At 37.5% G+C, this 57,671-nt stretch carries 47 protein-coding genes and 8 pseudogenes (2 of these 55 only partly in view); 30 read left to right on the top strand and 25 right to left on the bottom strand.

Features of this window, described 5'->3' with window-relative positions; all coding sequences use genetic code 11:
- A protein-coding gene (locus tag P4S71_RS06295; protein WP_337150314.1) for a TniQ family protein crosses the window boundary here: on the top strand, window positions 1–231 show its final stretch. The gene continues 765 nt to the left of window position 1, outside the view; only the last 231 of its 996 coding nucleotides appear in the window; the start codon falls outside the window, past its left edge; its stop codon occupies window positions 229–231.
- A 191-nt stretch (window positions 232–422) separates the two neighbouring features.
- The gene (locus tag P4S71_RS06290; protein WP_337150313.1) at window positions 423–785 is read left to right on the top strand and encodes a hypothetical protein; all 363 of its coding nucleotides are present in this window, start codon (window positions 423–425) and stop codon (window positions 783–785) included.
- A 93-nt stretch (window positions 786–878) separates the two neighbouring features.
- Here the strand turns inward: P4S71_RS06290 and P4S71_RS06285 are convergent, their stop codons facing one another.
- Window positions 879–1,115, bottom strand: coding sequence for a hypothetical protein (locus tag P4S71_RS06285; RefSeq protein ID WP_337150312.1), 237 nt, complete (start codon window positions 1,113–1,115; stop codon window positions 879–881).
- A gap of 62 nt (window positions 1,116–1,177) precedes the next feature.
- Here P4S71_RS06285 and P4S71_RS06280 point away from each other — a divergent pair, with 62 nt between their 5' ends.
- The 14 genes and pseudogenes from P4S71_RS06280 to tnpC all read left to right on the top strand — a co-directional run bounded on the left by P4S71_RS06280 (window position 1,178) and on the right by tnpC (window position 15,183).
- Window positions 1,178–2,281, top strand: coding sequence for an ISAs1 family transposase (locus P4S71_RS06280; RefSeq protein WP_096793603.1), 1,104 nt, complete (start codon window positions 1,178–1,180; stop codon window positions 2,279–2,281).
- 162 nt (window positions 2,282–2,443) lie between these two features.
- Window positions 2,444–2,614 (top strand): darobactin family peptide antibiotic, encoded by a 171-nt coding sequence (darA, locus tag P4S71_RS06275; RefSeq protein ID WP_337150311.1) that lies wholly within the window; start codon window positions 2,444–2,446, stop codon window positions 2,612–2,614.
- Between the two features lie 62 nt (window positions 2,615–2,676).
- A complete protein-coding gene (locus P4S71_RS06270) occupies window positions 2,677–3,018 on the top strand; it encodes a hypothetical protein (protein WP_337150310.1) in 342 nt (113 codons plus the stop codon).
- A 110-nt stretch (window positions 3,019–3,128) separates the two neighbouring features.
- A complete protein-coding gene (locus tag P4S71_RS06265) occupies window positions 3,129–3,746 on the top strand; it encodes a hypothetical protein (protein ID WP_337150309.1) in 618 nt (205 codons plus the stop codon).
- A gap of 140 nt (window positions 3,747–3,886) precedes the next feature.
- Window positions 3,887–6,058 (top strand): darobactin export ABC transporter permease subunit, encoded by a 2,172-nt coding sequence (gene darB, locus P4S71_RS06260; protein WP_337151600.1) that lies wholly within the window; start codon window positions 3,887–3,889, stop codon window positions 6,056–6,058.
- A 12-nt stretch (window positions 6,059–6,070) separates the two neighbouring features.
- Window positions 6,071–7,303: an HlyD family efflux transporter periplasmic adaptor subunit gene (locus tag P4S71_RS06255; protein ID WP_337150308.1), complete on the top strand. Its 1,233-nt coding sequence runs from the start codon at window positions 6,071–6,073 to the stop codon at window positions 7,301–7,303.
- 81 nt (window positions 7,304–7,384) lie between these two features.
- Window positions 7,385–7,978 carry an ABC transporter ATP-binding protein gene (locus P4S71_RS06250; protein ID WP_337150307.1) on the top strand — a complete coding sequence of 198 codons (594 nt, stop codon included), beginning with the start codon at window positions 7,385–7,387 and terminating at the stop codon, window positions 7,976–7,978.
- A gap of 3 nt (window positions 7,979–7,981) precedes the next feature.
- Complete coding sequence (gene darE / locus P4S71_RS06245) at window positions 7,982–9,268, top strand: darobactin maturation radical SAM/SPASM protein DarE (protein WP_337150306.1); 1,287 nt, start codon at window positions 7,982–7,984, stop codon at window positions 9,266–9,268.
- Window positions 9,269–9,273: 5 nt separating this feature from the next.
- Window positions 9,274–10,085 (top strand): annotated as a pseudogene (locus tag P4S71_RS06240) (ABC transporter transmembrane domain-containing protein); the annotation flags it as partial.
- A 3-nt stretch (window positions 10,086–10,088) separates the two neighbouring features.
- Window positions 10,089–11,021, top strand: coding sequence for an ATP-binding cassette domain-containing protein (locus P4S71_RS06235; protein ID WP_442961709.1), 933 nt, complete (start codon window positions 10,089–10,091; stop codon window positions 11,019–11,021).
- 58 nt (window positions 11,022–11,079) lie between these two features.
- Window positions 11,080–12,531, top strand: a pseudogene (locus P4S71_RS06230) (NAD(P)-binding domain-containing protein); the annotation flags it as partial.
- 396 nt (window positions 12,532–12,927) lie between these two features.
- Window positions 12,928–13,089, top strand: a complete 162-nt coding sequence (tnpA, locus tag P4S71_RS06225) for an IS66 family insertion sequence element accessory protein TnpA (protein ID WP_337150303.1) — start codon at window positions 12,928–12,930, stop codon at window positions 13,087–13,089.
- A 134-nt stretch (window positions 13,090–13,223) separates the two neighbouring features.
- The gene (gene tnpB / locus P4S71_RS06220) at window positions 13,224–13,571 is read left to right on the top strand and encodes an IS66 family insertion sequence element accessory protein TnpB (protein ID WP_337150302.1); all 348 of its coding nucleotides are present in this window, start codon (window positions 13,224–13,226) and stop codon (window positions 13,569–13,571) included.
- Window positions 13,572–13,665: 94 nt separating this feature from the next.
- A pseudogene (gene tnpC, locus P4S71_RS06215) lies at window positions 13,666–15,183 on the top strand (IS66 family transposase).
- A 56-nt stretch (window positions 15,184–15,239) separates the two neighbouring features.
- On the opposite strand, the pseudogene istB reads toward tnpC, so the two are convergent.
- From istB to P4S71_RS06185, 5 genes and pseudogenes are all read right to left on the bottom strand, one after another.
- A pseudogene (gene istB / locus P4S71_RS06210) lies at window positions 15,240–15,991 on the bottom strand (IS21-like element helper ATPase IstB).
- Complete coding sequence (locus tag P4S71_RS06205) at window positions 15,984–17,018, bottom strand: Mu transposase domain-containing protein (protein ID WP_337150301.1); 1,035 nt, start codon at window positions 17,016–17,018, stop codon at window positions 15,984–15,986. The pseudogene istB and the gene P4S71_RS06205 overlap by 8 nt, the downstream one beginning before the upstream one ends.
- Window positions 17,019–17,414: 396 nt before the next feature.
- On the bottom strand, window positions 17,415–17,594 hold the full coding sequence (locus P4S71_RS06195; protein WP_337150300.1) for a hypothetical protein: 180 nt from the start codon (window positions 17,592–17,594) through the stop codon (window positions 17,415–17,417).
- 207 nt (window positions 17,595–17,801) lie between these two features.
- Window positions 17,802–18,077: a hypothetical protein gene (locus P4S71_RS06190; protein ID WP_337150299.1), complete on the bottom strand. Its 276-nt coding sequence runs from the start codon at window positions 18,075–18,077 to the stop codon at window positions 17,802–17,804.
- A gap of 82 nt (window positions 18,078–18,159) precedes the next feature.
- Window positions 18,160–18,405 (bottom strand): annotated as a pseudogene (locus tag P4S71_RS06185) (integrase core domain-containing protein); the annotation flags it as partial.
- 268 nt (window positions 18,406–18,673) lie between these two features.
- Here P4S71_RS06185 and P4S71_RS06180 point away from each other — a divergent pair.
- Window positions 18,674–18,913 (top strand): hypothetical protein, encoded by a 240-nt coding sequence (locus P4S71_RS06180; protein ID WP_337150298.1) that lies wholly within the window; start codon window positions 18,674–18,676, stop codon window positions 18,911–18,913.
- Window positions 18,910–19,185, top strand: coding sequence for a transposase (locus tag P4S71_RS06175; protein WP_337150297.1), 276 nt, complete (start codon window positions 18,910–18,912; stop codon window positions 19,183–19,185). The genes P4S71_RS06180 and P4S71_RS06175 overlap by 4 nt, the downstream gene beginning before the upstream one ends.
- A 2-nt stretch (window positions 19,186–19,187) precedes the next feature.
- On the opposite strand, the gene P4S71_RS06170 is transcribed toward P4S71_RS06175, so the two are convergent.
- The 6 genes from P4S71_RS06170 to P4S71_RS06145 all read right to left on the bottom strand — a co-directional run bounded on the left by P4S71_RS06170 (window position 19,188) and on the right by P4S71_RS06145 (window position 28,333).
- Window positions 19,188–19,652 carry a transposase gene (locus P4S71_RS06170; RefSeq protein WP_337150296.1) on the bottom strand — a complete coding sequence of 155 codons (465 nt, stop codon included), beginning with the start codon at window positions 19,650–19,652 and terminating at the stop codon, window positions 19,188–19,190.
- Between the two features lie 276 nt (window positions 19,653–19,928).
- On the bottom strand, window positions 19,929–23,732 hold the full coding sequence (locus P4S71_RS06165) for a type I restriction endonuclease subunit R, EcoR124 family (RefSeq protein ID WP_337150295.1): 3,804 nt from the start codon (window positions 23,730–23,732) through the stop codon (window positions 19,929–19,931).
- 18 nt (window positions 23,733–23,750) lie between these two features.
- Complete coding sequence (locus P4S71_RS06160; protein WP_337150294.1) at window positions 23,751–24,962, bottom strand: restriction endonuclease subunit S; 1,212 nt, start codon at window positions 24,960–24,962, stop codon at window positions 23,751–23,753.
- A gap of 1 nt (window position 24,963) precedes the next feature.
- Window positions 24,964–27,582 carry a type I restriction-modification system subunit M gene (locus P4S71_RS06155; protein WP_337150293.1) on the bottom strand — a complete coding sequence of 873 codons (2,619 nt, stop codon included), beginning with the start codon at window positions 27,580–27,582 and terminating at the stop codon, window positions 24,964–24,966.
- Window positions 27,583–27,789: 207 nt separating this feature from the next.
- Window positions 27,790–28,155, bottom strand: coding sequence for a restriction endonuclease (locus P4S71_RS06150; RefSeq protein WP_337150292.1), 366 nt, complete (start codon window positions 28,153–28,155; stop codon window positions 27,790–27,792).
- Complete coding sequence (locus tag P4S71_RS06145; protein ID WP_337150291.1) at window positions 28,121–28,333, bottom strand: helix-turn-helix domain-containing protein; 213 nt, start codon at window positions 28,331–28,333, stop codon at window positions 28,121–28,123. Before P4S71_RS06145 ends, P4S71_RS06150 begins: the two co-directional genes overlap by 35 nt.
- Window positions 28,334–28,540: 207 nt before the next feature.
- Between P4S71_RS06145 and P4S71_RS06140 the strand changes: the two are divergent.
- Window positions 28,541–28,972, top strand: a pseudogene (locus P4S71_RS06140) (MarR family transcriptional regulator); the annotation flags it as partial.
- A gap of 294 nt (window positions 28,973–29,266) precedes the next feature.
- Here P4S71_RS06140 and P4S71_RS06135 read toward each other — a convergent pair.
- Window positions 29,267–30,193, bottom strand: a complete 927-nt coding sequence (locus P4S71_RS06135; RefSeq protein WP_007376559.1) for a manganese-dependent inorganic pyrophosphatase — start codon at window positions 30,191–30,193, stop codon at window positions 29,267–29,269.
- A 119-nt stretch (window positions 30,194–30,312) separates the two neighbouring features.
- On the opposite strand from P4S71_RS06135, the gene P4S71_RS06130 reads away from it, so the two are divergent.
- Both P4S71_RS06130 and mutM read left to right on the top strand, forming a co-directional pair.
- Window positions 30,313–30,828: a hypothetical protein gene (locus P4S71_RS06130; RefSeq protein ID WP_007376558.1), complete on the top strand. Its 516-nt coding sequence runs from the start codon at window positions 30,313–30,315 to the stop codon at window positions 30,826–30,828.
- On the top strand, window positions 30,828–31,637 hold the full coding sequence (gene mutM / locus P4S71_RS06125; RefSeq protein WP_306724226.1) for a bifunctional DNA-formamidopyrimidine glycosylase/DNA-(apurinic or apyrimidinic site) lyase: 810 nt from the start codon (window positions 30,828–30,830) through the stop codon (window positions 31,635–31,637). Before P4S71_RS06130 ends, mutM begins: the two co-directional genes overlap by 1 nt.
- Before the next feature lie 310 nt (window positions 31,638–31,947).
- Here mutM and P4S71_RS06120 read toward each other — a convergent pair whose 3' ends face one another.
- The 7 genes and pseudogenes from P4S71_RS06120 to lptD all read right to left on the bottom strand — a co-directional run bounded on the left by P4S71_RS06120 (window position 31,948) and on the right by lptD (window position 40,689).
- Window positions 31,948–33,963, bottom strand: a complete 2,016-nt coding sequence (locus tag P4S71_RS06120) for a methyl-accepting chemotaxis protein (RefSeq protein ID WP_007376556.1) — start codon at window positions 33,961–33,963, stop codon at window positions 31,948–31,950.
- 137 nt (window positions 33,964–34,100) lie between these two features.
- Window positions 34,101–34,919 carry a symmetrical bis(5'-nucleosyl)-tetraphosphatase gene (locus P4S71_RS06115; RefSeq protein WP_337150290.1) on the bottom strand — a complete coding sequence of 273 codons (819 nt, stop codon included), beginning with the start codon at window positions 34,917–34,919 and terminating at the stop codon, window positions 34,101–34,103.
- A gap of 16 nt (window positions 34,920–34,935) precedes the next feature.
- Window positions 34,936–35,326, bottom strand: a pseudogene (gene apaG / locus P4S71_RS06110) (Co2+/Mg2+ efflux protein ApaG).
- A complete protein-coding gene (gene rsmA / locus P4S71_RS06105) occupies window positions 35,310–36,116 on the bottom strand; it encodes a 16S rRNA (adenine(1518)-N(6)/adenine(1519)-N(6))-dimethyltransferase RsmA (RefSeq protein ID WP_007376553.1) in 807 nt (268 codons plus the stop codon). The pseudogene apaG and the gene rsmA overlap by 17 nt, the downstream one beginning before the upstream one ends.
- A complete protein-coding gene (gene pdxA / locus P4S71_RS06100; protein WP_149614620.1) occupies window positions 36,113–37,105 on the bottom strand; it encodes a 4-hydroxythreonine-4-phosphate dehydrogenase PdxA in 993 nt (330 codons plus the stop codon). Before pdxA ends, rsmA begins: the two co-directional genes overlap by 4 nt.
- Window positions 37,106–37,107: 2 nt before the next feature.
- The gene (gene surA / locus P4S71_RS06095; protein ID WP_008136592.1) at window positions 37,108–38,403 is read right to left on the bottom strand and encodes a peptidylprolyl isomerase SurA; all 1,296 of its coding nucleotides are present in this window, start codon (window positions 38,401–38,403) and stop codon (window positions 37,108–37,110) included.
- A 39-nt stretch (window positions 38,404–38,442) separates the two neighbouring features.
- Window positions 38,443–40,689 carry an LPS assembly protein LptD gene (lptD, locus tag P4S71_RS06090; protein ID WP_337150289.1) on the bottom strand — a complete coding sequence of 749 codons (2,247 nt, stop codon included), beginning with the start codon at window positions 40,687–40,689 and terminating at the stop codon, window positions 38,443–38,445.
- Window positions 40,690–40,801: 112 nt separating this feature from the next.
- Between lptD and P4S71_RS06085 the strand changes: the two genes are divergently transcribed.
- The 3 genes from P4S71_RS06085 to djlA are packed head-to-tail and all read left to right on the top strand — an operon-like array spanning window position 40,802 to window position 43,355.
- The gene (locus P4S71_RS06085) at window positions 40,802–41,803 is read left to right on the top strand and encodes an aminoglycoside phosphotransferase family protein (protein WP_337150288.1); all 1,002 of its coding nucleotides are present in this window, start codon (window positions 40,802–40,804) and stop codon (window positions 41,801–41,803) included.
- Window positions 41,800–42,459: an N-acetylmuramate alpha-1-phosphate uridylyltransferase MurU gene (gene murU / locus P4S71_RS06080; protein ID WP_337150287.1), complete on the top strand. Its 660-nt coding sequence runs from the start codon at window positions 41,800–41,802 to the stop codon at window positions 42,457–42,459. The genes P4S71_RS06085 and murU overlap by 4 nt, the downstream gene beginning before the upstream one ends.
- Window positions 42,460–42,488: 29 nt before the next feature.
- Window positions 42,489–43,355 (top strand): co-chaperone DjlA, encoded by an 867-nt coding sequence (gene djlA / locus P4S71_RS06075; protein WP_033028344.1) that lies wholly within the window; start codon window positions 42,489–42,491, stop codon window positions 43,353–43,355.
- On the opposite strand, the gene P4S71_RS06070 is transcribed toward djlA, so the two are convergent.
- Together P4S71_RS06070 and rluA are read right to left on the bottom strand one after the other, a co-directional pair.
- Window positions 43,338–44,228 (bottom strand): DUF3530 family protein, encoded by an 891-nt coding sequence (locus tag P4S71_RS06070; protein WP_442960140.1) that lies wholly within the window; start codon window positions 44,226–44,228, stop codon window positions 43,338–43,340. The two genes, djlA and P4S71_RS06070, sit on opposite strands and share 18 nt — an antisense overlap.
- 133 nt (window positions 44,229–44,361) lie before the next feature.
- Complete coding sequence (gene rluA, locus P4S71_RS06065) at window positions 44,362–45,015, bottom strand: bifunctional tRNA pseudouridine(32) synthase/23S rRNA pseudouridine(746) synthase RluA (RefSeq protein WP_096793790.1); 654 nt, start codon at window positions 45,013–45,015, stop codon at window positions 44,362–44,364.
- Window positions 45,016–45,145: 130 nt separating this feature from the next.
- On the opposite strand from rluA, the gene P4S71_RS06060 reads away from it, so the two are divergent.
- From P4S71_RS06060 to P4S71_RS06050, 3 genes are read left to right on the top strand one after another with little or no spacing between them, the layout of a single operon-like run.
- Entirely contained in the window at window positions 45,146–45,373 is a 228-nt protein-coding gene (locus tag P4S71_RS06060; RefSeq protein ID WP_033038999.1) for a ribbon-helix-helix domain-containing protein, read from the top strand.
- On the top strand, window positions 45,373–45,660 hold the full coding sequence (locus tag P4S71_RS06055; RefSeq protein WP_008136603.1) for a type II toxin-antitoxin system RelE/ParE family toxin: 288 nt from the start codon (window positions 45,373–45,375) through the stop codon (window positions 45,658–45,660). The genes P4S71_RS06060 and P4S71_RS06055 overlap by 1 nt, the downstream gene beginning before the upstream one ends.
- A gap of 34 nt (window positions 45,661–45,694) precedes the next feature.
- Window positions 45,695–46,195 carry a hypothetical protein gene (locus P4S71_RS06050; protein ID WP_337150286.1) on the top strand — a complete coding sequence of 167 codons (501 nt, stop codon included), beginning with the start codon at window positions 45,695–45,697 and terminating at the stop codon, window positions 46,193–46,195.
- A gap of 476 nt (window positions 46,196–46,671) precedes the next feature.
- On the opposite strand, the gene rapA is transcribed toward P4S71_RS06050, so the two are convergent.
- A complete protein-coding gene (gene rapA / locus P4S71_RS06045; protein ID WP_337150285.1) occupies window positions 46,672–49,566 on the bottom strand; it encodes an RNA polymerase-associated protein RapA in 2,895 nt (964 codons plus the stop codon).
- Between the two features lie 305 nt (window positions 49,567–49,871).
- On the opposite strand from rapA, the gene P4S71_RS06040 reads away from it, so the two are divergent.
- The 3 genes and pseudogenes from P4S71_RS06040 (at window position 49,872) to P4S71_RS06030 (ending at window position 56,010) form a co-directional block, all read left to right on the top strand.
- Window positions 49,872–51,269 (top strand): PhoH family protein, encoded by a 1,398-nt coding sequence (locus P4S71_RS06040; protein WP_008136608.1) that lies wholly within the window; start codon window positions 49,872–49,874, stop codon window positions 51,267–51,269.
- A 66-nt stretch (window positions 51,270–51,335) separates the two neighbouring features.
- A pseudogene (locus tag P4S71_RS06035) lies at window positions 51,336–55,125 on the top strand (ATP-binding protein); the annotation flags it as partial.
- Complete coding sequence (locus P4S71_RS06030; protein ID WP_337120722.1) at window positions 55,108–56,010, top strand: diguanylate cyclase; 903 nt, start codon at window positions 55,108–55,110, stop codon at window positions 56,008–56,010. The pseudogene P4S71_RS06035 and the gene P4S71_RS06030, both read left to right, overlap by 18 nt.
- Before the next feature lie 362 nt (window positions 56,011–56,372).
- Here the strand turns inward: P4S71_RS06030 and P4S71_RS06025 are convergent, their stop codons facing one another.
- Window positions 56,373–56,723: a DUF3192 domain-containing protein gene (locus P4S71_RS06025; RefSeq protein WP_337151599.1), complete on the bottom strand. Its 351-nt coding sequence runs from the start codon at window positions 56,721–56,723 to the stop codon at window positions 56,373–56,375.
- A 216-nt stretch (window positions 56,724–56,939) separates the two neighbouring features.
- Window positions 56,940–57,671, bottom strand: the 3' portion of a protein-coding gene (locus P4S71_RS06020) for a D-2-hydroxyacid dehydrogenase (RefSeq protein ID WP_337150284.1). The gene runs 213 nt beyond the window's last position; 732 of the gene's 945 nt are visible here — the last part of the coding sequence; the start codon falls outside the window, past its right edge; its stop codon occupies window positions 56,940–56,942.

Below are 57,671 nucleotides of genomic sequence, written 5' to 3'. Positions count from 1 at the left end.
CTACTAAAAGAAATATCAGAAAATATAATTTATAAATTTGGTATAAATTATGAGAGGAGCTTGTCAACAAAATTAGTGAAAAGAAAAAGCTATAATTGTACAAAATGTTGGAAATGGGCTTTTATGGATTTATGCCCAACAAATCCTATTATTTATATTTCTAAACTGGACAGTCAATATAACAAATTTAATCCATATTTGAGTGTGAATGATAATTTAACTAGTTCTTGAACTAAGTAGACTTAAAGTTTTATTTGCTAATCAAGAGGTGCGACAATATGTAAAATTTTTTTGTGCTTAAATCTCTATATTTTACGATAGCGCTGTTGTTACATTTCAAGTAAATTTTAAGATGTGCGCTTTTAGATCTAGATTAAAAACGAGTCATACTTTATTGTGGTAAATTATGGATAGAGGGTATTATGATTAGTTTGAATTGTTATAAAAAAATAGAATGCATATTGTCAGACTGGAGATTGGATGCTCATCAAAAGTATTCGATTTTAGGTTGCAAGACAAAAAATCATAATGCCATTTTTAATTTACAAGAATTATTGACTGTCATTGATGAATGCACTGATATCCATTATAGGGTAGAACTAATCTTACATATAGCTTCTTCTTTAAAAATCACTTTTAATAATCCGAAAAACATAAATGGATTCATGAAAATGAAAAATGGAAATCAGCCATTTAATGGCACTTGCCCTATTGATTTAGCATGTGAAAGTTTAAGTGGCCTCGAAACTGTTGATTCAGCAATTACCCAGATTGTGAAAATTTAGATACTTCAATTTATATGCAAGTTAGTACTTATTAGATAGATAAATTTTAACTTTTTATCAAAAAAAGTACCATGTGTCTGAGTAGCAGGTCTTTTACTGAGTATTTTTATCATGCTTCGCTTCCAATTTTTCTCTTTGTTTTTCAATTAATTTAACTACTTGCTCAACTGCTAATATATAATTTTGAGCGGCATCTGGCGAAGGTGTCATATTCGCTAGGGCGACCCGATTCCTCATTTCAAAAACTTCAACAACAAGCTTCTTAGTTTTTGTGTCTAGTAGATCCGTTGCGATTATACCTTTGTTATTACACTTACAGGGCAAGATCATACTTAACTTGATTATTACTTCGAATCTGTGATCAAATCGCCTTTTTCTCAAAGGCGATTAACATGTCATTCATCAACCATTTCAACGACATTCAAGATACTCGTTCACACATCAACAAAAAACATGAATTGCTGGATGTTATATTCCTTACAGTCACTGCGATTATTTCAGGTGCTGAAGGGTGGAAGGATATTAAGCAATTCGGTGACAGTAAACTGACTTGGTTACGTAAGTTTCGTTCATTTGAAAATGGTATTCCTGTCGATGATACGATTGCTCGTATCATTAGCTCACTGGCCCCTGAAGCTTTATTAGCTTGTTTTGTTTCTTGGGTTAATGAGCTTAGAGATGCGAATAATCAAAGCGTCATTGCCTTTGACGGTAAAACACTTCGCCATTCTTATGATGGTGATAAAAAAACAGCTATTCACAGTGTTTCAGCTTATGCAGTTGAACAGGGCCTAGTACTAGCACAATGCAAATCAAAAAGTAAGAAGAATGAAGTATCAACAGTGATGGCACTTATTGAATTACTTGAGCTTAAAGGCAATATCATCACAGCAGACGCGATGCATTGTTTAAAGAAAGTGACGAAAGCCGTCAGCAAGAAAGACGGAGACTATTTGCTGCAAGTGAAGAATAACCAAGGAAAATTGAACAAAGAAATTCAAGCCTACTATCACAAAGTCAGACGAGAGCAGCCATCACTCATCCAGCAAAATAGCCATGAAACAGTAAATGATGGGCATGGTCGAATAGAGCAGCGCACGTACACTCAACTGTTGGTGACAGATTGGCTTGAGCAGCGCCACGGTTGGGTCAATTTCAACTCCATAGTCGAGGTAGTACGACAGCGTTATGTTGGCGATAGTCATACAATGGAAACGAGTTATTACATCAGCTCGCTAGGGATAAACCCAGAGCAAGTAGCCAAGTCTATTCGCCAGCATTGGGGAATAGAAAACTCAGCACACTGGGTATTAGATATGACATTTAAAGAAGACGATTCACGTATTCGTCGAGGTGATGCCCCCGAGAATATGGCGACCTTCAGACGATTTGCGATGAACTTAGCGAAATTAAGCGCGATAAAAGACAGTATGAAAGGTAAGTTGAAACAGGCTGCTTGGTCAGATGAGGTAAGAGAGCAGCTTATTTTAGGATAAATAACGCTCAAGTATGATTTTGCCCTGATTACACTTACTCAGGTGATTAAAAAATCATTGACATTACGTTGTAATAATTTCATTATGTTTACGGAAGTTAATTTTACTAATTACTAATTACTAATTAGTAATTAGTAATTAGTCAAATGAAAAGGAAATGTGATGATTATTGAAAAAGAAAGAGTGTCAATTTCAGAAAAGCTAAGTGCACTTAAGTCCAGTTTTTCTGAGCAAACTCTGAACATTAAAAGTGTAGATCAATCTCGTGTTGATAGTATTTCTCTAGCCCCACCGATCACAGCTTGGAACTGGTCAAAATCTTTTGAAAATTAGCCACGATATGGTGATGTGCTGCTAAATTATTCAGTATTAGCAGCTTTCTCAAGGATGGTGTAATGAATGTACTTACTGTTGAACTTGCAAATTTTTTAGAGCTAAAAACAACTAATTTTGCTCACTTATTTACTCAGCTTAAATTAAGATTGTTAATAGATATTATTCAAAAAGATATCTTACCTAACACCGAGTTATATGAACTGTTTGATAAAATACCTACTAATGAAGTTTATAAACTATTAATGCTTCCAAAGTTTTGGAAAGTTGTAGTTTCTTGCCGCAATTGTAATAACTACTTTCAAGATGTAAGGCAATTACTAGCGAACGAAGTATATTTTCTGAGTTTTAAACCTTATGAATACCAATTAAATAAAAGTGATTTAATAAATGAAAAAAATTAACTTGGAATTTACGTGGCGATTTAGCTTATAAATATAAACTAGGGTACATTTATAAGAATAATATTACTCATACTGATTCTGATATTCTCCTTGATTTTTATAGTGATTTGGTGAGGGGTAAGCAGAAAGATATTCCTTGGAATGATACGGGGCTAAAATCACATTACATCACAAGTTCTTCTTCCAAAATTATCGGTGCCTTAGACTATATTAAGGCTATTTCTGAATCATGCTACACAACACTAAAAGATAGTATTTTTACTATTGCTATCCGTTTTGATAATACAAAAGATAAGTTTAATTGTGCTTCTACAAATATTTGTAATGGGTTAATTATATTAATAAATCCCCACTTAGACAATGTTAGTATCGAAACAGTTGCTGATGCAATCGTCCATGAAATGATCCATAACTTATTCGATGTAGCTGAACTTTACGAGCCATGTCTACCAACAAAGTTTCATCCTCGAATTATAGAGTCCCCTTGGACGAAGAGAATGCTGGATCCAAATACTTATATTCAAGCTTGTTACACATGGTATGGGTTAAAATGTTTTTGGCAAAAAGCCCATGAATGTGAAAAATCTCAGAATGCTTATTACTACCTTCAACAATCTTCAAAGGGGTTTGCTTCGTCTGAATTTATTGACGTAGCGAAAAACTCAGAATTCGAGTTTGACCAGAAAATAATTTCCACACTTGAAAGATTCAAGATATCAGGATGTTAAAATGCTAAAAATTTTTACTCATGGAAAAACGCTGTCGTCCGTAACAGGTATATTATCTCTTTCACTAGGTACAATATTACTAGGAATAATGTTTGCTTTTTTTATTGCAGATAAATCAGTAAATACAATTATAAAAAAATATTTATAAAATTGAAACAACATTTAACTTACCTAATGGAGAAAAAGTAAAAAGCTCCCAAGCACCTGCACCTCTAATTCATGTATTAGAAAAAAATAAATTAATAAAGAATATAGGTAAAGCTAAAACTGAAAATTTAACAGCCTTTTATGACAAAAAAGAAATTAAGAGTACAGAAATTTTTGCCCTTGATAGTAACGCACAAAAAATACTTATGTTCAGCGATGATTTTTCTCCTGAATTAGGTGATAACAGTGTACTTATATCAAAAGAGTTTGCTGAAAAGCTAACATTTGAAACTAATTCATTGATAGGTGAGACTTTAAAATTAGGTAAACTCGGAGCTTTTAGAATAGAGCAAATAATCGAGCTCGATGATACTTTATCAATAAAGCCTGATGTAATAGTTAACTTTGACCCAATTTATACAGCAAATATCCAGAAAAATTACGGGAATTGGTACGATACTCATCTTCATTTGTTCGTCGAATTGGCTGAACAAACTCAAATAGATTTGAATCAGATAGTAATAGATAATGCTCCGCAAATACCTGGTGCTCCTTTTACTCCTGACTCTTTCATAAACTTATCCATGAGAAACATAACAAATCTTCACTACGATTTAAATTATCCAGATGCTCTTGGGTTTACGTTTTCTAAATCTAACCTTTATTTAATATATAGTGTATGTGCTTTTTCCTTTATCTTAGGGGGTATTGGCTTTGTAAGCTCAGTTATTTCAATACAAGTTTCTGAAATGGAGCGTACTAAAACTTTGCTTAGTATTGGAGGTAGCCCTGGGCAGATTATCATTAGCTGTTTAATGAATAATAAAGCCATTTTTATAGTATCATCCGCATTATCTTTATCGATTTTCTATTTCTTTCTTAAGTTCTTTTCAGATGAATTTAACCTTCTTAAAGTGATTGATATTTATGGTTTTTATGCTATGGCTGGAGCAATTATAATCATTCAATTGATAGTGTACGTTTTATCTACCATTCTTGTTTCTAGAAAAATCATCTCTTTAAAGAATAGCGAAAATATAACTAAATCCACCGGATTTCAAACGTTATGGTTAATACAGCTGATAGTATTCATACAAATGTTTATAACTGCTCTAGTAGTTTTTATTTCCGTTGCTGTTACCTATGAGTTGTTTTCTGCGAAGGGAGCTGATTATGGTTATAATCTTGACGAAATATATTACACGAAACTTGATGGCTTCAATGATAGAGATGTGAACAGCTTAAGAGATCGACTTAATGCAACTTATGGACGAGTAACTGAAGCTTCAAGTTGGTACCCTTTCGATAAATCGTCTAACTATATAACTGTCTCTACTGCACAGCAGAAGATAGAAGAGGAAGTAACACCGATAAATTATTTTTATGCTGGAGAGAAATTCGTTGATGTATTGGGATTGAAAGTAATTTCAGCCAGCGGGCAAGTTGATAGTACTATAAACGATGATTCGTCCAAAAAAATGAAAGTTATAGTCACCAAAGAATTTTCTAACTTATTTGATAATATTTCTTTAGAGAACATAATAAATCATACATTTTATGCTGACTTTGGAGATGGTTTAAAGGAAATTGAAGTGGTTAAAGTAGTAAGTGATTTCTTCTTAGGAAAAACTAAACCAAGTAATGATCCAATTATGATTATAATTGATGATTTAAAGGCAAATTATTTACTGTTCAGTGGTAGCTCAAATTTTGTCCATAAAATCAATTTAAATAATTCTTTGGATTTTCATTCGAGCTTAGATACCCTTGAAAGTGAGTATTCAGATCTTTCAAATGTTGTTTTTTATCTCCTATGTATTGTGATATTAAATATTATCCTTATTTCGTTAAATACAGTGGCAAATGGCCTTGTGGATGTTGAACGACATAGTTATTCCTTAAATATCATGAAACACCTTGGTGCCAATCTACAGTATATTTTTTTATTCGTTTTCAAAAAAAATATATTTATATATATCGCTTCTGCGACCATCGGAGTTTTTTTCGGATATATAGTTCTGTCTTTAGAATTTTTTGCATTGGATAATGTTACATTTAATATGGTGCATTACTCTCTTTCATTCCTAACGGTCAGTTTACTTTTAGTATTCATCATAGTACTAAGTTTCGTAGTGGTTAGTTATAAATATTTAGCAAAGTCATAAGGATTATTCATTATGGACTCTGTGATAGATAAACCAGAACGAGGGAAGCTTAAGTTATTTATGATTGTATCAATCATACTAATAATTTTGGTTTTGTATATTTATTACGTTAAACAGGAAATATCAATAGTATCTGTTAACGACATCGAAGTGATAACTATAAAGAGCTTATCACCTGAAATAAGAACTGTAGGTACTATAAAGCCAATTAAATCGATAAAACTCTCATCAGATATTGGTGGAAGAGTAAAGTATTATTTAAATAGAAAACAGTCTTTTGTTGAAGAAGGGGAAGTACTCTTAGAGCTTGAAAACTATGATTACATATTAAAGTTGACTGAAAAAATAGCTCAAATATCTGAACAAATCAGTAATTTAAAAAATACACGCTTAAATATACGGAGAGAGCTAACTTCATCTAAACTTCTATTAGCTGATGCTACCTATTATGCTGAATCTCTTCAAAGAGAGTTTAAACAAAAACATAAATTATTTGAAAAAAAATTAACCCAAGAAGCTGATTTAAAAGATGTTAAGGATAACCTTTTGCGTTGGAGAATAAAACAAGAAGAGCAGAAGAAATACACCCAATCTCAGAGTAATCAAATATCGGACCAACTAGAAGATTTGGATAAAACAGTTGAAATTCTAAATAGCTTACTTTTAAAATTACAAGAAAGTACGCAGCAACTTGTAATTAGGTCTCCAATTAGCGGCAACCTCGTTGGGTTTGATGTTGAATCGGGACAACAAATCAGTCCAAAGGAGGAGTTTGCTTCGATAGATGTTATAAATGATTATTTAATTGAAGTAGAGTTAAGTGAATATTATTTGGATAGGATAAACAATGATATGCATGCTGTTGCAAAATTGGAAAATAATAGAGTTAATTTAGACATAATAAAAATATTCCCATTTGTAAAGCATGGGAAATTCAAAATGCATTTTAAAACACCTAAAAATTCTGATTGGAGGACTAAGATAAAAGTTGGTCAATCTGTTGAGATTCAGTTAAAAGATGAACAGGAAAGTGCATTTTCCTCAGTACCTATCAGGGCCGTATTTTACGAAAACAATAAGGCTTATATATATATATATAACCAGTCTATAGCTGTAAAAACAATTATTACTGTTAAAGACAATTTAGGAGACAAACTTTTAGTTCAACATCCACAGTTATCAGGGAAAAATATAATCGTTTTGGATTGGAATAAAAAATATAAAGAGGAATTACGCATTGAGTAATATTATCAAGCTTGAATCAGTGTACAAACACTTTTACACAAAAAAATTAAAACCACGGCTCTAAACAATATATTTTTAGAGGTGAAAAAAGGAGATTTTCTTGCAATAACTGGAAAATCAGGTTCTGGTAAGTCAACTTTGTTAAATGCGATTGGTTTATTCTCCGATATCACCTCAGGAAATATAGAATTAAATGGTTTCAACGTATCAAATATATCCCAAAAACAAAAGTTGCAATTTAGACGTGAAAATTTAGGTTATGTTTTTCAATCTTTTAACTTAATCCCTGATCTTACGGTTCTTGAAAATGTCATGTTACCGCTTAAATTTAGAGGAGTTACATTAAAAAACAGATTAGAACAAGCAGAGCAAGAGCTTGAAAATATGGAGTTATCAGCTAGAAAAGAGCATTACCCTAGCCAATTATCAGGAGGCCAGCAACAACGAGTGGCAATAGCTAGAACTATGGCGTGTAGGCCAAATATAATTTTAGCTGATGAACCAACTGGAAACTTGGATGAAAAAACAGGTCAAAAAGTGCTGGATATTTTACTACGTGCGAATACTGAAAATAATGCAACTATCGTTATGGTAACACATAGTGATATAGCTGCAAGCATTGCCAGCAAGCAAGTTAATATGGTAGATGGTCACTTAATAAATCAAGGAAAGTAAGTTATGCTTGGAGATATTTCTATAAAAATGATAGATGGGGCCGATAATTCTTTAGAAGAAATAGATGCCACAGATTATCAGTACTCTCGCTTGGCTTCTCAATTGATAGGAGAGATTACAGATAGAGATATCTTAAGCGATGAAGAGTTAGGCATATTCAGAAAAGAAAAATCGGATGAATTCAATGCAAGGCCTTTGAAAGCGGCTAAGATTGTAGTTGTCCTCAAAGCAACTAGATTATGTAACTTGAGGTGTACCTATTGTCACTCATGGGCGGAAGGCCCAAACCAATCAATTAAATTCGAACATTTGGTTTCAATAATAAAAAAAATATTAGCAATCCCCAATGTGTCGAGAGTTGAATTTGTATGGCACGGTGGTGAAGTAACACTTTTAAGGCCATTATTTTTTAAAAAGCTCATTTGGCTACAAGAGCAATTTAAACGGTCTGATCACTTTATTACTAATACAATGCAAACTAATGCAGTCAACATTTCTGAAGAGTGGTTAACTTTTTTGAAAGGTATCGGTATGTCCGTTGGTATTAGCTTTGATGGTGTGCCTGAGATCAATGATACTCGTAGACTAGATGTTCGGGGGCGGCCTACAAGTTTGAAAGTGGCTGAAGGTATTAAACGTTTAAACAAATATGGAATACAACATGGTGCTTTAATCGTGGTAGATAGGGACGTTTATAATGTTTCTCCTGAGCGTATTTTAAGCTACCTATATTCAATTCAATTAAACGATATAGAGTTTTTAAACATTGTACCAGACAACCGCGCCAAGTCAGGTGACGATATTGGACAAGCTTATATAAGTTATAAAGAATATATTGAGTTTTTATGCCGTATTTATTCTGTTTGGCATGAAGGTTATCAAGATAAAGTCAGAATAAGAATGTTCGAAAATTTTATAGCTGTCTTATCAGATTCAACTAAGTCGCTATCTGCATGCTATTGGGCTGGAAATTGTTCTCAAGAGATAATCACTATTGAGCCAAATGGTGATGTATCACCTTGTGACAAATATGTAGGCGATTCAGGTAGTATTTACGGATCATTATTAAAGTCTGATTTAGCCTCTTTGCTCGAAAACTCCTTACATAATCAGACATCTGTAGAGGAAGAAGTTGAAGCTAATGTTCGAATGAATCAATGTAAATGGTTTTCAATTTGTAACGGAGGTTGTCCTCACGACAGAGTTATAAACTCGCGACATGTTGATGATTATAATAATAGCTGTTGTGGTACTGGCAAGTTATTGCAAGTTATTGAAGAGTCAATATAATTAATATGAAGATAATCAGGGAAGGTATTGTTTATTCAAAATTAAAATCATTATGTAAACAGCAGCGGTGGATTTTATTTTCTCTTGTTGCTTTAAATATACTGGTGATTAGCAGTTCATTTGGTATCGCCTATACTGTAGAGTTACTATTTAAGGAGCAAGTAACTATAAAAAGATTAAACTATTTTGTAGTAATTATTTGGTCACTTTTACTTACATTCGTTTTATCAAATGCTATAAAACAGAAACTTGTATTTGATTTGAAAGAGATGTTAGGTAATCAATTACTTAGTTTTGCAATAAGTCGCTTGCTGTTAAAACAGCAAGAATTATTTGATAAGACTTCACCGACAAAACTATATTCAAAAGTTGATTATGATATAAAAGCAATAAATGTATGTTTACACTTTGTTTTAAGCATCTTATTGCAATCCTCTGGAATCTTACTATTTGGTTTTGCCTACTTGCTAACAACTAGTATTTACATGACGATACTTTCAGTAATTATAATCCCCATTATTATTCTTATAATATTCAAAATAAGTCAGAACGTAGCAGGTGCAAATGCAAAAAAAGAGAAGCTGCATCGTCTTTAAATTCTGTGATTACTGAATCTTTATCAGGGATCCTGTCAGTAAAATTTCATAATATGGAGGGTTTTTTGAGCAAGAAAATATCAACTCGTGCGGATGATGTCTACATCGCCTCCAAAAAATTACATTTTTTTGAATCTATAGTCTCTGCATTGATAACTTTTGGTAGTTTCTTTAGTGTGATTTTTGTACTCTGGATTGGTGGGCTCAATGTTATCGACGGAACCATGACACCTGGGGAACTTATTGCGTTTATTATGGTTTTGCTTCTTATGTCTTATTCTTTTGCTTCTATAAGCGATATTAATACAATATATATCAAGACCATCAATGCAGTCAATAACTTGAATTCGCTTCTTCGTTTAGATAACTTTAAGGACAAGATAAAACCTATTGAAAAATCAAAACTAAGTAATAAAATTGAAATAATTGATCTATCATTTACTTATCAGCAGTCAATGCTAAAGTCTCTTTCTCACATTTCATATACTTTTATAACTAATAACGTTTATTCTATAGTAGGACGATCAGGCTCTGGTAAAAGCACTTTGACAAAATTAATTGCAGGTTTGTATTGTAGTTATGAAGGGAGTCTACGCATCAGCAATCAAGAAGTTAGAACTATACAAAGCCGTAGGGATAAAATTGTTACGATGGTTGAGCAGGAACCTTTTTTCTTCAGTGGAACTATTTGGGAAAATATCACGCTAGAGCCAAACTATAGTAAAGTTGATGAAGTTAAGTTGAATGAATCATTAAAATTATCAAACTTTGATTCCGTCATGAAAAGCAATGATTTTACCTTTTACGATAATATCGAATCCAATATATCTAATTTATCTGGAGGTGAAAAGCAAAGACTTGCAATCGCTAGGGCTTTGTATGCAGACACCCCTATTCTGCTACTAGATGAGGCTACTAACTCTTTAGATTCAGCCACTGAATCCAACTTCTATAGTAATTTCAATGAAATAGCAAAAGACAAAGTAGTTTTAATTATCACCCATAATCTAAATAATATTTATCTGGCAGATAAGGTTGTAGTGCTTGATGATGGAAAAATTGTTGCTAGTGAAGCTCCAAATCATATTATTAATAATGAGCATTTTAAAAAAGTCAGTGAATATACTAAACAGTTCAAAATGGAGCATCTAAAATGATTTCTAATTATAAAGTAATTATAATTGGGGCTGGTCCCGCGGGTTTACAGCTAAGCTATTTTTAAATAAAGCTAATATCTCTCACATAGTTATAGAACGTTCAGAAATAGCTGGAAGCTTCTTTAGAACTTACCCAGTTCATCGTAAGTTAATATCTATAAACAAAATAAATACAGGATTTTCTGATAAACAAAAGAACCTGAGATGGGACTGGAATTCGCTTCTAAATGAAGACGATGACAACTTTCTATTTAAAGACTTTGATCATAATTACTATCCTAGTAGTGATAACTTAGTAAATTATTTAGGTGAATTTGCCAGTAAATATAAACTACCTATTAAATATAATACCGAAGTTGTCAGGATAGCAAAGTCAGACGATAAATTTACTATCGAATGCATTAATAACAAAAAATATGAAAGTGAGGTATTAGTTGACGCTACAGGAATTGCTCAACTAAATGTACCTAAAATAATGGGTATTGAGCATGCTATTCCCTATTCTTCAATGAGTAATGATACTTCACGGTTTAAAAATAAACGAATTTTGATAATAGGTAAAGGGAATTCCGCTTTTGAGACCGCAGATAGCTTACTTGAAACCTCATCAAATATACACCTTATTAGCCCAGATGATTTTACTTTTGCTTGGGTAAGCCATTATCCAGGACACTTACGTTCTATAAATCAATCATTCTTAGATACTTTCTTTCTAAAACAACAAAATGCCATATTAAACGGTACTATTGAGTCTATACAAAAAAGTGAGTCAGGGCAGTACCTAGTAGATATAACCTTTTCTGAAGATGGCGAACAAGAGCTAAATACTTACGACTACGTAATTAATTGTAGTGGATTTAAATGTGATTTTAGCCATTACTCTGCTGACATACAACCGGAATTATGCTTGGGAGGTATGTTTCCTAAACTAAACCATTTATGGGAGAGTGCTAATATTACGGATTTGTTCTTCTGTGGCTCAAATATGCAATGCAATGACTATAAAGATTCATCTACCCCTTTCATACACGGGATAAGACATAATGCAGAGTTTTTATCAAAAATTATCATTAATAAATTATATAACAGTACTATAGCTATCGATGAAAAACTCCAATCACGTGATGAAATATATGATGTGCTAAGCGATCGTATTAAGCGAGCTACCCCTATTTGGTTTTTGTTTGGCAATGTTTATGACCTAATTAAAGTTAACGAGAGCGGTGGATATGATTTTTTTGGAAGCATTCCTAAACTCGTTTTTAAAAATGACACTATATTCGAACATTTTACCGGTTACATTTTGGAATTCAGTTATAGATTACCGAAAGATAATGATGAAAAGCTTAAGTTTTCTCAACATGGCTTCTTGCATCCAATTATTTGTAAGTATAAGGAGAGTCAGCTTATTGATGAGATTCATATGCTCGAAGATATATATGGAGACTGGGAAGATTTAAATAAACTTGACAATGGAATTAAAAGGTTTATTTTATCTGGTAAGTTCTAGTATGCGGATAGTGCTTATCCTTATATTGTAATTTTGACCAGTCACAACTATAGTGGTGACTCTGTAGCTACCATCTCCCCAAAGCACTTGCAACCCTAATTTTATGCTAACTCAAATTTGTATTTTGTTTGGTTTTTTATTACACCGAAGCAAGTTTGAATTAGCTTTCTCATTGCAGCTCCTAAAGCCTTGCATCTTTGTTTTGTAAGCGTATAGCTAACGACACCTCATAGGTTGGATCTTAAGAAAACTTGAAGTTGAACTCTGTTAATGTATCTAGCGTCAATTAACTTGGCCGGTTCCGCGTCAATTATCTGTAAGCGTCTAGCAAAATGCACCTGCCAGTAACTCGTCAAAATGATTAAGCTATTTTCGAATTTCAATTAGGAGATAGTCATGAGAAAAACACGTAGCCTTGAACAGTGGCGCAGTATTATCGAAGAACAACAAGCCAGCGATTTAACTATCACTGACTATTGCCATCAAAATGCTTTATCAAAAACAACGTTTTATGCCGCACGAAGTAAGCTTAATACTGAATCCAGTAGTTTTGTTTAAGCAAAAGTCACGAAACACGTCGATGTTATCGAACCGCAACAGCCAATCATCCTTACGATTAGCAAAGTAAAAGTCAGCTTACCACCCACAATGCCTGCTACTTATCTGAGTCAACTGTTACGCGAGCTTGCCTGATGAAAATGTTTGTTGAACCTAAATGTATTTACTTACACCGCGATGCTGTAGATTTTCGAAAATCTATTGATGGTCTAGTCGCAATCGTTGAAGGCGAGCTTGAACGTGATGCCTATACTGGCGCTTTATTTTTATTTTGCAACAAAGCGAAGGATAAACTCAAGTTGGTTTACTGGGATAAAACGGGCTTTGCTTTGTGGTACAAGCGCTTAGAAAAACAAAAGTTCAAATGGCCAAACAAAGCCTGCTTGCAAGAGTTTGAACTCAGTCCTGAGCAACTGGATTGGTTGTTGTCGGGATATGATGTGCTTGGTCATGAAGAATTGCAGTATCAATCGATGATCTAATTGATCATTTTGACAGTAAATGATCGTTGCCACACCGCGACTTTATCTTTGCATCAAGCAAGAAAACAACGCCAAATTCTGTTAAATTGCGAACATGAAACTTGATGCCCACTCATTACCTGACGACCCAGAACAACTCAAGCGCATGTTGCTTGAGTTGCAACAACTTATGGATGAAAAGTTCGCTGAAAAAGACGCGCAAATTCACGAATTGCTGCAAGCTTATAACGCGACACTAGCCAAAGAGTACGCCAAGAAATCTGAAAAGATGCCAGGTGCAGGCGAAGTATTCAATGAAGTTGAAGACATTCTTGATGAACATGATAAAGCGCTATTGGCCACATAGGCCTCAGTAAAGACAGAAAAAGCCAAACCGAAACGCCGCCCACTGCCAGCACAGTTACCACGAGTTGAGGTCGTTGTTGACTTGGATGAGGGTGATAAAAAGTGTGATTGCTGTCAAAGCCCACTACACAAAATGGGTGAAAGCAGCAGTGAAGCGCTCGAGTTTGTGCCAGCGCATATCAAAGTCATCAAAACCATTCGCCCAAAATATACGTGTCGCCATTGTGAGCGAGAAGGGATTGAAAGTGTGGTGAAAACCGCAAAAATGCCCGCAACAGTCATTCCAAAAAGTATCGCCACGCCTAGTTTGCTGAGCCAAATAATCACCTGTAAATACCAGTTTGGTTTACCGCTTTATCGCCAAGAAACGCTATTTGCTGATATCGGTATTGAGTTGAGTCGGCAAACCATGTCGAGCTGGATGTTACGCTGCGCTGAACTATTATCCCCCTTGTATCAACGCTTAAAAGAGGTGTTGTTATCTCAAGCGGTTATTCATGGCGATGAAACCTCGTTAAATGTTATTAACTCAGAGAAAGCAACCAGCTATATGTGGCTGTATTGTTGTGGTGATGATAGGCTGGGAAAAGGCACCAATATAGTCCTGTTTGATTACCATAGCAGTCGTGCAGGACACTGTGTGGTTGATTTTCTTGATGGTTATCAAGGTTATATGCACGTTGACGGCTATAAAGCCTACGAGCAAACAAAGGCAACACTGGTTGCGTGTTTAGCCCATATACGCCGAAAATTCATCGAGGCCAAAGGCAATAATAAAAAAACCGTTAAAGCGGATGTGGCACTTAACCTTATTCGCAAGCTCTACGGTATTGAGCAAGCCATCAAAGATAAATCGGTCAGTGAAAAATTCAAGATTAGACAGCAAAAAGCAAAACCAATTGTCGATGAGTTATATCAATGGTTGATAAAGCACAAAGATAAAATTCCACCGCAAACGGCGCTTGGCAAAGCCATCAACTATGGGATAAATCAGTTTGAGAAATTCAGGCGTTACCTCGATGATGGCAGGCTCAGCATAGATAACAACCGCGCAGAGCGAGCAATAAAACCGTTCGTAATAGGGCGGAAAAACTGGTTGTTTTCAAATACCAGCAATGGTGCACATGCGAGCGCCATACTCTATAGTCTTGTTGAAACTGCAAAAGCAAATGACCTTGTAGTGCATGACTATATTGCAACGTGCTTGCAACATATTGCAGAGCAGCCAAGTAACCTTGAACCGCTATTACCTTGGAACATAAAGTAAAGCTAGGTGTCGTTAGCTATACGCTTACAATTATCTTGGCCGGTTGACACCGAATTTTATTTGCTCTTATTGAGCGCTGTTTTGCGCCGGTAACTTTCACCTTCGCAATGAATAATCGTTGCATGATGAACCAAGCGATCGATTGCCGCGACAGTCATTGTTGAATCTTCAAATAGTTCATCCCATTGTTCAAATGATTTGTTTGATGTGATGATCATGCTGTGTCGCTCATAGCGATGAGCTATCAATTCAAACAACACGCTCGTTTCCTGTTCCGTTTTTCGAACGTAACCAACGTCATCAACGATTAATAAGCTGTATTTATCGAGCTTACAAGTTCATCTTGCAAGCATAAATGTCGCTTTGCTTGCTGGAGTTGTTGAACAATCGCTGACGCGGCAACAAACTTAACTTTATGGCCCTGCTCGATAAGGCCATAACCGATACTACTGGCGATATGCGTTTTACCAAGACCACTGGCGCCAAATAGCAATATATTGCCACCGTGCTTCAACCAATCCGGCTGAGTTATTAAATCAGTAACCAGGGGCTTACTCACCCCATCAACAAGGGTAAAGTCGAAGCTACTAAGGTGTTTACCCACTGGCAATTTTGCATCTCTTAAAAGCCGCTGAAGGCGTTTATCATCGCGTGTGGCAAGTTCAATATGACACAGCTCAGACAAGTATTGCTGTGGACTCCATTGCTCTTCTATCGCTTTTTTGCCCAGAGCATTCCACTGTTGAAGCATGGTGCTAAGCTTTAATTGTTTCAGCATTAAAGGTAACGAGGCCGTGAAGTTATCCATGTAGACCTCCCGGTATCATGCTGCTATAAGCGCTCAAGCTGTGTTGCTTTATTGTCATTGTGGGTCTGTTTGATGCAATCACTAAAAATTGCGCTTCACATTCTCGGATGGCCGGTAATTGTCGCTGAGTAATTGATGCTACTACAAATCGTCCTAATTGACGTTCACACCCACTTTGTTTTGCTAAATGGAGCAGTTTTACCATGTAATAGCTCGCTTCATCCGCTAAAAGGTGGGCATTAACGTATTCCCAGATAGCTTTGTAATTGTCGTTTGGGAGTAAGTCGTCACGTAGTTGTGAGTAGCGAAATGCCCGTGGTTTTTTAACCAGTGCGTCAATAACATGCAAGTAACTAATATTACGTGCACGGCACCCTTTAGAAGCATAGACACGCGCTAAGGTTTGAACTAAATCGCTGCCATAGCGCAGCTCTAAACGGTTGTCATATAAACGCACAAGTAATCGGCTACCAATAAGGCGTGACGGGACGCTATAGGTAACACGTTTCAATGAAATCGTACTCGTACGTGGCACCGTTAGATAATGCTCGGTGTAATTGACGCTCATCGTCTTTGGTAAAGCATGTAATTGTCGCTGCTCTACTGCGTATTTATCACTTACACGGCGATTGCGGCGAGCAACAATGTCGGCAACAAACGATTCATAGGCTTCTCTTGTCTGAAAGTCATAACTGCCACGGATTTTTAATGCTTGCTCCAGTTGCGATTTGAGATGCCCATGAGGGCTCTCAATAGCCCCATTTTCATGCGCAATACCGCGGTTATTGCGGGTCGCTTTAAAGCCATAATGGATAATTAGCTCATTAAAGCGCTCTGTAAAATCATTATCATTAGTATGATTACGATAGGCGGAACTCAGACTGTCTGTACGCACTTCTTTAGGCATACCACCGGCTGCTTTAAATGCGTTTTGCACGCTATCAGAAAAAGCAGCAAAGCTTTCACCGCCGTAAATCACTTGGGCGTAAGCCCAGCCACTGGCGGGCATACGATAATGAAACAACATATGTTTCTGGTGTACATCCCAGTTTATCTGAAATCGATACTAGCGCAGCCCAAAGAGAGGGGTATTCATGCTGTTGTGTTGTAACATGCCTAACTGCACGTTCACGAAATTCTGATGTATAGCGATTTGATTTTTTCATAGTTCCAGTTTCTCAAGTTATTGAGTCTCTGGCAAACACGGGCGATTCAATAGTTTTGTATTCCGGGTTCACACTTTTAAACAATACGCGCTGATTTCTTGTAGCTATTTCTAGCTCTTTAATTACGAGCTCACTATCAATCGTTGCAAGTACAATTTTCCATATGAAGCCCTTATCGATTTGTCTACAACAATGTATGCATCGTGCGCAATAATATTTAATTAGGCGAAGTTCAAGGCTTTGAACTAGTCTAAATCTTATTTACTATCTAGCCATTTACTCATTGCCGAGTCGTAAGCTTTCGTTATTTTAGTTTTATCGCACTTTATAGGTGCTGTTAAATAATTTGTAGGCAAGTCGCTCTTTTCTATAGCCCCACCATTAATAGATACCTTTTTAAAGCAGTAATCACCTCGACGGTACGTCGTAAATTGCATGTTTTTTTGTTCAATGCTTAACATAGGCTGAACGGTCTCATTGCGGATTGAAGATACTGTAGTTCTTTGAGTAGTTATATGCTGATTCAATGCATCTTTATTGTATAATATAGATTGGTTCTGTAAGAGGTTTTTAAACCTTTTTGTATGTCAATTTTTTTATAATGCGTATTTTTTTCTTGGATGACTTGGTTGAAATAGTCTGATTCACCTGATTAGTGTGGTTTTTTTTTGTTCTTCAAAGTATTTCGTTTTTACTCTAATTGTTGTTTCAGTAGACTCTATAATCTTAGGCTTATTTATATGGGCGAGTTCTATCGCATCAGATTCGCTCTTACTATTAGCTTCTATACTTATCATATAAACCTCTATTGCTGTTGTCTCAAGTTGTTTCATTTTAGGTACTTTTACATTGCTTAGTAAGTACAATAAAATTCCATGAACAAATAAAGATACAAAAAGTGTATTATACTTATTTATCATTAATAACCTTTTTAAGAACAATGATTTCTTGCACTAGAACTGGACACAGCACTAAGCAATGTGAATCGCCCCGAGTTCATCGTCAGGCCACTTTACCTGACTCGTTTAAATTATCATAGTAGTTTGCTTCATATTTAGCTGGTGAAACATACCTAATTGAAGAGTATAACCGTTCATTATTAAACCAATTTACCCATTCTAAGGTTATATATTCAACAGCATCAACACTTCTTCACGGGCCATTCCTGCGAATGATTTCTGTTTTAAATAAACCATTTATCGTTTCAGCCATTGCGTTATCGTAAGAATCACCGACACCGTCTGCAGATACTAGGTTAATCCCCCTAAAGTATCCACAAAATTAGCCTTTATATATCAATGAATTAATAGTATTAAAAAATTTGGGAAGCGAGGGAACTTTCATGGTGTTTGTGATCTTATGAATCGCTTAAAAAGCAACAGAACTAAACACCATGAATGCGTCTACTATTTTGCACAATATGCTCCACGCTGTCACCCCTAACTCAATTCATAAAGCCAGATTTAATACTTTAGTCGCTGCAGTTAAGTCTCTATTGCACTGCCAGCAATGCACCTTGACTTCTATCGGCCGTAACTTGAATTCAAAAACAACTGAAAAACATGATATTAAACGTATTGATCGACTACTCAGTAACCACGAGCTTTTGCGTGAGTCGACATTAGTTTATGTTCGCTTGATCAGTTTTGTGGTCACTGAAAAGCATCCCGTCATTTTGGTTGATTGGAGTCATGCAGATACTCAAACCAAATACTGTATTCTGCGCGCCAGCATTGTCAGTGAAGGTCGTTTTTGACCCTGCATCAGGAAAGAGCATTCAGTTTTCAGTATCATTACCCAAAAGTTCAAAAAGGGTTCTTAAAGATGCTCAAGCTGATTTTGCCGGGTGATTGCCGGCCCGTAATTGTGACGGATGCGGGCTTTAAAGTTCCTTGGCTCAAAGCCGTGCGAAACAATGGCTGGCATTATATCAGCCAAGTTCGAGGTACGGCACATTTGAAAACGCAGGGCAGCGATGAGTTTGTTCCATGTGTAGATACCATCTCTCCAAAGCACTCGCAACCCTAATTTTATGCTAACTCAGATTTGTATTTTGTTTGGTTTTTTATTACACCAAAGCAAATTTGAATTAGCTTTCTCATTGCAGCTCCTAAAGCTTGCATCTTTGTTTTTCCTGCCGCTAAAAGTCGCTCTTTTTGTGCTTTTATATCTGGGTTATGTTTTCCAGCACTAACTGCTGCTAAAAATATTTTGGATCGAATTCTGGATGGACCAATTTTACTCAGTGTCGTTCGCCCTTTAAACGAACCTGACTCATTTAGCTTAGGTATTAGGCCAACATATGCTGCAGCTTGCTTAGCTGATGAAAAGTTTTTAGCTGAAAATAAATAGACTAACTCTCGGGACATTACTTTACCTATACCGATGACACTCATGAGTAAATCATGGTTCTTTTTCATGGTAGGACAGGCAGAGATAATGGTATCGATTTCATTTTCAATCTCTTGAATTTCGTCTTCTATAATCTTAATCATACGAGTAATTGATAGTAATACTCTATCATGAGCATCGGTGATTTTAGATAAAAAGATAAAAATTATTTATAGGACTATTACGGGCAAACTTTATTGTCATTTTTTCTCTTACGGGCAAACTTTATTGTCGCTGCACAATAGGTGTTTTCTGATAAATAAAACGAAGACTATTAACATAGTAACGAAGACAATATCTTTATGATATTACAGAATATAAGGCTTAACTAATTGATAGTTAAGCCTTATAGGTTATCTTCGTTTGTTGGAAAAGCATGTTTACATACTTTGTAATTTTTGACTCGTTCTTAGTTTTTTAAGCTCTTCATCTAAATTATCCGTTATGATAACAGACTTTTTAGCGGGCTTTTGATACCTACCAAAAAGATCTTTCTTTAATCTTTCAAACCCATCTGCATATTTTGGATATTTTTCAAGAAACTTTAAAAAAGCAAAAGGTGAAACTGTTCCTATTCCTATGCCGACTCCAGAGGCTATGTAACTTAGTACTATTTCTAAAGTTATCGAACCCTCACTTGCCTTCTGAAGTGACCAAACTACGCCATCTTCGCCTTCGCTATATAAGGGTAATCCATTGTCTTTGGTCATCAATTCAAGCTCTGACAATGTACTTATAGTTACATCTAGTATTGAATCTGATACTACTCCAAGTTGTTTAAGCTCTGCGTAATATCCTGTGGTGAATAATGACTCTGGTTTGTGTTCATACACAGCGTCAATTGATAATTTGATGCGGACTAACTCTTGTGATTGCTGAAGCTTTGAAATTTGAGATGCCCGATATAACTTCTTATCACCAAGCATCAAAGGGGATGGAAGCGTTGTCTGAGTTTCGTCAATTAACTCAGCTGATGTATCACTAAATAATTCTTCAGATTGTTCAAGAATAAATTGCTGTAGAAACTTATCTATACGGATATTTAGCTTAAATGGAGGGATTGTACTGCCGTCTTTCTCTTCAAAATAAACTTTAGCTTTTGCTTTATCTACACTATTTTTAAGCGCATTGAATCGCCCAAAGTCAGCTATGTTTTTCTCGTTAATATCGCCTTTAATTAACTCTATAAGCAATTCTTTATCAAGCCCAAGTACTTCCACAACAGCGTTAATTCGAGCATTTTCCGCACTGTCTTGGTAATCATTAATATAGTCTCTAAAGCTTTTTTCTTCAGATAACAGCGCATCGCCACGCTGTAAATCATGTAAAAACAATTTAGCGTATTTTTGCTCGCTTTGAGTAAGTGATGAAAATGATTTATGCAACGCGTTAAGTGTAAGTTCAGTAGAAGCTTTATCGTAACCTTGGTCTAATTCTTTTAAATATTTATCAAAGCGACTATTCATGTAGTCGGCATCAATTTTACCAGTATAAAACTCGGTCAAATAGCCACTAATATCAAAGGCAACTTCAGCTCCACCAGTGCTAACATTTTCTGCTTTACTTGCAAGCTCTTTGTAACGCTGTACAAGGCTAATGTATGTTTGCTCATTTAGTGCAAGCGTTACCTCGCGTTCATTATTTTCACCACATGGATATATCAGCTTATCCCAGCGCAAACCTTGCACCTTTGCCGACTCTAAGTGTTGGTTAAATGTTTTGAATAATTTGGCAAATTTAGCACAAGCTGCTGTGTCTTCAGGTAATTTTTCGAAATTTTCAATACCAGTACTTTCAAACAGCTCGGCAATGTTAGCCGATAAATCATTCATGGCTTCAAGATTGCTTTCTATGCGGTCTACAAATAAACCAATAGGTCGGTCACCAGAATACAGCTTGAAAGCATTTTCTATTTTCTGCTCCATAGTATGTGGGTAACGGTAATAACGAATAGTGCCATGTCGTTTGTCGGGGCCAAATAAGCGGTTGGTACGTGAAAATGCTTGGATAATATTTTGGTATTCCATTACCTTATCCAAATACAAGGTATTGAGCCATTTGGAGTCAAACCCTGTTAGCATTTGGTTCACTACTATCAGTAAATCCAATTGCTGAGCAGGCTCAGTATGAATACGTTCGTAAGGCTTTTTATGAGCAAGACGTGCGGCTAAATCCTTTTTAAAGGCTGCATGGCGAGCAAAGTCAAAGTTCTTTTCGTAGCGTTCATTATAGTCGGCCATTATTTCGTCTAGGCCATCACCTTTAAACGTTGGGCTGCGGTCGTTACCACCATCATTATCAATATTAGGGTCAAATAAAGCTGATACTTTCAGCTCGGGCTTCGCTATCTTTAGCCTACGGTAGTAATCAATAGCCTCGCTAATACTGTTAGTTGCTAAAATCGCGTGAAATTTATTACCTTGGCTAAGCACATCCCACTTTTCTAAAATGTCACTCACCACTTTTTCTTGGTGGGCATCAGTTAAATATTGGCTTTTAGGCACATAGTCTTCAATGCCTTTGTGGTACTTTCCCATGGCATCTTTATGGCCTGCCATAGGTACGTCGTTCATAAAGTGGTTAAACTTTTTCTTTTTCGCAGGTTCAGCCATCGCATCAACTACAGAATCGGCTTTAGCTTGGGCTAAGGCAACCTCTTTTCTTAAATCGCCGTCTTTAAAGGTAGGCACTTTATAAGGGTCAAAACCTAATACATTACCGTCCCGAATTCCATCAGCAATGCTATAACGGTGTAGCTCGTCACCAAAAACATCTGCGGTAGTGTTTTTATTCACTTGATTTTCAGCATGAATTGGCGTGCCGGTAAAACCAAAAAATAAAGCGTTAGGGAATGTCTTTTTAATCTTAATTAACATTCCTTCATTATCTTCTTTACCAGCACTCATGGTAGAGCGATGCGCTTCATCAATAATGAATACAATGCGTTTTGAGCGCATTATTTCAATATCAGCCATATTTGTAGGTATAGCCGTGGCTGTACCTTCATCATCAACGGCATCAGAAATATTACTTACTTTTTGAATCGAGCTAACAATTAATGTGTCAGATGGTTTAGTGCTTTTTAGTTTAGTGACTAATACATCGGTATTTTCAGTGGCTTGTACTTCTTCACCATCACCAGCAAAGTTGCGATATTCTTCTAGCGACTGGGTACCTAGCTCAATTCTATCCATTAAAAACAGAACTTTATCAGCGTCTTTAGACTGTGCAATGAGCTGGGCTGATTTAAAGCTGGTCATGGTTTTACCTGACCCCGTGGTATGCCATACAAAACCGCCTAATCGGTCACTATTAGAGCCTATTTGCTGCCACTTTGTTTTAGCCACTTTATCGGAGATAGCTTTGGCGGCTGCTATTTGGTAACTGCGCATTACCTTTAGCACGCCATCGGTATCATCAGCCACGGTATAAAATCCGATTAATTCATGTGCCATAGGAATCGACAACAGGTCAGATGTAACATCTTTCCAGTTGTTTTTGGGCTCGTTCATAAAATCAGCCCAGTTAAATTGATAATCAGGGTTAAACTTACCGTCTAGTCCCGGGTTAGCAAAGTATTTGGCTTCGTTTGGCTCCATCGCCACAAACACTTGAATAAGTGAAAACAGACCGCTAAAAATTCCTTCTTTGCTGTATTTTTCAATTTGATTTACCGCTTGGCTTACCGGCACACCGCTACGTTTAAGCTCCACATGAATCACCGGCATACCGTTAATTAATAACAATACATCGCCACGTCTGTCATTGCGCAGTGGACTACCTCGTTCAAATTGTGGTTGTTGCACTATTTGATAGCGACTTTGGCCTGCGGCTATTTCTTGGCGGTCATATATTTTTAAGCTGACTTCTTTACCTAAATGGTCAGGATCGGCAGGGTTATCACGTTTAATAGCGACCGTTTTACCATTAATTAAACCATTGAGCTTGAGCGGCGTTTTCAGCTCTTTTATTTGCTCAATAATTTTCTGCATTTCGCTCATCGTAAGCGGTACGTCATTTAAGCGGTCACGTTGGCGATTATTTTCAAATAAAATATCTGCCCAGTTTTGCAGTAAGTCAGCTTCGGTTTTATTTTTTAGAACGGGGGATTCACCCCAGCCCTTTTGCCTAAGAATTTCAATAAAAGCCTGTTCAAATTGTGCTTCGGTTTTAAACGTGGTCATGTTTTTTACTGCTCCTTGCTAAACAAACATTTTCTTCAAACAGGCCTGCTTGATGTTATTGAGTTTGGTTATTTGTCGTTGGTGTTGATTGATCATTGCATCGAGCTTTTGGAAGTAGTCGCCGATAGCTGTTTGCTCTTCCTTTGACGGAACATATACTAACTGATGTTTAACAATATCAGAGTTAAGATTTACTTGACTGCCGGGCTGTCCATATTGCTGCCACTGTGACTCAAATGATTTTAACCACTGATACATAAACTCAATTTCAAAAAGTGGCTTTTTAAATATAAGAAAACCATCGTGAACTCCCGTTTCAACATAATTCACAACTGGCTTACCAACACTTGCTGCAATACTCAAAAGCAAATGCTTTTCATACAATACACGCGTTTTTTCTTGACCAAGCCTTGAAATTCTTTGCTCTAAGTGGAAAATCCTTCCGTCTTGCTCTGTTACATCTCGAATACGCAACCAACCCACATTTGATCTAGTATCAAACCATTTTGGATCTTCAATAGGCCGAGGACTCGCTCCACGAACAATTTCCGCTAACTCATCTAGCTCTTTTTGCTCCCACTTTTCACTAAACTCTTTAAAGCGAATTTCTGGAATGCTTTCACCTTCTTTAGGAAACATTTTTTCCAGCATGGCTTTTTTAATGTTACTGAGTTTGTCATGCTTTTGTTGATGTTGGTTAATTAGGCTGTCGAGCTTTTCGAAGGTATTTCCTACTTTAGTCTGCTCCTCAATTTTTGAGTATGCTATTTTAAGACTATAAAAATCATTATGATTTAGGTCTGGTATAGTTGATGAACCTGCAACTCGCAAAATAGTTTGCTGTGTTTTACTCCACTTTAAATAATGCACGAGAAAGTTCTTATCTAGTTCTTTCCTATCAAAATTAATTTTGAAAAAGTTATTGTGAAAAGCTCCTGAAATATTCGTTACAACATGACCTGTATTCCCTGTTCTCGTCATTAAAACATCGTCTTCATTACACAATACTGAAGCGGGAGGGTTAACAATAAAATATTTATAACCAGAAGACTCTTTTAAAAATTCATTGGTAATATAAAAAAAACTATTATCCACTTTGTAAGTGTATCTATTTGATATTTCAATTTGTAAACCTTGGTTGATTTTGGTCAACCTATTGAACTTATTTACCTTCCACTTTTCACTATATCCCGAAAAACGAAGCTCTGGCGCATTCATATCCACACTCATTTTATTCGCCCTTCAACAATTTTGTCAGTTCATTCAAGCCTTGTATATCAAACTCATTGCCGGTGAGTTCGTCCATCATCTCAGCAAGTTCTTGCTCGGTGGTTTTTACCTCACTGGCCACTTGCGAATAAGTTGTCGCATATTTATCGGCAAGGGCTTGTACTTGTGTGGTTAGCTGACTAATAACGGTGCTTGGCATTGCGGCTAGTTCTCGATTGAGAGGCTCAATCCATTTTAGGTGAAGTAGTTCTTTTACTTGTTCATTGCTCAAGTCTTCAATGGTAGTTTTGGTTTTTAGGTGCAAGGCAATTGCAGCTTCTTTAACTGCTTTTTTCAAGGCTTTCTCTTCGTTAATTAGTTTATTAGCTGCAATTATCTTTGCTTCGTAGCTTTCCTGTTCAAACTTAACTTTGCTGTCTTTTTGCTCTTTTAGGAATGCTTTAGCTGCTTTACCAATTTCAGCATTTGCAAAACCGTCTTTACTTTCTTTGACAGTGTCTTGATCTCTATCATCTTCGGTCAAGGATTCAAAAATGCCTTCTAGGCTACTGGCGATTTCACTTAGACGGGTTTCTTGTCTTGCTAAAGCTTGTAACTCTTCGTTCAGGAGAGTTTTTTGTACTAAGTCAAACGGCAGTATGTGGCCTTTCCAAGGTGTATTAGAGTCTTGCACCTCGGTATCTTTACCTGCCTTCTTCTTTATCACCATGTTGGCATCCACTTGTTTAGTGGCGGCAAAACCTTCAGTTTGCATCATTTCTAAATCGGCACTAATTGTTTGCCATTGGTTATTTTGATATTGGTAGGCTTGGTATTTATCAATAAGGGCAATGGGTGCTAGGCGATTAAATAGCTCCTCACTAAGGTCTGCCTCGACTTGGTCACGATTAACGGTTTGCCACTCTTTAATAAGTATGGTGTTTAAATAGTTATCATAGCTATTATTACCATTAATACCTGTAAAAGCTTGGTTATAGGTGATAATAAACTCCAGCACTTGCGGGTGTTGGCTAATAGTCGTGTTTACCGATTCTTTGGTGACACTAAGCTCACTGTAAGCGGCAGATTTAGGCTTAAATAAAGCAGCATGTAGTTGGGGTAAGGCTTGCCAATAGTTTTGTAGACTATCTATTTCGCCATTAGGAATACCGCCTAACATGATGGCGTGTAAATCCCAACTTTCTGCTTCAGCAGAAGAATCAACATAGCGTGGTATATTTAAGTTATATCCGTTGTCACAAATGGTTTGCTTGCTTACTACTTTTGAGAATTTGTCGTTACTTTCACGGTTAATTACAACATCGGTAATGCGCTTGATATCAGACGCTTGTAACTTGTTGTTTTTACCTTCTTTAACAAAGTGTTTTGAAGCATCAACAATCAATACATCGGTGTTTTGTCGCTTTTGTTTAAGCACGATAATAACGGTTGGAATACCCGTGCCAAAAAAGATGTTGGCCGGTAAACCAATAATGGCATCAATGTGGTTCTGCTCAATTAACTGTTCACGAATTTTACCTTCTTCACCGCCACGGAATAGTACACCGTGCGGTAATACAATGGTCATAATGCCATCGGGTTTAAGGTGGTATAGGTCGTGTAATAAAAAGGCAAAATCAGCTTTGGTTTTAGGTGCTAATCCAAAGCGTGAATAACGTGGGTCACTGTCTTTAAAACTTGGATCCCAAGCTTGTGAATAAGGCGGGTTTGATACAACTGCGTCTACATACAAAGGCTCGTAAGTTGCTAGTGGGTCGCTTTCATCAAAATATGGCCAATCATCTTCTAAGGTGTCACCATTTCGGGTGGTTATGTTGTTTGGTTTAATACCACGCATGATTAGATTCATACGGGTTAAGTTATAAGTAGGTTCTTTTAGTTCTTGCGCGAAGTACTGTATGTCGTCTTTACTTTTTGCGTATTTAGCAACAGAGCAACCTATGTTTATCAGAAGTGAGCCAGATCCAGAAGTTGGATCGTAAATTTTAATTTTGTCTTTATGTTTTAACTCATGCGCGGTGATTTCTGACATAAGTAGTGACACTTCGTGTGGGGTGTAAAATTCGCCCGCTTTTTTACCCGCATTTGAGGCAAATTTTTCAATTAAATATTCGTAAATATAACCCAGCACATCGTAACCAAGCTTGCTATCCATAGGAATGCTTTTAATTAGGTGCAGAAGGTCACTGATAGCTTTAGTACGTTTACCTGCACTTTCGCCTAACTTACTCAGGCCTGTTTCAAGTGTGGTAAAAATACCTTCAAACAATTTTTTGTGATTTGGGTGGATAAGCCTAGCAAAAGCAGACAGGGCATCACGCACGTTTGATTCATCAAAATCAACCTTTGGGTCTACCCATGTAGAGAAAAGATTATCGTAAGATATAAAATAACCTAGCTCTTTTTTCACGTATTCTACGGTTTCAGGATCGTCTTCGCTTAAGGCTTTAATATCATCTTCAGTCATGCCTTGTTCTTTTACAAAACTTACGAGTTGATCACTGACATACTTATAAAAAATAAAGCCTAAAATAAAATCTTTGTAGTCGTTCGCTTCAATTTTAGAACGCATCTGGTTGGCTGATTCCCAGATTTTGGCTGCTAGTTGTTGTTTGTTCATAGTTAAAACTGTTCCTAATTATTAAGTCGAGCGTAAACATATTTAGTTGTTTGTTTTCGCTTCAAAAAACTCTACGTCAATTTTCTTTAGGTGCAAGACCTGTTCGCTTCTGCTACCGATATTGTATCGCAGCATGAGCTTGGCTAATTCAGTGCCGCTGATAAGTACAATGCGAGTACCTAAATTTTGTGCTGCTTCTTTGGCTGATTAAGTGAAATCAGAAGTGGTTATGAATATTCCCTTTTGCGCTTTTTTTAGATTAAGTGCTCCAAAGAAATTACGGATATCACCCGCGCTCACATTATTGCCTAGTGCATGGGCTGCATCTTCACCTGAACCGCCATATCCTATGGCGACGAGAAGTTCAATTAATAGGTCTTCAAAAAAGGCTGGCGTGACTTTACGGGTTCTATCTAAAATATCTTGCGCTAACGGATCGTTAATTTTTTTATAAGCCGCTCGGAGCGTTTCGTCAGGGGTAATCTCCTGATCGCTGTTGTTATCGTCTTCAGTGCTCTGTGAGTCGTTCGTTTGCTTTTTAAAGGCGACAAACTCTTGATAGTTTGGGATCATTTTGCTTCCTTATTTTTTGCTTTTCAATCCATTGCTCAATATCTACTCGTTTGAAGCGCCAACTACCGCCAACTTTAAAGCCTGGTAATTTACCTTCGCTAGCTAAACGATAAGCCGTTTTCTCATTGAGCTTTAGGTAAACCGCCAGCTCTTGAATAGTGAGTATGTCATCAGACATATGCAATCCCCCTAACTTAGATAAATGTCATCATATGAGAAAATTGAGGAACATGAAAGATAATAAAATCAATTGGTATAAAAATATTTTAAAAGCGTGTACCCACCTCTTTTTTTGATTTTTTTTAAGTTGCTTGTTATTAGTTACTTGATTTGTATAAAGTTTTCCGTGTTGGCATTTATAATAATTATTAATATATAAATCATTGTACTGTGCGGTACATACGGAAACGCAGGTGAGCTTGGCGACATGCTACCCCCTAAATTATATGCCCACCCTAATCTTGAATTACTAAAACGTATTTTGAAAAAAAATGGCGTAGCGGTTACTTCTATTTACGACCTGCATGACAACTTTGACCCCGATTGGCCTGGCGTTGAAGAGTGGCTGTTTAAAGTTCAAGACTCATTTGATTTAGTGGCAACCTGTTGCTCGGCATTATTAGATGCTGAAGCGATTATTATTGGTGGCCATATTCCAAAAGAGTTGGCTGAAAAAGTTATTGCACGCACGGAGGTCTATGCACAATTTAGACGTGGCGCTAAACGTCCTATGCCAAAGCTGGTGGTTTCTAATATTGATAATTTTCCGGTATCAATTGGCGCAGCCACATTGCCATTTAGAGAGTTGTGTTTGTAGCTTAATACCAATCCGCAATAATACTTAATCATTTTGCGGGGCTAAACGTGTCGCTACCTGCGTTAAAAAATTCTCATTTACGACTGCATGGATGCAGAAGGTAGAGCAATGCAGGAGCAATTGCCGAGAACAACTAAATATCGAATTTTTTGCCTAGCTATCAACACGTTTTTCCAGCCTCAAAATAGCTTATTTAATTAAGTGAATTGGTATAAGAAATACACATTTTAAAAACAAAAAAGCCGATATTGTTTTATACAATATCGGCTTTTTTAGTGCTATTTGTTAAAGTTATTAGGCTTTTGAAAACGCATCTTGCAGTGGTGGAACTACTTGCTTTTTACGGCTCAGTACACCATCTAACCATACTTTATCATTCTCTGGTTTTACACCGTAAGCCTGCTCAACTAAGTTTGCATCGTCAGATACAATTAGCATTTCTGAGCCTTCTTTCATTATGTCGGTAAGCAGTAAAAATACAGAGTGGCGGTTGCCCTCTACTTTTAACTTAGCAATATCGGCTGCAAGGTCTGCTTTAATATCGTCAAAAACAGCAAGGTCGATTACTTCTAGTTGGCCAATGCCTACTAGGTTACCGTTCATGTTGAAATCTTTAAAGTCACGCATTACTAAATCGCGCGCTGGTGTGTTTTCTACCGCAGATTTAACGCGGAACATATCCATACCAAGCTCTTTAAAGTCTTCTACGCCTGCAATTTCAGCTAGCGCTTCAACACATTTAATATCGGCAGTGGTACATGTTGGTGATTTAAATATGACAGTGTCGCTTAAAATTGCGCACAGCATAATACCAGCGATGTCTTTAGGGATTTCTACACTGTAAAAATCGTACATCATTTTAATAATGGTGTTCGAACAGCCAACAGGACGAATCCAACATTCAAGCGGAGTCGATGATGTTAAGTCACCTAGTTTATGGTGATCTACCACACCAACAACGCGAGCTTGGTCGATATCATCGGGTGCTTGTGTTTTTTCTGTGTGATCCACAATGTAAACGTCTTCGCCAGCGTAGCTTAATTTTAGCTCTGGTGCTTCGAAGCCAAATTTATCAAGGATAAATTGAGTTTCTGGTGAAATTTCACCAAGACGTGTTGGAATTGCTGGCTCATCGATTTGGTTTTTTAAATAAGCCAGTGCAATTGCACCACAAATAGAATCTGAATCTGGGATTTTATGGCCCACTACATACATAGACATTGACGGAACTCCTTTAAATTTGCTGATATTCTAACAAAGTCTGCACGGTTTAACATATAGACAGTGCAATTAAGTTTTAGTTACACTTTAAAATCTTGAATTAAATAGGAAGTGTGCACATGCAACTTGGTCGCAAAGGTTGGAACAACGTTATTATTTTTTCAATGTTGATTATGATCTTCTTTTTAAATGGCTGGCATAAGCAACTTTTTAATTCAGCTGATGAGCCTTCGGTACAGCCTGTATTACCAATTCAAAGCTTTGTATTGACGCTTACATTTGTTGATCAAAAAATTGAGCGTATTGGAACTAGTTGGCGTACAACAATGTTACAAAAAGATGCGCCATTTATCTGGCAAGCTTCTGAGCAACAACTTAGTGATTTAATTAACCAATGGCAAAGCGCGCAGTTAATGGGTGTTAACGAATCTGTTGTTTTTAATCCTAATGCGCCTTTATATGTTGCTACTTTTGAATTAGCTGGTGAGAGTTTACCTTGGATTTATTTGCTTTATAGAGGCGATGGGCAATATTACTTACTCGAAAAGAGTAGCCAACGAATACTCGCACTCGATTTAAAAACTGCACAGCAGTTATTTCCTAGTTTTGATTTTTCACAAAGTGAGTCTAATTAATGCCTGAATTACCAGAGGTAGAAGTGAGCCGAATGGGCATCACTCCCCACGTACAAAACCAAGTTGTCACAAAGGTAAATATTTACAATGCCAGTATGCGCTGGCCAGTGCCAGATGACGTGTATCAACTTGAAGGGCTAATTGTTACAAGTATTGAACGACGAGCTAAATATTTACTATTACATTGTGAGCTAGGCAGCACTATTTTACATTTGGGTATGTCAGGTAATTTACGTGTTGTAGATAAAAGTGAGCCGCTTAAAAAGCATGACCATGTAGAGTTTATTTTTGGCAACGGTAAAGCACTGCGCTTAAACGATCCTCGTCGCTTTGGTTGTTGCTTATGGCAAGAGCCAGGGCAAGTACATAAGCTACTCTCTAAGCTTGGTCCTGAGCCGCTTACCGATGATTTTTTTGCTAAACGTGTGTATGAACAATCGCGCAATAAAAAAGTACCCGTAAAGCAGTTTATTATGGATAACGCAGTGGTAGTCGGTGTTGGTAACATCTATGCGAATGAATCGTTATTTAAAGCGGGTATACATCCAAAGCGAGAAGCGGGAAAAGTTTCACAAAAGCGCTATCAAGCACTTATTCCTATTATAAAAGACACGCTTGCTGCGGCTATTATGCAAGGTGGTACTACGCTTAAGGACTTTGCACAAAGCGATGGTAAACCAGGGTATTTTGCACAAGAATTATTAGTATATGGGCGTAAAGGCAAGCCATGTATGACATGTGAAAGCGAACTGCAAGAAATACGGCTAGGGCAGCGCAGCACCGTTTTTTGCAGCCATTGCCAAAAGTAATAACACCAGCCTTCTTAATGAAGCGCATTGGCATAAGTAACCTGAACTCTGGATAATAAATCTATCTCGAGCAGCTATTTTCAGCGCTAACTGCGTTGAATTTACTTGCAATAGGCCAGCTATTGACGCGTAAATTCGCCTTGTTTTCACTAAAAATCTCTGGCTAGAGAAAATAAATTTAAATATCACCATGATTCAATACGTTAGTAAACTTCTTAATCAGAGCTCAGGTTAAGTACTTTATTTAAGTAAACAAAACCCCGTTGATACTTGGTATCAACGGGGTTTTTGTTTGCGCTAATTGCGTTATTTAAACTTTAAACTCATCGACTGATAAACGAAGTTCTTCAGCAAGTTTTGCTACTTCTGAACTTGAGATGTTTGTTTGGCTTGCGCCTTCAGCGGTTTGTTCTGCAATGGCTACGATTGATTCTAAGCGTTCACTAATCTCTTGTGCTACTTGTTGTTGCTCTAATGCAGCAGTTGATATTTCTTCACTGACATCGTGAGCTTGAGATACCGCAAATGTAATAGAATCAAGCGCGCTACTAGCTAAGTCTGTTTGCTCAACACACGATACAGCACGTTGTTTACCTTTGCTCATTGCTGTTACCGCAGCTTCTGCGCCTGTTTGTAGCGATTCAATCATTGATTGAATTTCTTGAGTCGACTCTTGTGTTTTACTTGCTAAAGAGCGAACTTCATCGGCTACAACCGCAAAGCCTCGGCCATACTCACCAGCACGTGCAGCTTCAATTGCAGCATTAAGTGCTAATAAGTTTGTTTGGTCTGCAATACCGCGTATTACATCTAATATGCTACCAATTGATGCGCTATCTTGATGTAGTTTATTGATAACTTGAGAGGCGTCGTCTACTTCACGAGCAAGCTGCTCAATCGTCGCTTTATTGTTGTTAGAAATACCTTTAACGCGTTCGGCTTCTTTGTCAGCATTTTTAATTTCACTAAGCGCTTGTTGAGCACTGTTGCTAACTGTTTGCGATGTACTGCTCATTTCAGTGGTTGCAGTTGCTGCTTGTTCAACTTGTGCTTGTTGATTGCGAATTGCTTGACTTGATTCTGCAGTAATTGCAGACGTTTCTTCTGAAGCGGCGGCCAGTTGAGTCGAGCGAGAAATAATGCCTTTAATTAAGCTGCGCAAGCTATCAATTAAAGTATTACAACTTTTAGATAGTTCGCCAAACTCATCTTTAGCAGTGTCATCTAAGCGTTGTGTCATGTCGCCACTGGCAACAATATCTAAAATACGATTAACTTCAGCAAGCGGTTTGGTTATACGACTAACTGTAATAATGGCAATTGCTATCGCTAGAAGTGTTGCGATAACCATCCCTACCCATGTCCATAAATTAGCTGAATCTACATCGCTGCGCACACCTTTTTGTAACTCAAAGGCAACATTGCTTGCTTGTGCAACTAATTCATCAATTTGATTAAGTGCCATTTTCGTTGCTTGCTCTGATTCGGCAAGCTCTCTTTCGGTCAGTGTGATTGAGTCAATTAGGCGTTTTTTATTTGCAGCTAAACCACTATTACCTTTAATATTATTTTCGAGGGTATCTACATACTCTTTTAAGTTATTGAATAAATCACTGTGAGTTTGCTCTATAGCAGGCTTTATTAACGCTAGAGTGCGTGTTACTTCATCAAAATAGTAGCTTTGTTCGTTTTTAACAATATCAAGTGTATTGAGTGTTTTAACTGTCAGCATGTCGGTACTATTACTTACAACCGACATAAAGTTATTCTCTAAATTATTAGCCGCTTGGAATGCGCGTGCATGATTTTGCTCAAAACCGTCTATGTCCAAAATGTCGAGTACGACAGAATTTGCATCTTCAGCGTTAAGTTCGATAATTTCTAATTGAGACTTTAATGTTTTATTAAGTGCTAATTGTTTACTCTTATCTACAAGCAAGCTCTCTACAGTACTTAAAAAACTTAGGTAGGTTTGTTCTACATTTCTACTGCTTTGGTTTAAAGCTGGATCATCTTTTACGACTGCTTGTAGTTCGCTATGAAGGCTATTAAATAGCTGTTTTTGTTCGAGTACTTGTTTTTTTATTGGCGCCAGTTCATTTGCAGATGAAGTGTAAAAACTCGCTTGAGCGGCTTTACTCATTAAAATGAATTCAGCTTGTAACTCAGAGCTTTTATTCAGAGCTGGAAGTGATAGTTGGTTCACTTTTTGAGTTGAGCGGTCAATATTTGCTATTTTTATTAAAGAATTGCCACCAATTATTAAAAGTAATAGCGTGATAAATATAAAACCACCCCAAATACGTTGGCTTACTGTTAGATTCATATAGGTTTCCACTCAAAAGTACTTCAGTTAGAACTTATCGGCGTTTGTACTGATAAGTTAAGTAATTAAAATCAATTACTTTAATTAATTTTAATTATTAGTCTATAAATCTAACAGATGTATTAGATTATTTCAGGTTATTTAGACAAAAGGTGGGATTTTTCTACAATTCTTTGTTTGCTAGGTAGTTTCATTAGCGTCATGCTGTTACCCCACACACACCCTGTATCTAAAGCGTGTACACATTTATGGTTTGTATTACCTTCAAGGGCAGCCCAGTGCCCAAAAATAATATCCTGTTTAATATTTAATATATTTGGATGCATAAACCAAGGTGTTAACTCATTATTATTGATTGTTGCGCCTTTTGCACTAAGTTCTAGTTGATTATTACTTGTTAAAAAGCGCATTCGAGTAAAATAATTAACTATGTATCTAAATTTTTCAAAGTCGTCTAGATCATTATGCCATTTCACAGGGTGTGGCTTATACATTTGCTCAAAGAAGGTTTTTGCATTATTTGATTGGTAACAGCTTTGCGCAAACTGTGCATATTTTAACGCATTTTCAATTGACCAATCAGGGTTAAGACCAGCATGAGATATAAAGCTATTATATTTTTTTAAGTATAAGGCAAGAGGCTGAGTTTGAAGATATTCAATGTAATGGGTGAGTTTATGGCTATTGAATATTGGGCTAAGTTTGTCTTTTGGGTTAGTTGGTTTATTTAAGTAATAGCAGGCAATCATATGCAAATCATGATTGCCAAGTGTAATCGTTATGCTGTCTTGGTTTTGGTAAATGTAATCTAAGCAGGCTAAAGAGTCTGGTCCGCGAGCGACTATATCTCCTACTAAGTAGAGGTGATCTTTACTTGGGTTAAAATCTACCCGCTGTAGCAAGGTGCTAAATTCGCTAAAGCATCCTTGTAAATCACCTATTACGTAATCAGCCATACAATTTAGTTATCATTTAGTGCAAAATATTAGGGCAAGCTAAGCGAAACACGTTAATAGGTGCTTGAAACTCAGAACCGAATTCATTGCGTAAAGTATAATGCCCTTGCATAGTGCCTACTGGTGTATCAAGTATAGCTCCACTGGTATATTTGTAGCTTTCACCAGGGCCTATGGTTGGCATTTCGCCAACAACACCTTCACCTTCTACTTCAGTTTCTTTGCCATTTGCATCTGTAATCAACCAATAGCGGCTAAGTAACTTAGCGCTGCACAGAGCTATGGTTTCGAATAGTTACCGAATAGGCAAATACGTATTTTTCGATCTCTGGTTGAGACTGGCCTTCTACGTAAAATGTTTCTACAGATACCTTAACAGGCGATCCAATATTACTGCTTGTTGTCATAAATCCAATTAGCTATATCAATAAATTGTTGTAAAGATAAGCGCTCAGCGCGCAACGTTATGTCTATCCCAATGCTTGTAAGCTCTTCTGCTGTTAGTAAGTTGCCCAAGCTGTTGCGCAGTGTTTTACGGCGCTGATTGAAGGCTTCCAAGCACACAGTGTTTAGAATTTTAACGCTTTTAGCCGTGCGTTGTTCTGGCTTTTTAGGGATTAAACGAATAACTGCAGAATCAACCTTAGGTGCTGGCTTAAAGCACTCAGGTGGCACTTCTATCACTGGCATTGCATTACAGTAGTATTGAGTCATTACACTTAAACGGCCAAAGGTTTTACTACCAGGGCCTGCAACCATACGCTTTACGACTTCTTTTTGTAGCATAAAATGCATGTGTTCAATATTGTCTGCAAATTCAAAAAGATGAAACAGTAAAGGCGTAGAGATATTATAAGGTAAGTTGCCAAACACTTTTAATTTTTTGTCGTCTCTTACTAGGCTTGCAAAGTCAAACGTCATTGCATCGCCTTGGTTAACGGTTAATTTAGGGCCTAAAAATGGGTGCTCAATTAAACGTTGTGCTAAATCTTTATCTAGTTCAACAACCGTTAGGTGGCCACTAAGATCAGCGACAGGCTCTGTAATAGCGCCAAGTCCAGGGCCAATTTCTACTAAGTTGTCTTCTGGTTTAGGATCGATTGCAGAGACTATTTTATCGATGATCATTTCATCAAATAAAAAGTTTTGCCCAAAACGTTTACGGGCGCGGTGTCCTAAATGTACTTTATCGGTCATTGATTTTGTGCTTTTTCTTGGGCGAGCTTAATTGCTTCGCGGATCGCTAATTCAAAACTGCCAACGTCAGCGGTACCTGTACCGGCTAAATCTAGCGCAGTACCATGATCAACTGAAGTGCGGATAAATGGTAAACCTAATGTAATATTCACAGAATTACCAAATCCCTTGTATTTTAGCACAGGTAATCCCTGATCGTGATACATAGCAAGCACAGCATCAGCTTCAGATAGATATTTATCTTGGAATAACGTGTCCGCAGGTAATGGACCTATTAAATTCATACCTTGGCTTCTAAGTACATCAAGAGTAGGTGTGATTGTTTCAATCTCTTCACGTCCTAAGTGACCATCTTCTCCTGCATGCGGGTTTAAACCGCATACCAAAATACGTGGCTTTTCGATACCAAATTTAGTTTGTAAGTCGTGATTTAAAATACCTGCTACTTTAGTAAGACGTTCTTCGGTAATAGCACGCGATACATAAGCAAGTGGGATATGAGTTGTCACAAGTGCGACACGCAAGCCCTCAGTTGCCAGCATCATCACAACGTCAGCAGTATCTGATTGCTGTGCAAAGTATTCAGTATGGCCGCTAAAAGAGATACCAGCTTTGTTAATAATACCTTTATGGACAGGACCAGTTACAACAGCATCGAATGTACCATCCATGTTTTTTTCACTTGCGATACGCAAAGTGTCTAAAACGTATTGGCCATTACCGTCGTTTAATACCCCAAGTTCTACATCAACACCTAAATCAACTTGATGTATATAAACACTACCCGCAGGTGCTACTTTTGCGGCGGCATTTTCATCAAACTTAATTAAATTAATGGGCAAACCAAGATGTTTAGCACGTTCTTTAAGCAGTTTTCCATCAGCTAGTACGACAAGCTGAGCATCCCACGCTTGCTGAGCAAGCGTAAGAAGTAAATCTGGGCCGATGCCTGCTGGCTCGCCCGGGGTAATCGCAATTCTTAAGGTCATATTTATTGGTCTGTAGGGAAAATTTCAACGTGAGCTTGCTCGCGCATTTCTTGTTGCCAGTTAAAACTTTCTTCTTTAAATTTACGATTGAACAACATGCCATGAGCACGATTGCGTTTAGCAAGCTCTGTTTTATCAGCTACACGTTTGCCAAGTAACTGAACAATATGCCAACCAAATCGAGTTCTGAATGGTTCACTAATTTCATCTTGTTTAAGAGAAAGTAAAGTATCTCTAAAAGCTGGAACGTAAGTTGTTGGATCAGTCCAATCGTATTCGCCACCTTTGAGAGCTGAACCTGGATCTTCAGAATATTCTTTAGCTAGTTCACCAAAATCAGCGGTACCAGCACGTAAGTCTTTTGCAAAACCAGCAAGCATATTTCGTGCTTTTTCTTCGCTTAAAATAATAGAGGGTTCGATTAGTATATGACGTGAGCGCACTTCAGTTGTTTCTACAACTTGTAGCCCACGAATTTCTTGTACTTTAATTATATGAAATCCAGCGCCAGAGCGAAGAGGGCCAATAATAGCACCACTTTTTTTGCCTTTAACTGCTTCTGCAAATAATGATGGCATTTCATTAATACCCATCCAGCCTAGTTGTCCGCCTTCAAGTGCTTTTGAACCGCTTGATGACGAAATGGCAATACGTTTAAATTCTTGATCATCATTTAATAGTTCTATTACTTTATCTGCTCGTGTTTTTGCTGCAGATATTTCATCAGCAGTCGCATCATTAGGAATATCGATAAGAATGTGACCGATATTATACTCTTCAGAGTTTTGTCCCTGACTTTCCATAATTTTTAGCAAATTATCAACTTCTTGATCGCTAATATAAATTCGGCGATCTACATTGGCGCGTGTAACTTGTTGAGTGGTTATTTCTTTACGGATTTCTTCACGGTATGCTTGAAAACTCTCGCCAGAACCTTCAATGGTTTTACGTAGATCAGCAATTGTACCGCCTTGCTCTTTTGCCATATTTGCTAGCGTTTGGTCTAGCTGGCTATCAGATATTTGTAATCCCATACGTTCAGCCATTTGCATCATCAATGTTTGGCTAACTAAGCGTTCTATTGCTTGTACACGTAAGGTTTCATCTTTAGGAAGTTGTTGCCCTTGCTCTTCGGCTTGTTTTTTAACACGATTTACAATGGTGTCTACTTCACTATTTAAAATAACGCCTTGGTTTACAACGCCAATCACCTTGTCGATTTCTACAGGGGCTGCTAATGCACTTTGGCAAAGGCTGATACTTAAAACTGTTGATACTAATAATTTTTTTAAAGTCATGTTCTCTTTACTACTCTTGCTAATAGTACTGTTGTGATACTAGTTACTAAGAAAATACGGTCTACGATAGCCAAAAATACCTTGTTGTAATAGTTTTTGTGCATCATAGCGGCTTTTACTACCCAGTCCTTTTAATACAAAATTAAAACCAATACTTGAGTCAAAAGTTGCTTGTTCTTGTCCTATTGACTGATTTAAGTCAGTTTCGATTTGGCGATGACCAGTAATTTGGAATGCCCAACAGCATGATTCATACTGTAATCCGCTCAATATTTCGATACTTCTGTTATTTTCAAGATCTCGATGATAGCTTGCAATAAATTGCCATTCGTCACTAATGGGAATACTTGTAAATACACCCGCTTGCTCGATTGTATTTCCTGAGACATCATTTGCATAGCGATGGTTCAATTGTACTAGCTGATTATTATCACCTTTGTAATCAAGTGTTACATTTGACTGAACCATTTGTTTACCATCTGTATCGTATTGAATACCTCCAGCAAGATACCAACGTCGATGCCAATGTAACATGGTTTGGGCTGCAAATAGTGCATTATAATTAGTGTCTGAGTTTAAACCTTGCTCTGTTGGTTTAGCTGAGTCACTTAAATAAAATATTTGTCCAGCGCTAAAGTTAAACACTTCTTCTTGTTTTTTATCAAACAAACGCGTTGTTGCACCCAATGTAAATTGGTTTGCAGCGGCAATACGGTCAACACCCGAAAATCGAGTGTCTCTAAATAAGCCATAGTAATCGTCTTGTAGCTTAGTTGTATCGAATAACCCAATATCAGATTGGTCTTTATTGGGTGTATATAAATACTGAACTTGAGGCTCCAAAGTTTGAATACCATCTTCAATAAAAGATGATGTATTACGTTCAAAATTTAGTTGAGAATATAAACGAACTTTAGGGATTGTACGTGATACGCTTTCGCTGTATTGCGTGCCATCTAAATCACCATGTTGTTTATAATTTGTTTGCAATAAACTTACTTCAGATAAAAACGACCATGCATGTTGTTTGTAATCAAAGCTAGCTTTAGGCTCTAAATGCACTCGCGTTGCTTGATCTATAATGGCTGAGTCGTTAGTAAAATGACTGATTTCGCCAGAAACTGTAAAATCAAAATTATCAATACGCCATGGGGCTGTTTGAGTAAAGTTGATTTGAGGTATAGCGGTATATGATTCTAAGTGATCACCGAGTACTTCAAAGTTTTGCACTTTAATATCTGTACGCCATGTCTCACCTAAGTGTGTTAGTGCGCCAGTTCGGTAAAGTTGGGTATCGGTTTTATTTGCATAGTTAGAATCAAGATCAGTAATGTAATTGTCATCACTTACGTTGGTAATATCTACATTAGCTCGCCAGCTCTCACCTAAATAACTTCTTTGTTGCCAATGAAACATATAACGTGAATCAAGAGTTGGCTCTGAATCGTCTTTATTTAAGTACTCTACACCGACCAAACCTTCATGTTGCTCAGTTAAGTACCGAAACTCTGTTTGCAGTTGCAAGCCTTTACGAGACATATAGCGCGGGGTAATAGTGGCATCAAAATTTGGCGCTATGTTCCAGTAATAAGGTGTAATTGTTTCAATACCATAGCGATCTGAGCTGGAAATATTAGGCTTTAGTAATCCTGATTTACGACGTTCATCGAGTGCAAATGTAAAATAAGGCAAATATAAAACAGGTGTATCAAGAATTTTTAGTATCGCATTGTGAGTTTCACCCCAGCCTTCCTCGCGGGATAAATTAATTTCGTCTGCTTCTATTTCCCATACAGGGTTTTGACCAGGACAAGCAGTAAAGCTTGCATTCATGAGCACTAAGCCAGAATCATTCACGGTCAGCTTTTCTGCACCACCTTTACCTTGTTGATCGGTTAAACTGTAATCTGCACCAAGTAGGCTAATTTCTGAGTTGCTTAAATCGGCGTTTAGCCCTTTGCTGCTTATTTGGCTAATTGTGTCACGATAAGTAATTGGTCCGGTTGCATTTAATAAACCACGCTGTTTATCTATCAACGCAGTTTGTGCGGACAAACTCATATTAACGGTGTTAATATCAACATTGCCGGTAAATTCAGCACTTTGAGTGCCGAGGAGCTCTACATCATCAGCTTTAATATCAACAGTACCAAGCTCAAGGCCTGGAAGTGGTTGCCAAGCTCTGGTTTGCATTGAAATGCCACAAAGGTTGTGCGTCAGTTCAGTTTCGGCAAGCGATGGTGCGCTAACTACGCTTAGCATCAATATGCCCCAGGTTTTGCTCATTTATTGACCTTAATGCTTTGTGATTAAATATAATTTACACATAATAAAGGAAAATAATGGCAAATACAGTAATTGACCTAATTAACTTAGTTAAAAATAGATATCTTATAAAATGACACGCTTTGATAATTTACAACAATTTATAAACACACACTTTAATACGCAGCCTACTTTGTTAAGTGCGATAACAGGGGATGCTAGTTTCCGTCGCTATTACCGTTTAACGTGCAGTAATGAGCATTTTATTGTGATGGATTCAGAACCCCAAAAAGTAAATAACGCGCCTTATATATCACTTAATAAGGTATTTACCGAGCAAGGCTTTTTACTTCCAAAAATAATTGCTAGCGACGAGCAGCAAGGCTTTTTTATACTAAGTGATTTAGGCAGTAAGCATTTGGCTGACATGCTAGATGATGAAAATCGTATTGAGTATTACAAAGCTTTAATAAGTTTAAGTGCTCAATGGGCAAAAACACCACCCTCAGCTGTTATGCAAGCTTACAATACAGACTTTATAAAACTTGAGCTCGATATATTTAGTCAGTGGTTAGTAAACGACTTTATAGATGAATCCCCAACTGCAGCGTATCAAGCTATGTGGCAAACAAGCTGTGAGTTACTCACTCAGGCTATGCTTGTGCAGCCTACAGTAACCGTGCACCGTGATTATCACAGTCGAAATATTATGAATAGTAATGGCCTGTGGGCGATTATAGATTATCAAGATGCGGTACGTGGTCCGCTTTGTTACGATTTAGTATCGCTGCTCCGAGATTGCTATTTTAAACTTCCGGCAAAAGAGCTAACAAGCTTGCTTGATTTTGCTTATAGCGAGTTCACTGCTCAAAATTTAATGGTTAATACCTCATTTGATGAGTTTAAATATTGGTTTGATTTAACCGGTATTCAGCGCCACTTAAAAGCAGCTGGTATATTTTGTCGATTATATTTACGCGACGGGAAAACAGGTTATTTAGATAATATTTTACCCACACTTGATTATATTATTGAAGTGGCTGCTAATTATCCCGAGCTTAAAGCATTGAGTGATTGGACTAAACATACCATAGTGCCAAAAGTGACTGAAAAGTTAGCAAAGGAGCGCACATGAAAGCGTTGATTTTAGCCGCAGGACGCGGACAGAGGATGATGCCGCTAACACAGAATATGCCAAAACCAATGTTAAAAGTAGCAGAAAAACCACTTATTGAGCATCATATAAATAACCTCAAAGCTGCCGGAATTACCGATATTGTAATAAACCTCGCTTGGCAAGGTGATAAAATAAAAGATTACTTTAACGATGGCAGTCAATTTGGGGTAAACATACTTTACAGTCAAGAAGTTGAAGGTGGTCTTGAAACTGCTGGCGGTATTATTCAGGCGCTACCTCTGCTTGGAGAGTCTTTCATTGTAGTTAATGGCGATGTATATACCGATTATGATGTAAGTGCGCTAATGCAGCTGCATTTGCAAGCGGGTGAGGCGCATATTGTGCTAATACAAAACCCACTACATAATCCAGATGGTGATTTTGCATTAAGTCATTTATCGCCAGAGAGTCAAAAGTATACATTCTCAGGGATCAGTCGGTACCAGGCTGATTTTTTCAAAGGGTTAACGCAAGGGAGGCGTCCTTTAGGGCCTATTTTACGTGAAAAGCTAAGTAAGCATGTAATCTCTACCGAGCTTTATATTGGTCAGTGGGATGATATAGGTACACCCGAACGTTTAAATGACTTAAACAAACGCCTTGCGGCGCATTAACTAAATTTTTTAAAAAGGCAGCATTATAAATGTGGGGAAAAATACTCGGTTTTTGTTTTGGTTTTATGTTTGGCAAAATTTTTGGTGCCATTTTAGGTTTATACCTTGGCCATTTATTTGATAAAAGCTTAAAAAGTAACTTTGATAAAGCGGGTGGCTTTTCAAGCTTGTTTAACGATGCAGATGTAAACGAGCGCCAAGCTTTGTTCTTTTCGAGCTGTTTTGCCGTAATGGGGCATATTGCTAAATCGAATGGCAGAGTTAGCGAAGTGCATATAAAAGCCGCCAACTTGTTTATGGATGAAATGGGTTTAAAAGGCGAAGAGCGCCGCGAAGCACAGCAGGCTTTTCAGTCGGGTAAAGAGGGCGACTTCTCACTTAAAGAAACCGTGCACGACTTTAAAGAACGCTTTGCTAAGCGAAACGACTTGATGCAATTGTTTTTAGAGATACAAATTCAAATGGCATTCTCTGATGGGGTGTTAGCCGAACAAGAAAAACAATTGTTAGCAGAGGTAAGTAAGCAGTTAGGGATTTCGAAAACGCATTTTGCATTCGTATTAAAACGCTATCAAGCAGAATTTAACTTTAGAAAGCAACAACAGCGCTTTAATCAACAGCAACAAAGCCAAGGGCAAAGTAGCAGCTACCGTGAAGGCTCGGGTCATCATGTCCCACCCAATAATAATATGAATCGTACACAGGCATTGGCGTTATTAGGGCTTAATGATGGTGTGACTGAGCGTGAGATAAAAGTAGCGTACCGTAAACTTATGTCCCAACATCACCCAGATAAATTGGTATCGCAAGGTTTACCAAAACACATGATGGAGCTTGCAGTTAAAAAGAGCCAAGATATTCAAGCAGCTTATGAATATTTAAAAAAGGCGGCGTAAAAAGCCGTCTATTTCTTTTGTTAGACGTGCGTGTTGATCCGGTTGATCGCGCAGGCCAAATAGCTGGCGTTGGCGATAATCAAATTTAGCATTTCGGTTAACCCAGCGTTGGCGATTTTTAAGGCTCATTAAAATATCATTGCTGTCATTAGCATAGTAAATATCGAGTAAAGCTGGCGTAACAAGTGATGTTGTTTGGCTCAAATCTTTATTACGTTTAGTATTAGGTAAGTAACTGCTTAAACTTATAAATGCATCTACTCTCTGTTCTGGAAAGTCGGCATAGTGCTCAAGTAATACGCCAGCACTGGTACCTTGTGCAATAACCACTACGTTACCTGGCTCTTGCATTGCAGTTTGGTATAGCGCATTAAAGCGAGCAATCAGATTTATTTTATAATTGTCGAGTACTTCATTAGTCACTTTTTCTAAAGCATTAACATAATGAGGTTCTGCATTTTTCTTCATATCTGCAGTCGCAGGCTCTGTGCTTGTAGCTGCATCAGGTGTCGTTGTTTCTGCAGGCATTTCTGTTGATGAGTCTGGTATTTTGCTGGCTTGCCAGTCTATGTCGGGTACCGTCATTGCGTAAGTGGTATAGCCTAAGTTATTAAGTTCTTTTCGTAAAAAGCTCATGCCAGCATTGTTTGTTGGCACTGATTGCCAGTCGGGTATAAGTAATACAACACCTCTAAAGTCGGCGCTCATATATTCGCTGTATAAACTCAAAAACTCGGTTTCACCTGCAAGTATTGATTTTATTTCGTCATTTGGAAGCAAGCGTTCAATATCGTTGTTTTCAATACTTGATAATGTAGGAGGGGCAATATGCTCTGCAGCTGTTACCTGTATGCTTAAAAATAGCGTACACATTAGTAATACGTTAAGTATACTTTTTAAAAACTGCGCAGATACCATAAGAAGCTCAAATAATGAATACTAATTAGGTATCGGCGTACTACGGTAAAAGTTTAGCACTATGGCTTAATAATCATTAATGCAATGATTAAAACTCAGGTTCGGCTTCAAATGTAAGTACTTGCTCAGTTGTAGGGTGCTTCAACTTCAGCATTTGTGCGTGTAATTGTAAGCGAGGAGCTGCGGCAAGTGCGTCTTTATGGGCATAGAGCCTATCACCTAAAATAGGATGTCCTAAACTTAGCATATGCACACGTAACTGATGTGAGCGCCCAGTTATTGGCGTTAGCTCTACACGGGTAGCATCGGCTTCGCGCTCAAGTATTTTAAAGTGCGTAAGCGATGGCTTACCATTTTCGTGATCAACCATTTGTTTTGGGCGATTAGGCCAATCACAAATAAGCGGCAGATCCACGGTTCCCGTATCGACCTCAAGCTGCCCAAATACACGTGCAATATAACGCTTAGCTGTTTCGCGTTCTTGAAACTGCATACTTAAATGCCTGTGCGCTACTTTATTCATAGCAAGGCAAAGTATGCCCGATGTTGCCATATCTAAACGATGAACTATTTTAGCTGTTGGAAAAACACGATTAACACGGCTTATTAAACAATCGGCATGTTTAGGATCTTTACCCGGGACGGTTAATAACTCGCTTGGCTTATTAACGATGAGCAAATCGTCGTCTTGGAAAAGTATTGTTAAATACGGGCTCATTGGGGGATTATAGTTAACTAACACAGCCTGCCTTAATGATTTTTAAGGGCGCTATTTTAGTGGAGCGAGGCTGAAGGCTCAAGGGAAAAATTTATTGCGTGTTTTTTGTTCTGGTGTAAAATTACACCAACTATTGCAAGCAAGGTTTAATGTTATGGCTAGACAAAGTATTTCGCTTACTGAGCAAAATGATTTATGGCTGCGTAATCACGTTGAAAACGTGGGTGATTACGCAAATAAAAGTGAACTGGTAAACGACCTGATCAGGCGTGCTCGAAGAGCTGAGGTAATAAATAGTAAGCTTGCAAAGTCTGAGCAAAGTGGCTTTAGCACTCAATCTGCAGATGAAATGCTAGCAGAATTCAAATCAAGCACGAAGTAATGCGTACATACAAGCTTTCAAACGATGCTAAAGAAGATTTACGTCGCATTTACCAGTACGGCTGTGATGAATATTCACAACAGCAAGCAGATAATTATTTTTATGCTTTTTTTACTATGTTTGAAAAACTAGCAGCAAACCCTTATTTCTACCAATCAGTTGAGCATATACGTAAGGGTTATCGGCGAGCAGTCTGTGGTTCAGACAGTATTTATTACAGGGTTACCGAAGAAAATGTAGAAATTATGGCTATTTTGGGTGGACAAAATACACAAGAGTGGTTGTGAAAATTTAATCTGGATACCAAGCAAAGGAGGTTTCATGTATGGAAATATAGAGTTTTATTGCAGTCGATGTGGTCAATTAAATAGTCATGAGCCCGATTCTAATAATGACTTACCTCTTGCTATTGACGGGGAGGTTGAGCACCAATTAGAAATCCTTAATTGCACTAACTGTGACAATCCTTTTCAGGTGCATGTAAGTAAAGATCCTAACTCTTTAAATTTTGATTATCACCTAAATGATGGCTATAAGCTAGGAGAAGGAGAAAGTGAGTATCAAGCTGTATTTAAAAGTGCCGTATTTAACTTAGAGCAATTAACCTATCATCTTTTATCAGAAAACTATGTCAATAATACTTATTTTAATAGACTGTTTTATACTCAATGTATCATTACGTTGGAGACTTACTTTGGTGATGCATTAAGGTGCCATGTACTCAGTTCAGATGAGTATATAAAAAGTTCATTCTTACTTCGGAAAAGCTTAAAAATGAGACGTACTCTCTTAAACTTATTATTCAAAACCCTAATTTATTAGAAGATATAGTTACCAGTAGATTATCAGAAATTCTTTATCATAATCTCGGCGTAGTTACTAAAATATATATGAATGTATTAGATATTGATCTTCAAAAGCTGATAGTAAATGAAAGGAGATATTTTGAGACTGCAATACTTATCGGCATGATTGTGTTCATCGAAGTGGAAAGACAAAAGATGGAAAAGCTCATTATATTTCAAGGGATGATATCCAAAAACTTGCAAAATCAGTCAAGCAATTGATTTTAAATTTACATGATGCAATGCAATATCTCGACGTGAACATAAGCGAAAATATTGGAGGTATTAGCTTCTAGTTAATATAGATTGTGAGTCTAGTGACGGAATAGTTACTGTGTTTTAGATGTATTTTTATGAAAAAAAGCGCGGTATCAATACCGCGCTTTTCTTTAGTTTATACTCACTAGCAATGTATTACTAACGACGTATAGCTTTATATTGAAAGCTTAAACCTTAATGCGAAACCACTATTAGTCGAATGGCATCAAGTTGTAACTGCGTTTTTTCAATATACGTAGTTAGGTCGTTGCGTTGCTTATCGTAAAACGTTATTTCTTCTTGGCGAATATTTGGGTTAATTTGCTTAAGTGCAACAAGTCGCTCTTGCTCTTCACTGAGTGACGTTTGCATTTTAACAAGCGACGCTGCGCGAATAACTTCAAGTTTTTCTTGTGCCATATCTTTAGCGGTAGTGATCATTGGGTGAACAGCGCTTTGTAGTGCACCGGCAAGCTTACTTGCTGTTTGGCGGCCAACGGCTGATAGCTGCTGATTAAAGCCTTCAAATGCCACATTCTCACCTAAGTTATTACCTGCTTTATCGAGCAATATACGAATTGGTGTAGGTGGTAAAAAGCGACCAACTTGTAATACTTTTGGTGCCATTGCTTCTGCAACAAAAATAAGCTCAACAAAAAAGGTGCCAGGCGGTAATTTTTTGTTTTTAAGCAGTGCAACTGATGCGCTACCAAAGTCATCGTCACAAATCATATCCATAGTGCCTTGCACCATAGGGTGATCCCAGCTGATAAAGTGTACGTCTTCTTGCGAAAGTGCCGTGTCGCGATCAAACGTAACCGTCATGCCATCGTCTTTAAGCGATGGGAATGAGGCACTTAACATATGCTCAGTTGGCTTTAAGATAATGGTGTTTTCGCCTTTATCTTCTTGGCTTACGCCAAATGTGTCAAACACGTTGATCATGTAGCTTGGCAATTCAAACTGGTTATCGAGTTTTTCGATATCAGTCACAAGCGAGTCGGCAGCACCTTGACCCGATGAATGTAGCTCTAGTAAACGATCTCGTCCGCTTTCCATTTTTTTACGCAGTACCGCATTTTGTTGTGCTACTTGCTCAAGTAATGGATCGAGTTCGTCTTCATCGCAGTTATGCGCAGAAATATATTCAAGTAAGTCATCACGGAACTCTTTATAAAGCATTTGACCCGTTGTTGATGTAGATTCGAATGCATCTAGACCTTCGTTATACCAACGTAGCAGTACTTCTTGAGCGGTGTTTTCAAAATATGGCACATGAATGTTCACATCTTGCGTTTGACCTATACGGTCTAATCGACCAATACGTTGCTCTAGTAAATCTGGGTTCAGTGGTAAATCAAACAGTACTAAGTGATGCGAGAACTGGAAATTACGACCTTCTGAGCCAATTTCTGAACACAGTAATATTTGTGCATTATCGTACTCGTCTGCAAAAAATGCAGCAGCGCGGTCACGCTCAATAATCGACATGCCTTCGTGAAATACCGACGCTTTAATAGCTTCACGTTCACGCAGTATTTGCTCAAGGCTGATAGCTGTTTCAGCTTTAGCACATATAAGCAGTACTTTTTCGCGCTTAAGTGTTTTAAGGGTGTCGATTAACCAATCTACACGTGGGTCAAACAGACCCCAGCTTGCGCTTTCGCCTTCAAACTCTTGGAATATTTTTTCAGGAAACAGAGCACGGTGTGCACTTAGTTCAGGGTTTTGAATGCCGCCCATGTTACCAAGAACCGACATAGCCGTTTTATACTGTTTTGGCAGTGCCATTGGGTAGGCGTGTAATTTACGGCTTGGGTAGCCGTCAATGCCGCTGCGGCTATTTCTGAATAATATACGACCTGTGCCGTGGCGATCGAGTAGCATGTTAAGTATTTCTTTACGCGCTGGTAAATCACCTTGCTGTGCTTTTTCAAGAATATCAGTAATGTCGGTTTCTTTTAATAACTCAATTAGCGTGGCTTTGGCTGCGTCGTCCAGAGCTTGCTCTTGCAGTAATTGATTTGCCGCTTGCGCTACGTCTTTATAATTTGCTTCTTCTTCTTTAAACACGTCGTAGTCGTAAAAACGATCCGGATCGAGTAACTGCAAACGTGCAAAGTGACTGCTGTGACCAAGTTGATCAGGCGTTGCTGTAAGTAAAATAAGGCCCGGAATATCTTGGCTAAGCTCTGCCATACGTTGGTACTCTGAGCTTGGCTTGCCGTTATTGATGCTTAGATGATGGGCTTCATCTATTACTAAAAGATCCCAATCAGCAAGTGTTGCTTGTTCAAACCAACGTTTTTTCTTGGTTAAAAACTCAAGGCTGGTAAGTACTAGTTGCTCTGTATCAAATACGTTTGGAGAATCTGCAAACGCTTCGTCGCAGCGCTCTTCATCAAAAATAGAAAAACGTAAGTTAAAGCGGCGTAGCATTTCTACTAACCATTGGTGCTGTAGATTTTCTGGTACAACAATAAGTACGCGGCTTGCACGGCCACTAATAATTTGTTGATGTAGTATCATGCCCGCTTCAATTGTTTTACCAAGGCCTACTTCATCTGATAAAAGTACGCGTGGGGCAAAACGTTTACCCACTTCTTGGGCAATATAAAGCTGGTGCGGAATAAGATTAGCACGCTGACCAATTAAGCCTTTAATAGGCGATTGCTCACGTTCAAATTTATGTAACCACGTTTGGTAGCGAAGTGTGTAGCGATCAAAACGATCTACTTGGCCTGCAAATAAACGATCTTGTGGTTTATTAAACTTAATAAAATGATCTAAAAAGGTTTCTTTAAGTTTAGCCGTTTCGCCATTATCAACACGGGTGCCGTGATAACAAAGTAACTCGCCTTGTACTTCAATAGACTCTACTTCTAATTCCCATTCTTCAACGCTTTTGATCACATCGCCAGGATTAAATGCCACACGGGTAACAGGTGCTTCTGCACTAGAATAAACACGGTTTTCACCACTGGCAGGAAATAATATGCTGACCTGACGGCCTTCAATGGCAACAACGGTGCCTAATCCTAAATCTGACTCTGTATCACTGATCCAACGCTGACCTAAGGAAAAATTCATGTATGTCTCGTCTATGATGAAAAAGGCGGCTATGTTACCTGTAAGCTAACACCACTGCAAGGCGCTATTTGGCTCACTTTTAATTAATTTTGTAAGTGTTAATTATTACTATTAAAACAACTTGTTTATGGCTGCTTTTTTTATAAATTAAAACTAATTATGGTTTGTAATAAAACGGACTTTTATGACAAATAGACTAAACTTACATTATGCCTTGGCAATTAGGTATTGCAGGTTTAAGTTTTGCCCGTTTTACTTAGTTATTTTGGTATAGCATAAAAATCATAAAACGTAAGGAAAGTGCTATGGAAAAAGCTTCGAACCTTGAAAGTAAAATGTATGTGCTAGATACCAACGTACTACTTCACGAACCACTCGCTTATTTGTCTTTTCAAGAGCATGACGTTGTTATCCCAATGACGGTGCTTGAAGAGCTTGACCACATAAAAGACAGAAAACACGACGTAAGTCGTGATGCGCGCGTCGCTATTCGTGGATTAGATGAAGTTCTTAAAAATGCAACGCCCGAACAAATGCTACAAGGCGTGGCGCTGCCGAGTAACAAAAAGGCAAAAGCGAGCTCTGCAGGTACCCTCATTATTGTAAACGACCATTTATTTGCCGACTCCATTTCTGGTTTACCAGGTAACGAAAACGACCATCGTATTATTAATTGCGCCGTGTACTTACAAAAGCAGCACAGTGATTCAAAGGTTATATTGGTTACAAAAGACATAAACATGCGCCTAAAAGCCAAAGGCGCCGGGCTTAAATATGTTGAGGATTACCGCACCGACCAACTTATTGACGATATAAGCCTGCTTACTAGTGGTTATAAAAAAATTGAAGGGGATTTTTGGGAGCATGTAGGGGAGTGTAATACTGAGCAACACGGACGTGATACGTTTCATCATGTGCCTAAAAACTTAATACCTGATGTATTTTGTAATGAATATTTACTTGATGGAGGGGATCAGTTTGCGGCACGTGTTAAATCGTACGATGACGAGCACATAACGCTAAAAGATATTGGCGTTGAGCGTTTAATGCATCAACAAGCATGGGGCGTTAAACCTAAAAACATTTATCAAGGTATGGCGCTTGATGCACTACTCGATACAAGTATTGAACTTGTTATTTTAACCGGCCCTGCGGGGTGTGGTAAAACCTTGTTAGCGCTTGCCAGCGCCCTTGAAATGGTCATCGAAAAAGGTATTTACGATAAAGTAATAGTCACCCGTAATACCCCTGAAATAGCAGAGTCCATTGGTTTTTTACCCGGCACAGAAGAGGAGAAAATGGCGCCATGGCTTGCAGCCATTACCGATACGCTGGAGGTATTGCACAAAGGCGACGAAAATCCGATATCAAGCCGAAACTACATTATGGAAAAAGCCAATGTGCAGTTTAAATCGGTTAACTTTATGCGTGGGCGTAGCATTCAAAATGCGGTGGTAATTTTAGATGAGAGCCAAAATTTAACGGCATCTCAACTTAAAACGATTATTACTCGCTGCGGCGAAGGTACTAAATTAATTTGTACGGGTAACTTGGCGCAAATAGACAGTAACTATTTAACGCCAGTAACATCGGGCTTAACGTACATTGTAGAGCGTTTTAAAAACTTTGAGGGCAGTGCAACGATAAACCTTAACGGGGTTGTACGTAGTCGCTTAGCGTCATTCGCAGAAGAAAATTTATAACTTGCGCTTAACAAATTGGCTCGATAGTCTATCGATTGATTTTCGAGCCATAACGCAGGCAGTACGTTGAATTTTTTACCTCTTAAACATTATTATCGTTCTTTATTTGTTGCGCTTTTGGTTCCATTAGTTGTAGCTCTTTTATTATGCTTACATTTATATAATATTAAGCTTGAACGCATTGTTGAAAAGCGCGAAGCCGATTTTATCAATGTATCTGCACAAGTAAGTCATGGCATGCAAGCGGCAAGTGACTTACTTACTACGATGTTTACATTGTACGAACTGCCTCCTTATAATCAATTAAATAGCACTCTTCTTGAAGGTATTAGCCAGTATGATGGTTACTACTATCGTCATTTTATAAACCAAGGCACTGAAATTGTTGGTAAAGGAGATTTTTCACTTTCTACTCGTGAGCTTTTACAGTGGCAGCAATTAGTCGCGTTAGGCCCTTCTTTTAATACGACGCTTTCGCTGATGCAGTCACTTTCAGCAGTCGCTTATGTGGATGAGCGTGGTATTGCATATGTGGCAAGGCGTAATAAAAGTAAAAGCTTTTTATTAACCGAAATTTTAGACGGGCAATTTAAACCCGAGTTTTCTCCAAATAATCTTTCATCAAGCCCAATAATTAATATAGATGGTAAAGCTTATTTTGCTATAGGCCGTCAGCGAGAACTTGGTTCAAGCGATTACATTATTTTAATTTACGATGTGCAGGCAATGTCTACTTGGCTAAAAAAGTATCACCTAACCACGGTGAATATGTATTTATGAATCAGTTCCATCACATTATTGCCAGCTCAAAAAATCTAATTGACGAAGCCATCGATCTAAAAACCTATTGGCCAAGCATCGCAGGTCCGGAGAATAAACTGACGATATTAACCAGTAACACTAATTATTTTATGCAACCAATGGGCAATTTGCCTATTCATGCTGCATTTCACGAACCTAAATCAAATTTAGTAAACTCTATTCGTTACGAAGTATTATTAGAATTTATATTTTTAACACTATTTTTAAGCATTATGTTTGGTGTGTTTTTTGGTTAAGCCAGCGTATTTTTATAAAACCGATGACGCATTTAATGCACTATTTAGAGCAAAATGATACACAACAAAATAAACAATTAGATTATCAAATACCTCTTAATTGGCAGCCTTGGTTTTCGAAAGTAAAACGCGTATTTGCTAAAAATAAGCAACTGGTGGAATCACTGCAAAATGCTAATAAAGATCTTGATGAGCAAGTGCAGCTGCAATCCGAAAAGCTAAAGCGTAGCTATGAAGCAAAAGAACGCCACCTAGCATTACTCAACACGATGCTTAACAGTGTGCCCGATTTAATTTATTTTAAAAATATTGATGGTTTGTTTTTAGGGTGTAATAAGGCATTTGAAGCGTATATAGGTAAAGAGCAAACAGCGTTAGTGGGTAAACGCATGGAGGAAATTAGCAATGATGATGAACAAATTAGCGTTTTAGAAAAGCAAGTTTTACAAAACCGTCACGATGTACAACAACGAATAGACACAGAGAATAAGTCCTATCAATTAACCATAGCTCCTTTTTATAATGAGCATCAACATTTGTTGGGTACAATGGGAATAGGACGAGATATAACTGAGCAACAACAAACTTTGTACGCTTTAAAAGCTTCAGAATCTAAATTTAGAAGTGCGATTGAATTTGCTGCTAATAGCGTTGTGCTGCTGTCGCTTGAGCACACGATTGTACAAGTTAATAAAGCGACCAGAAAATTATTTATAGAACATCCTGTTTTAGTAGGAGAGCAGCTTAAAATGCTCTTTGACGACAGCCAATGGCAAGAAATAAAAATCACTTTAGCAAAGTTACTCGACGACAAGAAAAAGGTATACCATTTAACCTTAGCGCAAGGGAAATTAGCCAATTGGTTACAATTGAGTGTATCACTTGTGTGGGATGAAAAACGTGATCCTTCTTATTATGTTATTCATTTACAGGATGTAAGCGCACTAACTAAAGCTAAGCATGATGCTGAGCGAGCAACCCTTGCTAAAAGCCGTTTTATTGCTAATTTAAGCCATGAAATACGCACTCCACTTAACGCGGTATTGGGCCTACTTGATATGTTAATAGATCAGGGGCTTACCCAAAAGCAACTACAACAAACAGGCCAGGCTAAACACGCTGCGCAAAGTTTATTATTGATGCTTAACCGAATGCTGGATTTTGCACGCGTAGAAAGTGCGCAAGCTGAACTTAAGTTAGCGCCATTTAATATTGTAGAGCTAATTGATATTTGCGATAGCTTAACGGCGCCGCTGTGTGAAAATAAAAATGTTGAGTTTATTATTGATGTAGACCCTTTAATTGCTCCTGTTTTTATATGCGATAGTATCCGCTTACAGCAAATTTTAGGTAATCTACTAACGAATGCGGTTAAGTTTACAAGCTCGGGCTCTATTGTACTAAAAATGGATTTAGTACAAAGCGTAAGTATTGAACAACAGCTTATCTGTTTTCGTGTAATTGATACTGGCTGCGGGATTGATAAAGCTGATCAAAGGCGTTTGTTTGATGCTTTCACGCAAGGCGATGAATCATCAACAAGGATCCACCAAGGCGTTGGATTAGGACTCGCTATTGTTAAGCATGCGGTATCACTAATGGGTGGTGAAATTGCATTAAATAGTGAGAAAGGTCATGGTTGTGAGTTTTATTTTAGTATTTTGTTACAGGTGGATACAACAAAAAGTAGCGTATTACCAGCAAATGCATTAGCCGTTATATCTGAGCAAAGCTATGAGCTACAACGTGTTGTGGGCGCTTTACCGAAGTTAATAAGTATTGACCTAAAGGAAGCGTTAGAATATCCCATAAAGTTAACCGAAACTGAAAACTTAATTATAGATGCTGATGATTTACCTAAATTACTAAGTGTGCAAGCAATCAACGATTCATTATCTTCAAAAGCAATTTCAGTGGTTATCATCAACCATCAACACACATTAAATTTGTCAACAAGTCAGCTGCTATCAGTTCAACATGTTAAAGCATCAGCACTTGCTCAACGCTTGCTTAATTTGGATGTTGCCTCGCAGCCTAATATAAACAGTGAAATAGTAGTAGCGAATGAACAGGTGTATAAAAGGGGTATAGCGGGATTATTAGTGTTAGCAATTGATGACAACCAATTAAACTTAGACATTATTAGCAGTGTGTTGCATCAAGCTAAAGCTAATGTTGTTACAGCTATGAGTGCCGTTGAGGGAATAGAACTATTACGCGTTTTAAAGCCTGATTTAATTTTAATGGATGTACAAATGCCGCATATTGACGGCTGTCAAGCAACAGCTTTAATTCGCCAACAGTTTGACACTAAGCAATTACCTATTTTTGCATTAACCGCTCATTGCGAACCAGCTGATGTTGAGCGCTCATTAAAATGCGGTATGAATAAACACTTAACAAAGCCTGTAGTGGCTGACGTACTCATTGATGCAATTGCAGACTTAGGGCTCTCCAAACCTAGCTTTTTTGAAGAATCATTTGCATTAACGCAGTTCAGTTTTGATGAGGCATTACTCAAAACCATGATTGATAAGTTTGCTAATTTGTGCCAAACCCAGCTCACCCAAATAGAAGGAAGTACCAATAGAAATGATTTGGTACGCTTAGTGCATAGTATAAAAGGTGTGGCAGGCAATTTAGGCTTCAAGCGGTTATCACTTTGTGCACAACAATGTGAACATCAGTTTAAGACAACCAATGAGTCTGTTGAAATTTCGTTAAAAGAGCTTATTATGCAGCTAGAGCAGGTAATTGTTTTTATAAAAGGCTTGGGAGCAATGGATGTCGAAAAAGCTAAGGTATTAATTGTTGACGACGATCCTCTTAACCGTTTAGTGCTCGAAAAAACACTCAAAGGTGAGCATGATGTGTTTTTAGTTGAAAGCGGTGAAAAAGCACTGACTTTTGTGAAAACAACACAGGTTGATTTGATCATTCTCGACGTTGTAATGCCAGGTATTGATGGCTACGAAGTACTTGTGCAATTAAAAGAAAACCCAATCACACAGTCTATCCCCATTATTTTCATATCAGCTAATCAAAGCCATGAAGATGAATCTAAAGGTTTAGAGCTGGGGGCTATGGATTATATAATTAAGCCATTTAGTGCTTCAATTGTCAGGGTGAGAGTACGTAATCAGTTACTCATTAAACAAAAAAATGACTTGCTTGAGATGTTAGCTTCAATTGATGGCCTAACAGAAATACCTAATAGACGTTATCTTGATGAAAATTTATCTCGTGAATGGCGCAGAAGTAAACGAGGTAGCACACCCCTGTCGGTATTACTGATGGATATAGATCACTTTAAACGTTATAACGATTGTTATGGGCATCGTGCCGGTGATGAGTGCTTAAAAAAAGTGGCGCAAGTACTTGTTGCTCAGTGTAAACGCGGTGGTGATTTTGTAGCTCGTTATGGCGGAGAAGAATTTGCTGCCGTGTTACCTGGTGTTAATAAACACGAGGCTATTCAATTTGCTAACACATTACGAAATGCTGTAAACGCACTGAAGATAGAACATAAAGCGTCACTTAATGCTGAACATATAACTATTAGTATCGGAGTAGCAACGACTGAAAGTGGTAAAGTGTATGCTGAGCAAACACTTTTAGAAGAGGCTGACTTAGGTTTGTATGCAGCGAAAGATGCTGGGCGTAATCAAATTATTGCACGCTAATTGAGCTTTGTTCTCCTAAGTGACCTGTATTGCGTATAATAAACTACTTTTACTTCTTATCTTATAACAACTAACACCAGCGTGCTGAGTGGACTTACAATAGGAAAAAGTTGGTTTGTATATGCCATACCAACTTGCATAAATCTTTGATCAATTTAACGAATTAAATTGCACTATAACGTCGTTAAAATTTTTTATTTAGAACAACACGCCCTAAATACAAAAACTTTTGCCTAGTTCTAGCGTAATTTTCTTAACGTTAAATAGACCCCATATATAAGCAGATTGGTATCACACTCCTACAAATAACCTAACCTAAGTTCCATCAATAAAAGCGGCAATAACAATGTAGTGACGTTTTTTTAATTATTTATCATTCCCAAAGCACTTTCGCCCATACCGACTAATTTGTCATTTTTAAATATCAGTGGAGTACATTCATCTTTCGTTGTTTTTCCGTCAGAATGAACGCTATGCGTTACGTAAAACAGTATTTGATAAACATCATCACCTTTTTTTAATAATTCAGTGAAGTCAGGTGTTTTTAATTTAGTTAACACGGATTGATAGCTACTATCCATTGCAAGCTCTGAAATGGCTTCACGATTATTTTTATTCTTAGTTTCCCAACTAGATGAATTTTTACCAGCCCAATGTGTTTCTGTTTCGCCATCTGACACTGCAATAACGCAGCCTGTTAAAAATGGAGTGATTAAAGCTGCAGCTAAAAGTGATTTTTTTCATTTTTATTTACCTTAATAAAGTTTTTAATTTGTTATTAGCTGTATTAAAGCAAAGGGGATACCATAATTATAAGTTGTTATTAATCATTGCCTTAAGTTATCTTGGCTGTTTTTATCTAGCAAAATATTAAATGTGTTAGTAAAAACAGCCATTTTTTAGTTTTTTTGATTACTACAATAAAATCACTACACCAAGCGGTTACGTGATTCACCATTATTAAATGCAGTAATATTTAAACTTACTTCATTAATTAAGCGTACGATAGATTCAGTACTTGCCCATGCAATGTGTGGAGTGAGTAATAAATTATTGCCTTTGTAATTAGCAAGTGGATTTGAAAGCTCGGCAGGCTCTTTAGTTAGTACATCAACACCTGCGCCTGCAATTAGGTTTTGCTCAAGTGCTTTAGCTAGGTCGGCTTCGTTAATAATGCCACCACGTGCGGTATTAATAATAATGCTACTTGGCTTCATCATTTTAAGCTCATTAAGCGAAATTAAATCACGTGTTTCATCTGTTAGCGGGCAGTGTACGCTGATTATATCTGCTGTTTTAACGGCGTCTTCAAAAGGCGTACGACCATCTCGACATTTAACCCCTTTACGCTCTGCTACAATAACATTAGCGCCAAATGCCTCAGCCACTTTCGCAACACCCTTGCCTAACGTACCACCGCCTATAATGGCAAATGTTTTACCTTGTAGGTCGTTAAAGCTGTAATCGAGTATGCAAAACATGTCACTTTTTTGCCACACGCCTTGCTGGCAATCCGCCTGATAGCGGTGTGTGTTACCCAGTAAATTAGTAATTAAAGAAAACGTATGTTGAACAACAGAAGGTGTTGAATAGCCAGCTACATTAGTTACGGCAATACCAAATTCTTTAGCGGCTTCTAAATCAACATTATTAGTACCAGT

The organism is Pseudoalteromonas sp. B62 (assembly GCF_037162565.1).
Taxonomy (GTDB): Bacteria; Pseudomonadota; Gammaproteobacteria; order Enterobacterales; family Alteromonadaceae; genus Pseudoalteromonas; species Pseudoalteromonas fuliginea.
The sequence above is the reverse complement of the archived record's forward strand: the minus strand, read 5'-3'. Positions and strand labels throughout refer to the sequence as shown.

What these genes read in the sequence shown, in the direction of transcription:
- P4S71_RS06290 (WP_337150313.1), top strand. Translation starts at nt 423, where the DNA reads ATGATTAGTTTGAATTGTTATAAAAAAATAGAATGCATATTGTCAGAC.
- P4S71_RS06285 (WP_337150312.1), bottom strand. Translation starts at nt 1,115, where the DNA reads ATGATCTTGCCCTGTAAGTGTAATAACAAAGGTATAATCGCAACGGAT.
- P4S71_RS06280 (WP_096793603.1), top strand. Translation starts at nt 1,178, where the DNA reads ATGTCATTCATCAACCATTTCAACGACATTCAAGATACTCGTTCACAC.
- darA (WP_337150311.1), top strand. Translation starts at nt 2,444, where the DNA reads ATGATTATTGAAAAAGAAAGAGTGTCAATTTCAGAAAAGCTAAGTGCA.
- P4S71_RS06270 (WP_337150310.1), top strand. Translation starts at nt 2,677, where the DNA reads ATGAATGTACTTACTGTTGAACTTGCAAATTTTTTAGAGCTAAAAACA.
- P4S71_RS06255 (WP_337150308.1), top strand. Translation starts at nt 6,071, where the DNA reads ATGGACTCTGTGATAGATAAACCAGAACGAGGGAAGCTTAAGTTATTT.
- darE (WP_337150306.1), top strand. Translation starts at nt 7,982, where the DNA reads ATGCTTGGAGATATTTCTATAAAAATGATAGATGGGGCCGATAATTCT.
- P4S71_RS06235 (WP_442961709.1), top strand. Translation starts at nt 10,089, where the DNA reads ATGACACCTGGGGAACTTATTGCGTTTATTATGGTTTTGCTTCTTATG.
- tnpA (WP_337150303.1), top strand. Translation starts at nt 12,928, where the DNA reads ATGAGAAAAACACGTAGCCTTGAACAGTGGCGCAGTATTATCGAAGAA.
- tnpB (WP_337150302.1), top strand. Translation starts at nt 13,224, where the DNA reads ATGAAAATGTTTGTTGAACCTAAATGTATTTACTTACACCGCGATGCT.
- P4S71_RS06205 (WP_337150301.1), bottom strand. Translation starts at nt 17,018, where the DNA reads ATGTTGTTTCATTATCGTATGCCCGCCAGTGGCTGGGCTTACGCCCAA.
- P4S71_RS06195 (WP_337150300.1), bottom strand. Translation starts at nt 17,594, where the DNA reads ATGCAATTTACGACGTACCGTCGAGGTGATTACTGCTTTAAAAAGGTA.
- P4S71_RS06190 (WP_337150299.1), bottom strand. Translation starts at nt 18,077, where the DNA reads ATGATAAATAAGTATAATACACTTTTTGTATCTTTATTTGTTCATGGA.
- P4S71_RS06170 (WP_337150296.1), bottom strand. Translation starts at nt 19,652, where the DNA reads ATGATTAAGATTATAGAAGACGAAATTCAAGAGATTGAAAATGAAATC.
- P4S71_RS06165 (WP_337150295.1), bottom strand. Translation starts at nt 23,732, where the DNA reads ATGACCACGTTTAAAACCGAAGCACAATTTGAACAGGCTTTTATTGAA.
- P4S71_RS06160 (WP_337150294.1), bottom strand. Translation starts at nt 24,962, where the DNA reads ATGAGTGTGGATATGAATGCGCCAGAGCTTCGTTTTTCGGGATATAGT.
- P4S71_RS06155 (WP_337150293.1), bottom strand. Translation starts at nt 27,582, where the DNA reads ATGAACAAACAACAACTAGCAGCCAAAATCTGGGAATCAGCCAACCAG.
- P4S71_RS06150 (WP_337150292.1), bottom strand. Translation starts at nt 28,155, where the DNA reads ATGATCCCAAACTATCAAGAGTTTGTCGCCTTTAAAAAGCAAACGAAC.
- P4S71_RS06145 (WP_337150291.1), bottom strand. Translation starts at nt 28,333, where the DNA reads ATGTCTGATGACATACTCACTATTCAAGAGCTGGCGGTTTACCTAAAG.
- P4S71_RS06135 (WP_007376559.1), bottom strand. Translation starts at nt 30,193, where the DNA reads ATGTCTATGTATGTAGTGGGCCATAAAATCCCAGATTCAGATTCTATT.
- P4S71_RS06130 (WP_007376558.1), top strand. Translation starts at nt 30,313, where the DNA reads ATGCAACTTGGTCGCAAAGGTTGGAACAACGTTATTATTTTTTCAATG.
- mutM (WP_306724226.1), top strand. Translation starts at nt 30,828, where the DNA reads ATGCCTGAATTACCAGAGGTAGAAGTGAGCCGAATGGGCATCACTCCC.
- P4S71_RS06120 (WP_007376556.1), bottom strand. Translation starts at nt 33,963, where the DNA reads ATGAATCTAACAGTAAGCCAACGTATTTGGGGTGGTTTTATATTTATC.
- P4S71_RS06115 (WP_337150290.1), bottom strand. Translation starts at nt 34,919, where the DNA reads ATGGCTGATTACGTAATAGGTGATTTACAAGGATGCTTTAGCGAATTT.
- rsmA (WP_007376553.1), bottom strand. Translation starts at nt 36,116, where the DNA reads ATGACCGATAAAGTACATTTAGGACACCGCGCCCGTAAACGTTTTGGG.
- pdxA (WP_149614620.1), bottom strand. Translation starts at nt 37,105, where the DNA reads ATGACCTTAAGAATTGCGATTACCCCGGGCGAGCCAGCAGGCATCGGC.
- surA (WP_008136592.1), bottom strand. Translation starts at nt 38,403, where the DNA reads ATGACTTTAAAAAAATTATTAGTATCAACAGTTTTAAGTATCAGCCTT.
- lptD (WP_337150289.1), bottom strand. Translation starts at nt 40,689, where the DNA reads ATGAGCAAAACCTGGGGCATATTGATGCTAAGCGTAGTTAGCGCACCA.
- P4S71_RS06085 (WP_337150288.1), top strand. Translation starts at nt 40,802, where the DNA reads ATGACACGCTTTGATAATTTACAACAATTTATAAACACACACTTTAAT.
- murU (WP_337150287.1), top strand. Translation starts at nt 41,800, where the DNA reads ATGAAAGCGTTGATTTTAGCCGCAGGACGCGGACAGAGGATGATGCCG.
- djlA (WP_033028344.1), top strand. Translation starts at nt 42,489, where the DNA reads ATGTGGGGAAAAATACTCGGTTTTTGTTTTGGTTTTATGTTTGGCAAA.
- P4S71_RS06070 (WP_442960140.1), bottom strand. Translation starts at nt 44,228, where the DNA reads ATGTGTACGCTATTTTTAAGCATACAGGTAACAGCTGCAGAGCATATT.
- P4S71_RS06060 (WP_033038999.1), top strand. Translation starts at nt 45,146, where the DNA reads ATGGCTAGACAAAGTATTTCGCTTACTGAGCAAAATGATTTATGGCTG.
- P4S71_RS06055 (WP_008136603.1), top strand. Translation starts at nt 45,373, where the DNA reads ATGCGTACATACAAGCTTTCAAACGATGCTAAAGAAGATTTACGTCGC.
- P4S71_RS06050 (WP_337150286.1), top strand. Translation starts at nt 45,695, where the DNA reads ATGTATGGAAATATAGAGTTTTATTGCAGTCGATGTGGTCAATTAAAT.
- rapA (WP_337150285.1), bottom strand. Translation starts at nt 49,566, where the DNA reads ATGAATTTTTCCTTAGGTCAGCGTTGGATCAGTGATACAGAGTCAGAT.
- P4S71_RS06040 (WP_008136608.1), top strand. Translation starts at nt 49,872, where the DNA reads ATGGAAAAAGCTTCGAACCTTGAAAGTAAAATGTATGTGCTAGATACC.
- P4S71_RS06030 (WP_337120722.1), top strand. Translation starts at nt 55,108, where the DNA reads ATGGATGTCGAAAAAGCTAAGGTATTAATTGTTGACGACGATCCTCTT.